Raw genomic sequence first — 56,361 nt, 5'->3', positions numbered from 1 at the left:
TTGAAGCAGCGCAATCTGCCGGTGACAACCATTTACTTCGGCGGCGGAACACCCACCTCCATCACGGCAGAACAGATGGAAACGCTGTTTGAACGGATGAAAAAATCGATTCCTTTCTATGAGCAAGTGCGAGAGTTCACCGTTGAAGCAGGCCGCCCCGACACGCTGACGGAAGAGAAACTGGATTTGCTGAAGCGCTGGAAGGTAGACCGGATCAGCATCAATCCGCAAAGCTTCAAAGAGGAAACGTTAAAGCTGATCGGCCGCCATCACACCGTACAGGAAACGCTGGAAAAATATCAGCTGGCCCGGCAGATGGGGCTGAACAACATCAATATGGACCTGATTATCGGATTGCCGGGTGAAGGCATCGAAACCTTCCGGCAAACGCTTGATGTCATGAAAGAGCTGAGACCCGAGTCTCTCACGGTGCATACCCTTTCTTTTAAGCGGGGCTCGATCATGACCCAAAACAAAGAAAAGTACAGGGTGGCCGGCCGGGATGAGACAGGCGAAATGGTCCGTCTCGCCCGCGAGTGGGCCAAGGAAATGGGATATGTCCCGTACTACCTGTACCGCCAGAAAAACATCCTCGGCAACCAGGAAAACGTAGGTTACGCTTTCCCGGGAGAAGAAAGCCTGTACAACATTGTCATCATGGAAGAGCGGCAGACCATTATCGGCCTCGGTTGCGGCGCCGTCAGCAAAATTATCTCCCCGGTTACCGGCCGCATCAACCGCTGGCCGAATCCAAAGGAACCGCAAGCCTATATCAACACCTATCGCCAGCAAATCGCCGATAAACTGAAAGCACTGGATGAAGCTTACGGAGTCGGGGAATACAGCCGCATCGGCTGAAGGCCGTGAGAAGGTACTTTCATGAACCGAAAGTACCTTTCTTTTTTTTGCGTGTTTGTCAGCAGGAAGTCGTCATCGATGGGATGCCGGTGAAAGAGCCGGCGTGCAAAGAAAAAGAGAAAGGCATAAACAACTCCGAACAATAAATGAGGCAGTCGAAGTCCAAAGTCACGATCCATCCACCATTCCCCTATATGAACCAAAAAGCCGCCGAACAGCATCCCAAGAGAGCTGACTCCCCAGGACAACACAATGGCTGCTCAATCCCACCAGACCTAAGGACCATCCAACTGTAGCCAGGGAGGCCAGCATGGCTGTTGTCGGTCCCAGCGAGTTTTTTAGCCTAGCTGCGCATTGGCTGCCGAATATGCTTCCTGCTGCTGCGACCGATAGCAAGATTCCGAACCCGAATGAATCCAGACGCAGGATTTCCTGTACAAACAGGACTTGGACAGCCAGCTGGAACTGTGCAGATGGGCTGATCGCGTGGCCGAAGACGCCGAGTGAAACAGCCACTCCGCTTCCACAGGCGGGAATCATGCAACATGAACAGAGCTGGTTGAATGGGACACATGGGCCGGAAGCCGCAATTTCGAATCCTCAGGGACGTCCGTCATCTGTTTTTATGAGGATCTTGGCGATTCGCATGGCGGTTGAACGGTCCTCTATCTTTTTAAAATATAATCATGAATCTTGCTCATTCTGTTGATCCCTCTGTCGAACGATAAAAAATACAACTTGAAGAATTACAGTTTTTTAGGATACAATCATTTCGAAAAGTGATTGAAAAGTGAATATTGAGTGGGAAAAGGTGGAGTGCGGATGTTGCACTCCCGAAAGAGGGAAGTCCGGTGTAAGTCCGGCGCGGTCCCGCCACTGTGAATGGGGAGTCGGGTTCCGGTCACTGTCTGAACGACGGGAAGGCCGGGGCGAATGATGACGATGATCCATAAGCCAGGAGACCTGCCTTTTCTGACAGCACCGTTTGACCTACGAGGATAGGGAGGTGCTTATAGCGGCATGGAATGCTGTGTCTCTTGGCCTGTGGATATACTGTCGCTCTCTGTGTTTGCGTGTGAACGGGCGGATGGATCCGCCACAGGCAGCTGGTGGCATGTCAATGCAGGTGTTTTCTGTCCGCATATAAGCACTTTTCTGCTCTTCGTAGCGGGAAGTGCTTTTTATATTGCTCAAAAAGGGAGGAAAGGTATGCGGGTCAAGATTGTCGCTTTTCTCTTGTGTATGGGGATCGGACTGCTTTCACCAAGTGGCGTCTGGTCCCATGAAGGTCACCATCACGGAAAAGTGGTTCCACTGGAACAAGCCGTTCCCGACAAACATCTGGTTCAGGTGGAAGTACCGGTGAAAGGAGCGGAGGGATCACCGGTTCGGGTTAAAATGTTTGCCCCGCCTGCGAACTTCTTTCCTTCCACTGACTTTCCGGTTGTGGAAGGAACGCAGCTGTTGGACGGAACGTTCAGGATTCGTGACGGGAAAATAAGTTTTCAGTATCTCTTTCCCATTCGCGGAACCTACCGTCTGGTGATCGAGGGAATGGGGCCCAAGCGGTTGATGGAGCTGGACATTGAGGAAAACCCTGATGAGATGAGAAATGCAGGGATGCTGATCAGCGGTTTAGCCCTGTTTGGTTTTGGCTGCGGTTATTTCTTGACCAAGTGGAGGAGAAGGGCGGATGAAGCAATTTAGTGGACTGGGATTGGCGGTGATCTTTTTCTTTTGTTTTCCCCTGATCGCCGGGGCGGCTGAAAAGTGGGAATGGCAATGGGATCACCGGGAGCAGAGAGTGGTCGTGGGCAAAATGGCCCGTTTTTCCGGGAATATTCTCGAAAACGGGAAACAGCCGGACGAGCCGTTGGAAATCGTGATCACCGCTTTCAGCAAAGAGAGCGGGGCGCCCATTTTCCGGGCGAAGTCTCCGGTCGAAAAGGGTGAATTTCAATTTTATTTCCAGTTTTACGACGGCTCTCCTCATCTAGTGCGTTTGGAAGCCTTTCGAGCCGAAAGCCGGACGCCTCTGTCGACGGTGGAAACAGAGGTTGAGGTGACGGCGGTTTCGCCGCCCGGCGCGGTTCAGGTCAAAGCGTTGGCTTTCTTGTTGTTGATCACTTTTGCCGGGATGATGGCCGGTGTCGGCTGGGTCCTGTTCAGGGAGCGAAAGGCTGCGAAAAGGGGGAATTCCGATGTCTTACCAAGTGCAACATGAACAAAAGCATGTGCGGAAATACCGGTTTTTAACGTTGCCGGTTCAGCTGGCCGTCGTTTTGGTCGCGGTCGGAGTTGTCCTGTACACCCTCTTGTTTTCCTCTTATCCTCCCGTTCACGATGCGATGCATGAACTCAGGCACGGGCTGATGTTTATCCCTTGCCACTAAAGGATGAAAAAAAACGATGTGGGAGAATTGGACGTTTGACCTTCATGCCCGTGTGCTCTGCTGGCTGGCCAGCCGAAGGGATGCGCGGCTCGTCATCTGGTATGTCCGCTTTTTGACCCGTCAGTTGGATCGCATTTCCGAATCTCCTTACCCGCTGGTGGAGCGGTGGGCCAAATCGGAGCACTGGATTTTGCGGTTTGTTGCCGGGAGGGAATGCCACCGTTGCTATCCGGAACAACCGGCAGAGACGAGCCGGATCCTTTATCAGCTGGCCGGTGACCCGCAGTTCCGCGTACGTGAGGGGGCTGCCTGGGGGGGAGTTTCCATCTTGCGGGACGATTTTGCTGATGCGTGGGAATGGCTGTCTGCGTGGGCGTCTGACTCGAAAGCCGAAGTCCGGCAAACGCTGGCGATGATGTTGCTTCCATTTGCCAACCGGCAGGAGATCCCGCCGGTTGCCGGGCAGGCGGTCCGCCGGTTGCAAGCTGATTCCGATCCAAGAGTACGCATCATTACGTCACGCTGGAAATTATCGGGGGGAGGTGGGGGAAATGGCAGAGAGAGTATGGTTCCAGCGGGCGGGAGAGGAAGAGACGTTTGTCACCCCTTGGAACACAACAGCGGAGATCCCGTTGCCGGAACGGCTGATCGACCAAGTGATCGGACAAGACCGGGCGGTTGAGATCGTTCGTCTGGCCGCCCGGCAGCGCCGTTCCGTCTTGCTGCTCGGCGAACCGGGGACCGGGAAAAGCATGCTGGGCAGGGCGATGACTGAATGGGTTTCTCCTCTTCCTCCTGTGGATGTCTTGCTGTTCCCGGGCGGGCAAAATCGGTATACGATCCCTGTGCGGACGGTTCCGGCCGGTGAAGGGAGCGCGGCCGTCCGGCGGGCAGGCAAGCTCGGCCGCCAGCAGAGGTTGGCCCGGCGGTTGTTGCTGGGTTTGCTGATGGTTGCGATCTTCGTTGTTGCCGGATTTACCAGCTGGAAAGAAAAGGAGCCCCTCTATCTGGCGACGGGATTGTCATTGGCCCTGTTTCTCTTTTGGCTGGGGAGCCGCCGGGACCCGCTACAGACGGCTGCGGAACCGCGATTACTGATTGACCGCTCAAAGGGTGAACCGGTCCCGTTTGTCGATGCAACCGGCCTTCACGCGGGTGGGCTCTTGGGAGATGTGCGCCATGATCCCTATCAGTCGGGCAAATGGGCTGCCTCCCCGCAGTCATTGGTGGAGCCGGGTGCGATTCATCTGGCACATGGCGGAGTGCTCTTCATTGATGAGCTGGCGACGCTGGATCAGGAGACCCAGCAACGCCTGCTTACCGCATTTCAGGAAAAAGAGCTGACCATTTCAGGACGCCAGGCCGGTTCGAGCGGATCGATGGTGCGAACGGAGCCGGTTCCGTGCGATTTTGTGCTGGTCGTGGCCGGCAATCTTCCGGATTTGGAGAAATTGCATCCCGCTCTCCGTTCCCGCATCCGTGGTTACGGTTATGAGATTGTGATGGCTGATTCGATGGAAGACAATCCGGCAAACCGCGAAAAACTGGCCCGGTTTATCGCGCAGGAAGTAGAGAAAGACGGGCGCATTCCCCATTTCACGAGAGAAGCGGCGGAAATGGTGGTGGAACACGCCCGCGGTTTGGCGGGAAAACCGCATTCGTTGACGACCCGCTTCCGCGAATTGGGCGGATTGGTACGTGCGGCGGGAGATGTGGCGGCTGCGGAAGGCGAAGACCTGGTACTCCCTGTCCATGTGGAAAAGGCCATGGTGATGGTTTGGACCGTGGAAGAACAACTTCAGACGGCAAAGAGGACGATGAGAAAGGCGGTGGGGAAAGAGTGAGCAAAAAAGGGAAGCTGCTGATTGTCGGTTTTGGTCCCGGCCACTTTGCCCATATCACGGAACGGGCGCGTCAGGCGATTCAGGAAAGCGAAGTGATCGTCGGTTACAACACTTACGTGGATCTCATCCGGGAAATCCTTACCGATCAGGAAATTGTGCGCACGGGGATGACCGAAGAGGTGAGCCGGGCCCAGGAAGCGGTCCGCCGGGCAGAGCAAGGAAAAACCGTGGCCGTGATCTCCAGCGGGGATGCGGGTCTGTACGGGATGGCGGGACTCGTCTACGAGGTGCTGATTGAAAAAGGATGGCGTCCCGGAAGCGGTGTTGAAGTGGAAGTGATCCCCGGGATTTCGGCGATCCACTCCTGTGCTTCCTTGCTGGGCTCACCCGTGATGCATGACGCCTGCACCATCAGTTTGAGCGATCATCTTACCCCCTGGGAGACGATTGCCAAACGGATCGAAGCAGCGGCAGCGGCTGATTTTGTCATTGCATTGTACAATCCGAAGAGCGGGCGTCGCACCCGGCAGATTGTGGAAACCCAGCGCATCTTGCTGAAATACCGCTCCCCCGAAACGCCGGTCGGCCTGGTCAAGAGCGCCTATCGGGAGCGTCAGAACATCGTTTTAACCACTCTGGCAGAGATGTTGAATCACGAGATCGGAATGTTGACCACTGTGATCATCGGCAATTCCACCACATTTGTTTATGAGGGATTGATGATTACCCCCCGCGGTTACCAGCGCAAATATACGCTCAGCAAAGAGGTGCAGGATCTGAAGCCGCACCAGCGCCTGCAGGTGGAGGCAGAGCCCTGGTCTTTGAATGCACTGGAAAGGATGCAGGAACACAAGGAAACCCCCAAGATGACTTCAACTGAGGTCGTGGACGAAGAAACTGCCCATCCCGTCCAACTGGCGGAAGAAGCGCTCGCTGTTTTGCAGGCCAAAGGACTGGCTGCCACCCGCATCGATTCTATGCCGGCCGGAATACCGGTTTCTATCCTTGAAGTGGCGGTTTCTCCCGGTATCGCCAACAAAAAAATCACTCCGGAGCAGCTCGTCTTGTTGGCGGAAATCGCCGGAGACCAGGGGGAAATCGAGTATACGCCGCATCATCAGCTCATTTTACGCGTCCCCACCGATCAGCCCGGGCAGGTGGCGGACCGTCTGGCGGCAGCGGGAATGCTGCTCAGCCCTGTCGGCGATGTGGTCCAATTGAAAGCTTGTGACTTTTGCGATGGAGACAAGGGAGAAGCCATTCCCTATGCGGAGGAACTCCACCGCCGGCTAAGCGGGCTTCAGGTCCCCAAAGAGTTGAAAATCGGGTTTAACGGTTGCGCCATGGCCTGTTACGGAGCTGTGACGGAGGAAATCGGGATCGTCTACCGCCGCGGGACCTTTGATTTGTTTTTGGGCGGAAAGAACATCGGGCGAAATGCCCATCCGGCCCAACGGGTTGCCGAAGGAATTCCGCCTGAGCAACTGATCGGGGCGGTGGAACAAGTGGTCCGGGAATATGCGGCCCAGGGGCATCCCAATGAACGGTTCAACAAATTTTTTAAAAGAGTCAAAGAAGTGGCTGGTTTTATGTATTCAGACGAAGGGAAACCCGTCGTCGCCGAACTCGCTTGCGGGGATTGAACATGTTAACAAGGAACAGGAGGAATGGGGTTGAACGCGATCCTTTTTGTCGGCCATGGCAGCCGGGACCCGGAAGGAAATGAAGAATTGCTTCGCTTTACGCAAAAAGTGGCGCAACTCATCGATGCGCCGATCAAAGAAACTTGCTTTTTGGAACTGGCTTTGCCCGATATTCCGCAGGGCATTGCCAGGTGTGTGGATCGGGGAGCCACCCGCATTGCGCTGATTCCTTTGATGCTGTTTGCCGCCGGACATGCCAAAATTCACATTCCTTTGGCCATCCGTGAAGCGCAGGAGAAATATCCGCACGTCCGGTTTGCCTACGGCCGTCCCATTGAAGTGGACGAAGCCGTACTGGATATTTTGGAGCAGCGGCTCCTCTCCACCCGGCCGGGTAAACCGGAGGAAACGGCGATTCTCATCGTCGGCCGCGGTTCGAGCGACCCGTTCGCCAACAGCGACTTATATAAAATCGCCCGGATGTTTTGGGAGCGAACCCGTTATAAATGGGTGGAAGTGTCGTTTATCGGAGTGACGGAACCATTGTTTGACGAAGGAATGGACCGCTGCCTCCGGCTGGGGGCCAAAAGGGTGGTCATTTTGCCGTATTTTCTGTTTACCGGCGTACTCATCAAGCGCATGCAAACCAAATTGGGCCATTTTCAGGAACGTTATCCCGGGATCTGTTTCCATATGTGCCGTTATCTCGGCTTTGACGACCGGTTAATTCCGATCATCCGGCAGAGAGTGCTAGAAGCGGAGCGGGCAGGCGGGCTGGCATGGGAAGCGTTGGCGGAACAAGCATTGGCGGAAGGGCATGATCATCATCACCATCATCATGATCATCATCCACACGGGCATCACCATCATCATGACGATCATTCAGCCGATTCCAACGCTGTCCGCATTAAAAAATAGAGAGGAGATGGAGCTGTGCTTCTGTTTTTGGCGGGAACCAGTGATGCGCGCGAACTGGCCATCCGGCTTCATCGGAAAAAAATCCCTCTCCTGGCGACGGTGGTGACTGAGAATGCGGCCAAGAGTTTGCAGGAAGCGGACATTCCCGTCAGAGTCGGCCGGTTAACGTCACAGGAGATGGCCGGCCTGATCCGGGAACGGGGGTTCATCCAGGTGGTGGATGCCAGCCATCCTTTTGCGGAAGAGGCTTCCCGAAATGCGATGGACGCGGCCAAGACGTGCGGTATCCCTTATATCCGTTATGAGCGCCCGGCCTGGGTGTATGGCAACGATCCGCGCATTCAAGTGGTGTCATCTTACGAAGAAGCGGCCGAAGAAGCAGCGCGCCGCAAAGGTGTGGTGATGCTGACTACCGGCAGCAAAACGTTGCACATTTTCGCCAACCGGCTGCTGAACGATCCGGACATCCGGCTCGTTGCCCGGATGCTGCCCCGGCGGGAGAATATGGAAAAATGTGCACAGCTCGGCATCGGGCAAAAAAACATTGTCGCCATGCAAGGGCCGTTCAGCAAAGAATTAAATGCCGCTCTATACCGCCATTACGGTGTCACCACGGTGGTTACCAAAGAAAGCGGCAAAATCGGTTCTGTGGATGAGAAAGTGGAAGCAGCGCTCCACTTGGGCATTGACGTCATTCTGATCGCCCGGCCCCGCTTGGAATACGGAACCTCCTTTTCCAGCATGGAAGAGGTGGTTGCTGCAGTTTGTGAATGGAGGAGGAATGAGCATGGCCGATCAACCGTTTAAACCCGTAACTACACAGCCCCAACAGATTGAGAGCCTAAGTTTTGACATCATCAAGGAAGAGTTGGGAGAGCACCCGTTTACACCTGAACAGTTTCCCGTTGTGCAACGGGTGATTCACGCCTCTGCCGATTTTGAGCTCGGCCGCAGCCTGGTATTTCACCCGCAGGCCGTCGAAGCGGGCATAAAGGCCATTCGGAGCGGTAAAAGGGTGGTGGCGGACGTTCAGATGGTCCAAGTCGGCATCAGCAAACCGCGGATCGCCAAGTTTGGCGGTGATGTGCGCGTGTATATCTCTGATCCCGATGTGATGGAAGAAGCGAAACGGTTGGGCACGACCCGCGCAATCATCTCGATGCGAAAAGCGGTCACAGAGGCGGAAGGAGGAATTTTTGCTATCGGCAACGCCCCGACTGCCTTGTTGGAATTGATCCGCCTGGTTCGCGAAGGGGTTGCCAGACCGGGTCTCATCGTCGGTGTGCCGGTCGGCTTTGTCTCTGCGGCCGAATCAAAAGAAGAATTGATGAAATGCGATGTTCCCTTTATTACCAATCATGGGCGCAAAGGCGGGAGCCCGGTGGCGGTCGCGATCGTCAACGCGCTCTCTCTGCTGGCGGAAAAAGCGGCATCAGAGGGATAAGGGGTTTCGCCATGAAAAAGCAGGAAAAAGAACTGCGGCACGGATACACCACGGGTGCCTGCGCAACGGCTGCCACCAAAGCGGCACTCATTTCCCTGATCACCGGACAAGCCGTTCCGGAGGTGGAGATTGTGCTGCCGGTCGGACAGACAGCCGCTTTTGCCGTCGATCAGGCGAAAGTGACGGCAGATCAGGCGGAATGCAGCGTCATCAAGGATGCGGGGGATGATCCGGACGCAACGCATGGCGCACGCATCGTTTCCACCGTCACCTGGTCGGATCAACCGGGAATCCAGCTTGACGGAGGGGCAGGGGTCGGGCGGGTAACCAAGCCGGGGCTGCCCGTACCTGTCGGTGAAGCGGCCATCAACCCGGTTCCGCGCAAGATGATTCGGGGTGCCGTCACCGATGTGCTGACCCGGTTTGGGATTGAGCGGGGAGTTCGAGTCGTCATCTCCGTACCCGATGGAGAAGAAATCGCCAAAAAAACGTTGAATGAACGGCTGGGCATTATCGGCGGAATTTCGATCCTCGGGACGCGCGGGATAGTCGTCCCGTTTTCTACCGCTGCTTATCGGGCCAGTGTGGCGCAGGCGATTCAGGTGGCCGGAGCAAACGGATGCCGCCATCTGGTGCTGACGACCGGGGGAAGCAGCGAAAAAGCGGCGATGAAGATGTATCCCGGGCTGCCGGAGGAAGCCTTTATCCAGATGGGCGATTTTGTCGGATTTGCGCTGAAACACGCCAAACGGGCCGGGGTGGATCAAGTAACCCTGGTCGGGATGATGGGCAAGTTTTCCAAAGTGGCCCAGGGAGTGATGATGGTTCACTCCAAAAGCGCCGGAGTCGACTTCAACTTTTTGGCCCAAGTAGCGGAGGAAGCAGGGGCGCCAGCCGCGTTGATCGGGCAAGTGCGGGAAGCAAACAATGCGACCCACGCCGGCCAGCTGATGGAAGAGGCGGGATATCCGGGCTTTTTTACTTTGCTTTGTGAAAAGATTTGCCGGCGATGCCTTGATCATGTGGAAGGCGGCATCCGGATTGAAACCGTGCTGGTCAAGATGAAAGGCGAACCGTTGGGGAGGGCGGAAGCAAGTGGCTAAACGGGTGAAAGTGATCGGGATCGGTGATGACGGGCGGAACGGTTTGTTTCCGCATTATCTCAAGTGGATTGAGGAAGCGGACGTATTGGTCGGCGGGGAGAGACAACTCGCCTTTTTCCCGGATCATCCGGGCAAACGCATTCCGATCAAGGGAGGACTTCAACCGGTATTGGAGCAAATCGGGAGGGAGAGCCACCGGCATCGGGTGGTTGTGCTGGCATCGGGCGACCCGCTTTTTTACGGGATTGCCGGTTTGATTGTTCGCAAGCTGGGACAGGAACAGGTGGAAGTGCATCCCCATCTCAGCTCGATTCAATTAGCCTTTGCCCGAATGGGGGAAAGCTGGCAGCAGGCGCGGATCGAAAGTGTCCACGGCAGACCGATGACCGGACTGGCCCAGCGCATCGACGGACAGGAAAAAGTAGCCCTATTGACTGATGATGCCCATTCGCCAAGCGCCATTGCCCGGTATCTGCTTCAGTTTGGGATGCGGGAATATCAGGCGTTTGTGGCGGAAAATTTGGGCGGCCCGGACGAAAGGTGCGGATGGTGGGAATTGGATGAACTGGTCGATGCCCGGTTCTCCCCACTCAATGTGGTGATTCTCAAACGAAAAGCAGGCGCGGAAATTCCCCGCTGGGGTCTGGGAATCGAAGATGAAGCGTTTGCGCAGCGCAAGCCGGAAAAAGGGCTGATCACCAAAAAGGAAGTGCGTGTGGTCAGCCTGGCGGAACTGTGCCTGCGAAAAGACAGCATCGTTTGGGACATCGGCGCCGGCTCGGGTTCGGTCTCCGTCGAAGCGGCCAAACTGGCTCCGTATGGACAGGTGTTTGCGATTGAAAAAAACGAGGCTGATCTTCACAATATTGAAGCCAACCGGGTGAAATTCCGCACCGATTTCACGGTGGTTCACGCCAAAGCCCCGGATGGACTGGACGGGCTGCCTGATCCCGACGCGGTTTTTATCGGCGGCAGCGGCGGAGAGCTCAAGGAACTCATCCATGTCTGCGGCACCCGTCTTAAGCAGGGAGGGCGGATCGTCATCAATGCCGCCACAGTGGAGACACTGGCCACCTCACAAGAAGCGCTTAAAGCACAAGGGTTTGCTGTGCGCATCATCTTGCTGCAAACGGCAAGGAGCAAGCCGATTTTACAGATGACCCGATTGGAAGGGCTCAATCCGGTCTACGTCATCGTGGGGGAACGAAATGTTTAAGACGTAAGGAGTGGAGAAAATGATCGGACAACTGTACGGAATCGGAATGGGGCCGGGCGATCCGGAATTGATCACCGTCAAAGCCTACCGCCTGTTGAAAGAATCGCCGGTCATTGCTTATCCGAAAAAACGGATGGGGGAAAAAAGCTATGCCCTGACCATTGCCGAAACCTACATCAATCCGCTGGAAAAAGAGATGCTGGGACTTGTTTTTCCCATGACCCGCGACCGGGGCACCCTGGAACGGGAATGGGACCGGACGGTCGAAGCGGTTTGGGGGCGGCTGTCTCAAGGCAAAGATGTGGCTTTTGTCACCGAAGGGGACCCCATGTTGTACAGCACCTTTATCCATATGAGCCGGCGGATGCGCGAACGGCACCCTGAGGTGAACATCCTCTCCGTTCCCGGCATATCCTCGGTCAACGGAGCGGCCTCGCGCTTACACGTGCCGCTGGCGGACGGTGATGAGCAGATCGCCATCGTTCCCGCGACCGAAGATGTGGAAGCGATGAGAAAAGCGCTCATCGATCACGATGCGGTTGTGTTTCTCAAAGTGGCCAAAGTGATGGATCTCATCCTTGACCTGTTGCAGGAATTAAACCTGTCTGACAAAGCGATGGTCGTCTCCAAAGTGACTTCCGACCAGGAGATGGTCTGGCGGAATGTGGCGGAATTGAAGGGACAGAAGCTGGGCTATTTAACCCTCATGGTGGTGAGAAAATGAACGGGTTGGAAGCAAAAGTCTACATTGTGGGAGCGGGTCCCGGGGATCCCGACCTGATCACGGTGAAAGGCTTACACATCTTGCAAAATGCCGATGTGGTGCTGTATACGGACTCGCTTGTCAGCGATCAACTGATTTCGAGGGCTCATCCGGACGCAACGGTGCTGAAGAGTTCGGGCATGGATCTGCAGCAGATCGTCGGTCTGATGGTGGCCCATGTGCGGCAGGGAAAGAGCGTCGCCCGCATACATACCGGGGACCCGGCTGTTTACGGCGCCATTTTTGAACAGATGGCCTTATTGAAAAGAGAAAACATCGGGGTGGAGGTCATTCCCGGAGTCAGTTCGGTCTTTGCGGCGGCTGCCGTGTTGGGGGCCGAACTGACCGTTCCGGAATTGACGCAGACGGTGATCCTCACCCGGGCGGAAGGAAGGACACCCGTCCCGGCCAAAGAAAAATTGCGGGACCTGGCCGCCCACCAGACTACCATCGCCCTTTTTTTAAGCGCCACCCTGACCAAAAAAGTAGTGAATGAACTGCTGGCAGCGGGTTGGTCGGAGGACACGCCGGTTGCTGTCGTCCAAAAGGCGACCTGGCCGGAACAAAAGGTGGTCCGCTCCACCTTGAAGCACCTGGATGAGGAGATGCGCCAGGCCGGCATTCGCAGCCATGCCATGATTTTGGCCGGGTGGGCACTGGACCCGCACCTCCATGAGCGGGGGGAAGAGTACCGCTCCAAATTGTACGATCCGTCCTTTACGCACGGCTATCGCAAAGGGGTGAGCGGGTCGTGAGCCAAATGTACGCAGTGGTAGCCATCACCAAACATGGGGTGGAGCTGGCCCGCCGCCTTGCCGGACAGCTTCCCGGGGCTGACCTGTATTATATGGAAAAGTTTGTCCGCGGAGATGAAGAGAAGCTTGGGGTAAAGCTCTTCTCCGGGTCGGTGCGGCTGCTTTTGCCCGATTTGTTTCAGCGGTACAGCGGCTTGATCCTGTTTATTTCGCTCGGGGCGGTGGTGCGCATGATCGCTCCTTTGTTAAAAGACAAAAAAACAGACCCGGCCGTGGTGGTGATCGATGACCGCGGCGAGCATGTCATCAGTGTTCTGTCCGGCCATCTGGGGGGAGCCAATGAACTGACCCGGCGGGTTGCCGCCATCCTGGACGCGCGTCCGGTCATCACCACCGCCTCCGATGTCCGGCAAACGATTCCGGTCGACTTGTTTGGCAGCCCATTTGGATGGGAAATCGAGAGTTTCGAGCGGGCGACACCGGTCAGTGCGGCGGTCGTGAATGAAGAGCGGGTGATCGTGATTCAGGAATCGGGTGAACCTGACTGGTGGACCTATGACAAACCGTTGCCGGAACATATCCGGGTGTTTTCATCCACCCGGGAGGCATGGGAACAGGAATTTGACGCCGCTCTTGTCGTGACGCACCGTCTGTTGAGCGAAGAGGAAGAACAACGATTTTTGTCGAATGGCGTTCTGTACCGCCCGAAGGTGCTCGTCCTCGGCCTTGGCTGCAACCGGGGAACGGAGTTGGAAGAGATCGAGCAAGTGGTGAAAGAGACATTGTCTGAACAACGGCTCTCGATCAAAAGTGTCCGCAATATCGCCACCATCGATTTAAAGAAAGATGAACCGGGCCTGCTCGCCTTGTGCCGGAAGTATGGGTGGCGGATGGAGGTGTATTCCCCCCCGGAGCTGAATACCGTTGCGCTCCCGCATCCCTCGGAAACGGTGTACCGCTATACGGGGGCATATGGAGTGAGCGAGCCGGCGGCTCTGTTGTCTTCAGGGGCCACAGACTGGATGCTGACCAAAAAAAAGGCGGGCAACGTAACCATTTCGATCGCCATGGTTCCCCATCCCTCAAGAGTGGAGGTGAAGAGGAGTGAGTGAAGCGAGACCGAGAATCGTGATTGCCGGAACCGGCAGCGGGGCGGGCAAAACGACGGTTACCCTGGGCTTGATGGCGGCTTTTCAAAAACGCGGGCTGAAGGTGCAGGGGTTTAAAGCGGGTCCTGATTATATTGATCCCAGTTACCATACCGCCGTCACGGGACGGCCTTCCCGCAATCTGGATACCTGGATGCTGACACCGAACCGGATGAAGGAAATCTTTCTCAACGGCAGCCGGGAAGCTGATCTGTCCATCATCGAGGGGGTGATGGGATTATATGATGGAAAAGACCCTCTCAGCGACAGAGGCAGCACGGCGGAGATCGCCATCCTGCTGAACAGCCCGGTGATCCTGGTCGTCCATATTCACAGTATGGCCCGCAGTGCCGCCGCCGTGGTAAAAGGATTTCAGCTGTTCAATCCCCGTGTGCCCATCGCCGGTGTGATCGCCAACCGGGCCGGGAGCGAAGGCCATTTCCGCCTGGTGCAGGCCGCGATTGAACAGGAATGCGGCGTCCCTGTCCTGGGCTGGCTCCCCCGCGATCCCTCCATCGATATTCCGGAACGGCATCTCGGCTTAATCCCGGCCATTGAGCGGGGGGAGATCGATCCTCTGTTTGAACGACTGAGAGAAGTGGTGGAAAAAGGCGTCGATTTGAACAGGGTGGCGGAGATCGCCTCGCAAGCCCCGCAGTTGGACCCTCCGGCAGATCGTCTATTTATTGCACAGGAAGCGGAACAAAAGCCGTCTGTCACCATCGCGGTTGCCAGGGATGCCGCCTTTAATTTCTACTACCCGGAAAATCTGGAGCTGCTCAGGCAATACGGTGCGCGGCTGCTGTATTTCAGTCCGCTCCGGGGAGAGCCTGTTCCGGAGGATGCGGACGGGCTGTATGTGGGCGGCGGATTTCCGGAAGAGTTTGTCAGAGAACTGTCTGCTGATGAGCGGGTAAAAGCTTCGTTCCGCACGAAGATCGCCGCTGGCTTGCCCACATTTGCCGAATGCGGAGGCTATATGTATCTCACGCAGGCCATCATCGACCGGGAAGGAAATGCTCACCCGATGGCCGGTGTAATCCCGGCTGTCGTGCAAATGAAAGATCGTTTGGCGGCGCTTGGCTACCGGGAAGTGGAAGCCGTTTCCGACAATCTGCTGCTCCGGCGGGGAGAAAAGGCACGCGGGCATGAATTTCACTATTCCACCCTGACGCCCCGAGAGGAAGACTATCCTCCGGCGTACGAATCGGCCGGACGCCGGGGGAAAACAAGGGAAGGATACGCACGAGGAAACCTGTTGGCCGGCTATACCCATCTTCATTTTGCCTCCAATCCGGCCATGGTAAAACGTTGGATGGCTGCCTGTGGAGAATACGGGAAGAAAAGGAGGAGAGACGGATGAAACAGGCGGAGCGCCAGCGGGGGTTCACGCTCGTTTATACTGGAGAGGGAAAAGGAAAAACCACGGCAGCGCTGGGATTGGCCTTAAGAGCCGTGGGCCGCGGAATGAAAGTGCTGATTTTGCAGTTTATCAAATCCCCGGAGCGGACGTACGGAGAACAGATCGCCCTCCGCCGCCTGGGGGTGGAAATGCACCAGCTGGGGATCGGCTTTACTTGGACCAAGACGCCGGAAGAGCACCGGGAAGCCTTGGCCCGGGCATGGAAATTCACCAGGGAGCGGGTGATGAACGGGGATTATGATCTGGTCATTCTCGATGAGATCAACAATGCCCTGGCCATTCAATCCTTTCCGGTGGATGATGTGTTGCCGCTCGAGGAAGTGATCGAATTGATTCAACATCGCCCTCCCCACATGCACCTCGTTTTGACCGGACGGAATGCGCATGAAAAAGTGACCGGACTGGCCGATCTCGTGTCGAGGGTGGAGGCGGTGAAACATTATTATCACGAAGGCGTCCCGGCAGTGCGCGGGCTTGAATTTTAGAAAAGAGGATGCGGAAACATGAAAGCGATCATGTTGCAGGGAACGGCGTCCGATGTGGGAAAAAGCGTGTTATGCACGGCGTTATGCCGCTATTTTTTTGAGGAAGGTTACCGGGTCGCCCCATTTAAGTCGCAAAATATGGCGCTTAACTCCTACGTGACGCGGGATGGAAGGGAGATCGGCCGCGCCCAGGGGGTCCAAGCGGAAGCAGCCGGCATTGAAGCGACCGTCGATATGAACCCGATTCTGTTAAAGCCCAAAGGGGATCTGGTGTCGGAAGTGATCGTGCACGGCCGCCACTTTGCCGACCTGGACGCCGGGTCTTACCGGGAACAAGTGCTGGACCAAATGCTGGAGCCGGTCCGCCAATCCCTTCGCCGCCTGGCCCGGGAATATGATGTGTTGGTGATCGAGGGGGCCGGAAGCCCGGCTGAGATCAATCTGAAAGACCGGGATATCGCCAACATGCGTGTGGCCCGTATGGCGGATGCCCCGGTTCTGCTGGTAGCTGACATCGAGCGTGGAGGGGTGTTTGCCTCCATCGTGGGAACCCTGGAACTGCTCGACCCGGACGAACGGGCCCGGGTGAAAGGGTTTATCATCAACAAGTTCCGGGGAAGCAAAAAACTGCTCGATCCCGGGATTGAGTGGCTGGAAAAGCGGACCGGAATCCCGGTGCTGGGCGTGCTCCCTTATGTGGATCTCGGTGTGGACCCCGAAGACTCCATGTCGCTCCAATCGCTGGAGTTAAAAGGAAAGCAAAAAGGAAGAGCCGACCTGGATGTGGCGGTTATCCGTCTCCCGCGCATTTCCAACTTCACCGATTTTCTGCCTCTGATGAATCGGGAAGATGTGACCGTCCGTTACATTCAATCGGTCCGCGATCTGGAACAACCTGATGTCATCATTCTGCCCGGAACCAAAAATACGATGGAAGATCTTGTCTGGCTCAAAAAGACGGGATTGGCCGGGGAAATTCTGAAGCTCAGGCGCCAGGGAAGCTCGGTGGTGGGCATTTGCGGGGGCTATCAAATGTTGGGAGAAAAGCTGACCGATCCGGATGCGGTGGAATCGGATCATCAAGAACTGGACGGTCTGGGCCTCCTGCCGATGGTGACCCGGTTTGTTGCCAACAAAAAAACGGTGCGGACGGAAGGAACACCGTTCCCCGAATGGGCCGGACCAGCCCCTGTCGAAGGATATGAAATCCATCTGGGGCGAACCCGGTTGACCAGTCCGGCTGTACCCCTCTTCCAATTGCCGGATGGCCGCACGGACGGGGCGGTGGCCGAAGACGGGGCGGTGTGGGGAACCTATCTTCACGGCGTGTTTGACAATCCCTCGTTTACCCATCATTGGATCAATCATCTCCGCCGCAAAAAGGGCTTGCCGGAACGGGAAGAACTGGCGGGGAATAGGCATGAAGCCAGAGAAGAGGTATATGCTTTCCTGGGTCATTGGATTCGAGAGCATTTGGATCTGGAACGGTTGAGAGCGATTATGGGATTGAATCCGATGTGATGGAAAAAGGGCATCCCTGCCGCCAATGGCCGTAAAATCATACTTGATTGAATGAAGGTATGTAAAAAAGAAAGCAACTACATAGCAGAAAGCTGGTCTTACGAGTAAACACGGGAAATTCCCTGGTTCCTGAAAACGGTCTAGTATCACATTTTTTAACCATTACTGAATGAAAAGGCCGGGTTCCTGTCAATGATGTTAACAACTAATCCTGGGAGGAACCCGGCATGAGTTTGTTTGGCGGAGCAAATACCAGAAAACATGTGTCACAAGCTTGTGAGTATTTATATGAAGGTGAAGAGCTGATTCAAACGTACGGGATGCTGTTGGACTTTGTCGCCCTGACAACGAGAAGAATCCTGTTTGTGGACTCGGCAGTCTTCAGCAGGAAAACAGCGGTCATCTCCATTCCGTATTCCCGGGTGGAATCGATTGCCCTGGAGAAAGGGGACTTTTGGTCGAGAACCAACAAAGTGGAGATTCAAACCAAAGCCAAAACTTATTGCCTGGAGTTTCGTAAAGAAGCGGATGTCATCGGATTTTATCAGACCCTTTCCTATTATATTTGCCACTAGGAAATGGCGGTTCGCCAGCTAAAATGAAGACACGGCCCTGCGAAGATGCGCAGGGCCGTGTTATCGGCATTGCACAGGTCTAGACACGGAAAAATGGTGAATCGTGAAGATACGATTGATTCGGTATCCTAACGATACATCCCACCATATGAGACGATTAAACGATTTCCGGGAAAGCATGTTTCTCGCTAATTTTAAGGATATATGAAAAGGTTTACATAAAGTAATATGAATCATTCATAAAAATAGAATATATATCCATATCGCCTGCTCAAATAGAATCATAGAATAGGATAGCCGGATCTATAAAGGGGGAATGTGTCTTGTTTGATCAATACCCCATTCTTAACATTTGGATTCCCTTGTTCGATCCAAAATTTCCATTGGTCTTGTTTTGTTCTCAGAAAAGCGGTTGCACTTCACTCAGCAAATGGTTTTACTTTCAATTAGACTTACTAAAGGAAGCCGAGAGTGTTGAGGGAGTTCATTGGTATACCATTCATCGATTCACTGCGCAGGATGATTATAAACAGAGATTAACGAATCATATTAAAAAGAAAGATTGCTATAAACTGGTGAGAAATCCTTATCGAAGAGCCGTTAGCGCATATATTCAAGTATTGACCACCCAAACAGATGAATATAAGAAGATAAAAAATTTTTTATACAATGATCCCAATAGCCATCAGGGCGTATCTTTTAAACAATTTATCCACTATGTACAACATACTCTTCCAGGTGGGGTTATAGATGCTCATTGTTTTCCGCAATATTTCCCGGGTGAAGAAGAGTTGATAAAAAAGAATTATCTTTACTTGGAGAAATTTAATGATGAGATCGCCGCAATTGAGAAAAGATATGGGCTGAAAAAATCTCACCCCTCTCTTTTTGTAAGTCCTCATCATAATTCTCAAAGAATGATCATGAAAGGTAATTTTTCTGAATTTAAGTTTACGAGGGAAATGATGATATCCGGGAAGAAGTTGCCAACTTACGAAAGTTTTTACGATCAAGAGGTGAAGGATTCAGTGAGATCTATATATGATAAGGATTTTGAGACGTATGGCTATGATGATGATTTGTAATGAAGTTTTATGGGTGGAATAAGTTGGTTTTGTAGACAAGTTACGACCTGGTGAACGATGTCGGCGAGACTTCGTTTTACGAAAACCTGAAGATTATCCATTGTGACCCGTGAAAACACCTTTTTCGGTCGTTGATGGCGCTGATCCTGACCGAAAGGTGTCTGTTTCTTGTTCATATGTTCCACACACTGGCGGGTGGGAATAGGACAAGGCCCTGTACAAGTAAGCAGGGCCTTGTCGTTGCCATTATTGCACCGCCTTCTTGCCGTAGAGCCGATCGGCGGCGTGCAGAGTGGGGCCGACATATTCATTCAGCGGGAAACCATGTCGGATCGCTTCTGTGATAAACGTTTTGGCGGTTCGAACCGCTTCTTTGACGGGTTTGCCTTTGGCCAGTTCAGCCGTGATCGCGGCCGAGTAAGTGCAGCCGGCCCCGTGGGTATAAGTGGTTTCGATCCGTTCCGCTTCCAAAATGTCAAATGATTCACCATCATAAAGCAAATCAATCGCTTTTTCGTGTTGCAATTTTCCGCCGCCTTTGATCAACACATATTTGGCTCCCAGCCGGTGAATGTTTACGGCTGCTTCCTTCATCTCATCGACGGTACGAATGGGACCGCACCCGCTCAATTGGGCTGCTTCAAACAGGTTGGGGGTCACCACGGTTGCCTTGGGAACAAGCACTTCCCGCAAAGCGACTGCCGTTTCCGGATGCAGTACCTCGTCGGTTCCTTTGCAGACCATGACCGGATCGATCACCACAGGTTGATCATGGTATGTTTCAATCGTCTCCGCCACCAGTTCGATCAGTTCGACCGAACCCAGCATGCCTGTCTTTAAAGCGTGTACGCCGACACCCTCCAGAATCGTTTTTAATTGGGCTCTCACCGTGTCCAGGGAAACCGGAAATACCTGATGCGCCCAATGGTTGTCGGGGTCCATAGCCACAATGGTGGTCAAGGCCGTCATGCCGTAGACTCCCCGCTCCTGAAAGGTTTTCAGATCGGCCTGAATCCCCGCTCCTCCGCTGCTGTCAGATCCTGCGATCGTTAAAGCTTTGTAGATTGTCATAGACATCCTCTCCGTTTCTGTCTGCTCGATGGGTTTACTTCGGGAATGGGTGATAATAAACCCCTTCGGCCTCCCATAACTTTTCCATCTCATGTAAATGTTGCGAGATTTCCTTTTTATTGTGCTGGGCGACAGCCGTTAAGAGTGCATTGATCAAACTTAATGGTGCCACAAATGAGTCAAGAAAGGAAGGGATGCTGCTGGACGCGGTCAACGTGAGATCGGACACGCTGGAAAGAGGGGAAGAATGGGTATCCGTGATCGCGATCGTACGGACACCTCTTTCCCGCAGAAATTTCATGGCTTGCACCGTTCTGGCCGTATATCTGGAAAAACTGATGCCGATGACCAGATCGTCGTGATCCAATGTGGCCAGCTTTTCAAACATCGTGTCGGAATCGGAGAGAAGCCGGCAGTTTTTAAGGAGAAGCTGCAAATAAAAGGTGAGAAAATGGCCCAGTGCATAGGAACTCCGCATGGCAACCACGGTGACCGATTTGGCCCGGTGGATACGGTTCACCGCTGCATCAAAGGCGCGGAGATCCAGATTTTGCATGGTTTGCTCAATATTATTCATATCCTCGGCCAACACCCCGATCGCCAAACGCTGTTTGTGCGGATACCTGTCTTCGGCCAGATTTAACCGTTCCACCGTGGTCAGGCGCTTGCGGATCTGTGTTTGCAAGCTTTGCTGCAGTTCGGAGTATCCGGAAAACCCCAAACAGTGGGCGAACCGGACCACTGTAGCTTCTCCGACCCCGGCTTGTCCGGCAAGCTGGGCTACCGTTAAAAAGGGAGCGGTGTCTTGATGGGTTTCCAAAAACCGGGCGACTTTCAATTGTGCCTGGCTCAATTCACTGCTCTTTTGACGGATAAGCTGAAAGACATCTTTGGTTTGAGACACGTGACCACCTGCCTTTGGCTAATCTTTTCACTCCCTGCTCAAATCGTTCCAGCGTTTCGTGAATCACCTCTGAACGATGGGCGGTGGACAAAGAAAAGCGGTTGAGCGGCTTGATATAGATCCCCTGGCTTAACAGGGCGACGTCCAGCTCTTTCCGCAGGGATAGATCGGAACGGAGGACGTCTTGAATTTGCTTCACACGTTGATCGGCCAGAACGATGTTAAAGATGCTCCCTTCGCCAACGGTATGCCCCGGAATTCCAAACCGGTCCAGGATTTCTTCCATCCCTCTTCGCAGCTTCATCGTTCCTTCTTCCAGTTGAGCATAGGTTCCCGGTTGTTGTAAAGAGCGGATGGTGGCCAATCCTGCTGCAAGAATCATCGGATGTCCGTTGTAAGTACCGCTGTGAAAGAGAATTTCCGTATCGGAAGGAGAAGATTGATGGGGGTCGTTGCTCAAAATATCCGCACCTCGTGCCGGGGAGCACAATTCCATGATCTCCCGCTGGCCGCCCACAGCGCCAATCGGAAAACCTCCGCCCAAAACTTTTCCCAGCGCTGTCAGATCGGGGGTGACGCCGTATCTTCCCTGAGCCCCGGACAGTCCGACCCGGAAGCCGGTCTTCACCTCGTCAAAGATCAGGACCATCCCGTATTCTTTCGTCAGTTCCCGTACGCCCCGAAGGAAAGCAAGATCCGGCGGAAGATATCCTCCCTGGACCGGTTCCAGTATGACAGCGGCGATTTCATGGCGGTGTTTTTTTAAGATTTCAGCGGTCTGTTCAAGATCATTAAAGGGCAGCACAACGGTGTTTTCCGTGTAATAATCAGGGAGTCCGAGCGAATCCGGCTTGACGGCGGGCGGGTGATTCCGCTCTCTCTCTGAAGGATGAACACTGATCAACACCTGGTCATAACCACCGTGGTAGTGCCCCTCAAATTTGGCCAGTTTTTTCCGACCGGTCCACGCAGTTGCCAATCGGATGGCCAAGAGAGTGGCTTCCAGACCGGAGTTGGTATAGCGCACGGACTCGATTCCCGGATACAGGTCAATCAATAGCTTGGCCATCTCCGTTTCCAGCCGGTGGGGGGTTCCGAAAATGGTTGTTCCCATCGTGGCGAGCTGCTCCCTGACAGCTGCTGTCACCCGTTCGTTGCCATGACCCAGGATCAAAGCTCCATAGCACAGATTGTAATCGATATATGGATTTTGATCGACATCGTAAAGGTAAGCGCCGCCGGCACGGTTCATAACGATGGGATAGGGGGCGAAAAACTTGATATTGGCAGTGACCCCTCCGGGAATGAACTGCTTCGCTTCATTATGTAATTGCAGAGAGGTCGGTGTTTTTTGTAAATAGCTGGTTTCCATCCGGATTCACCTCATCATACGGAATATATATTCCGTAATTTATTATTTATGGAGTATATACTCCATTATAAGGCGGATCCGTCTCACGTCGACCGTGGAAAAACCGGTTCAACCCCCCTGTTGACGAAAAAAAAGCAAAAACACGCGGAGTTGCTCATCTTTTCGCAGAAAAGCAGAAAAAACCGCCCCCTGATCGAGATGGTTATTAACCATGGCGGCGGCCAGACCGTTTCTTTTTGTTCCTTCTCCTGTTTCTCAGCCTTTCTCTCCGCTTCTTTAAATTGAATAGTTGTTTTTTTAAAGACGTTATCTCTTTGTTCAATTCTCTGATTTGCTTTTTCAAAGACGGTCCCTTTTTGTTTTCCTGGGACTTGATGTCTCCGGACGATTCATTTTCCGGTGTTGAAGAGACATGTTTGTTTCGGAGGGAAGACGGAACAGAACCATTCGCGAGTTTATATTTTGTGGCTCTCTAAAATTTGCTGAATGGCTGTTTCAAAAGCCGTAACACTTCGTTCCCATGTCCATTTTTGTGCTTCTTTTTCCCCTTCTCTAGCCAACCTTTGCCGTAACGACGGATCATTGATAAGCCGAATGATATCATGGGCCAGACGGTTTTGATAACGATAGGACATTAAACAATTTTGTTCATGCCGGCAATAGTCCATATTCCCACCCGCATAAGTGGTGACCAGAGCAGCACCGCACCTCATCGCCTCAAGGCCGGGAAGAGAGCCCGCGTCATAAGTGGATGACATCACAAAGATATCTGTTTCATTGTAGCAACGGCACATTTCTTGATCATTTTTTGGATTTAAAATACGATATCGGCTATTGTATTTTAAGCTTTGTAAGGTAGGATAATTGGCAAATTCAGCCGGAGGGGAAAATAAGTTGATTTGCACATGAGGAAAACGATTTTTGATCATCTCCAGTTGAGAGAGCAAATAAGGTTGATCACGATGCCAGGACCACGTCCCTTTTGCACCTCTAACGATCGCCGATATTCGTATAAGGGAGTTTGGATGGCGGAGATGAAGGTTTTTAAATTCGGAACTAATGCCGATGGGAACGATATGGCCTTTGATTCCGTGATTTAAATAGATGATTTGCTGTTGCCATTTGGATATCACCAATACATGTCTGGTGGCATGATATGAAGGAAAGGATACATGATTGTCCTTTAAAAACGTCGGTTCATAACAAAGGCTTAAGCGAACATGGATGCCTTTTCCATTTTGGCTTGCCTCTTGAGCCGAAGGAACCACCAGATAATAATTTGAAATGATGAAATCACTTTTGGGATAATCACTTTCCATTATGTGGTGATTGTGTTTCGTGCGGATTAGTTTGGCTTTAATATCATACTCAACGACTCCCGCCCGTGGCATCAGAATGGTAACATCGTGTCCTCTTGCTACCAGACCATTCGTCAGTTCAGCGAGCATTCGTTGCGCTCCGCCCAGACATAGGGTAAGAATGGGAAATGTAAATTTCATTTTTTCAACTCCTCAGCAATTAATCTTTCTAATGCCGCCCGATGTCTTTGTTGTACTAAATTGATTTCCAGCGGGATCTCCCGGGCGTATTTTTTGGTGCCCATTTCTTCATGGACACGGTAAAGAACAAGAGGTTCATCCAAATAATAGAACTCATATTTCTGTAAAACTCGTAACCACATGTCATAATCCTGTGTATAACGAAGAGTGACATCAAATAAACCAACTTTCGAAAAAACTTCCATTTTCAGCATAACCGTACACCCGTTAATGGGGCAGCCTTTTAGCATGGTTTGATAAAATTCAATTTTATTTGCAAACTTCACTTGTCCGGGACTGCCCATATACTGGTTGTTGGAATTCATAAAGAAAAATGATGTATAACTAACATGGGCATTATTTTGTTGCATCAAAGAGACTTGCTTGGCCACTTTATCACGTTTATACAAATCATCGGAACTCAGCCATGTAAAATACTCTCCGGTTGCGTGTTGAATCCCGCAATTTAAAGCACTTGCCGTACCTCCGTTTGCTTTTTCGACATAGCGGATATGATTGAAATAAGGAACAACTTTTTCTTTATACCTGGTTGAGCCATCGTTAATGACCAGGATCTCCGTACAAGGATAACTCTGATTCAGGGCGCTCTCGATTGCCTGATCGATATAAGGACAGTTATAAAAAGGGATCACAATGGATACTTTAGGCATCTTATTTTGCCATACGTTCATGATAGATCATCTCCAAAGTCTCAACTAAAGAATGTTCAAAGTTTCTCTTTGTTAATCGCTGAGCGACTTTCAGTCCGCCTTGAATCAATTTCTTCGCTAACTTTTCGTCGGACAACACGGTAAGGATTCCCTCTGCAAGGGACTGCGGATGTTGCGGGGGGCAAATATAAGCACTTTGCATATGCGTACAAAAATCAAGAATTCCACCTGAGTTCGTCGTTACGACCGGTGTGCCGCAGGCCATCGCTTCAAGAGGAGGAAGAGAAAAAGCTTCAAACCAGGAAGATGAGACAAACAGGTCTGCGGAGCGATAGAGATCGGCCATTTGTATCTCATTTTGCGGAGAGAAGACCTTGTGTGGAATTCCAGGCAGTGACAGAGGGTATTCAGGACAAATCAGATGAACGATAAATTTGCCTGGATAGTGTTGCTGTACAATTTTCATGCACTCCACAAAATCGTTGAAACCTTTAAATTCATATGCATATGGTGGCCGTGCGATATAAAGGATCACTTTCGGTTTATGTCTATCAAATTTGCTCTCCGGGGAATCGGGGTAAAAAACAGACGGATCAACCCCCAGATTGATCACTTTGCTCCGTTTTTTCACATGACTGTAGATCTGGTCATCCAGCCAATGGGAGATGGAGATGATCGGAACCTCTTGTTCATATGTCCAGAGTGCTTCACGTTTGTCCGGTACCCAAAAGGGTTCAAAACCAAGGCTCAATCGTACACACTGTTTAGGCCAGGCTTCAAAGGACGGACGAAAGGTGGTATAGAAGTTAGGGAGAACGATATCTCCGTATGGAATATATTGTTTGTGGAGAAACGGAATGATTGTTAATCGGGACTGAAGCTGGTATTTGACGGTGCCTGTTTGAGGCATGACAATTTCGGCGTCGTGGCCTCTTTCCAGGAATGCGTGAGCAATATCCACCAGAACCTTGCATCCGCCACCTATATGCAAATCACCTACCGGAATCACTACTTTCATTGGTATTCCTCCTGGTTGAGATGCTTATTTTTTCTTTTAAAATATTCTAAGAGAAATTATTTGGAATCCATATTTGCCCTGACAAAAAATGAAAAATATTTACAAAAAAGCCTATTTTATAATATAACCCTTTGATGCATGGACTCATATAATATTATTAAGAGTCAGACTAATCCGGGAACTATGTTTCATCAGGGGAATTATGGCTTAAAAAAGTTGGGGGGATGTTGAGTGAATATGAATAGCGAGAAGGTCATTATTTTTCCTCATATAGTTAAAACCGGAGGCAGTACATTACAATCTATTTTAATGAATGAATATAAATCAGATACACTACTTTTGTATCACAATCCTCCTGATCAAGTTCTTAAAGATAAGAACGGAATTATTGAAAAAATCAGGAAACAACAGCGTAATCTCAAAGCGATTATTGGTCATTTTTCTTTTGATCTGTATTTTTGGCATGTAGGAGAATCAATATTATCAGACTTTAAACTCTCAAAGCCGGTCAGATACATTACCATGCTGCGTGATCCGGTGGATCGGATTATTTCTTTGTTCTATTATTTGAAATCATTTCACCCGGACCCTATGTTTAAGCAAAACTTTGAAGACTTTATCTTTAATCGTCCATTAGAACTAAAAAATATTCAAACTTTGACTTTAACCGGGAGAGGAATGGTTAGCCTTGAAATGGCCAAGAAAAATTTAGATACACACTTTGAAGTGGCTGGAATCACAGAGATGTTTAACGAATCTGTTTTTTTGATGAAAAAAGCATTTGGTTGGAAATTAATGAGTTATGAAAAGAAAAACATTACGACAAAACGACCTTCCAGGGATGATCTTCCACGAGATGTAATCAAAAAGATCCAGAAAGATGATTATTTAGATATAGAGCTATATAATTATGCAAAGGAAATTTTAGAGAAGAAGATTGATTCTTTAGATAGTCATTATAAGGATAAATTAGTCAAATTTACAAATACGCAAATGAACAGAATGCATAAAAATTAAATTGATCTAGCAAAAGAGCCTTTGTTAAACACATGATCCCGATGAAAAGATTCTCATGAGAGAAGTCCAGCCCTTACCGTTGTGCCAACGGAGGCCGGACTTCTGACGTTTTTTGGCATCACGCCAAGTGTCACCGGTCCTTCGAGACCAGGTTCTTTATCTCAATCCTGTACGAAGTGTGATGATTGGACCGACTGATCCCTGTCTTCTATTTATGGGTGGTATTTTGTATCCATTCATATGTTTTCATAAGACCTTCGTTCAGACTGAATTTAGCACGCCAGTTCAGTTCTTTTTGTATTTTGGATGTGTCGACGGCTCTGCGTATTACTTTATCCGTGGGTCTTTTGGGTGAATAACGGGTAGGATAACACGGATGTCCCGTCAAACCACCTATTTTCTGGGCCAAACTATTTATACTTGTTTCTGTTCCGGTTCCGACATTGTACACTTGACCTTCGGCTTTAGAATGAGCAGAAACCAACATCAATGCGTCAATGGCATCTTCAACATAAGTGAAGTCCCTGGTTTGTGAACCGTCCCCATAAATGATGAAAGGTTTTCCATCTTGAATAGCGTCAAAAAATTTAGCTACTACCCCGCAGTAAGGATTGGTAGAAAGTTGCCCGGGTCCGTAAACATTCGAAAGGCGGACAATAGTAACAGGCAGCTGATACAGATGATAATAGACTTGGCAATAATGCTCCATCGCAAATTTACTGGCGGCATAAGGTAATTCAATTTTGTGATAGGATTCCGGTGTCGGTAAAATATCTGCATTGCCGTAAATGGAGGCAGAGGAAGTGTAAACGAACCTTTTGATTTGACCAGCGTATGTTTTAATAGCATTCAACAGTGTATAACCGCCGTAGAGGTTCGTTTCCAAATCTCTTTCGTGATTTTCAATGGAAAGAACCAGGTTTCTGCATGCCAAATGAAAAACATGCTCGATATAAGGCAGAATACTGCTCAATAATTTTGTGTTGAGAATGGTGTCTTGAAAGAATGTAATATTATCTTTATCTGGAATTAAATTTTTATCCCCTGAAGACAAATCATCGATAACATAGATGTGTTTTGAACAGGGAGCAAGTTTTTTTATTAATTGCGACCCTATAAAACCAGCTCCCCCCGTTACAAGAATTGATCCATATTTCATCATTCGTTACCCCTTTTTTATCAGATAACTTCATTCTATGCATCTAAATAAAAAAGGAATGGGTTTCACAAGGAGATAATAATCTATACAAAACCAATCTAGTTTACATACTATGTCTAGAACCTGTCTGATCAATCCGATACGGGTATGTAGAAGGGTTTTTTTAGAACAAACGAACATTATTCTGCTGAACGGGAAGGAGACATTAAGCCTATTGATGACCCCTCAATAATTTAAAAGGAGTAATGATTCGTGCTGATATTAAGAAAAATTTTGATGGCTTCTGGTTCTAAAGAAACCGTTTAATCTCTTAGTTTATTTAACAATGGGAAAGAAGGTGTGATTCTTTGTTCAATTTACTTATTCTAACTGCTGATGTCTCTCCATTTCTTTATAAAAATGATTGGTATCTTTTTGAGGAAGTAAAAAAATTAACTAATTGTGTTGTTTTAACCCATGACGTTTTTTACAAAGCGGACTGTAATATTGTTGAATTAATCAAAATATCTTCTTTTCAACCGGATTTCATTCTTATTAATGAGATAATGGGAGGATGGTACACGAAAGGTTGTAAAAACATCAATATTCCAATTGGCTATATGGTCCACGATGTGCAATCCAATGTAGATTTCAGAAGAAAGTTCCTGTCAGAAAATGCGATCAGTCTTATTTTTTCATTTATTAAGCATAAATTTGTTGAATTGTATCCGGAATTTACCGATAAATTCCGCTGGCTTCCCCACCATGTCAATACGAGTATATTTAAAGACTACGGTTTGCAAAGAGAGATCAACTCTTTATTCATGGGGAACACCAGTCCCCTGTATCCTCTGCGTAAAAAAGTGATCGAGAAAATGAGGGGACAACCCGGTTTTGTTCACCATGTCCACCCAGGCTACCTTCTCCAACCGGGAAAGGATTCGAAACCTGTCTTTGTGGGCGAACAATATGCAAAAGAAATCAACCGGGCAAAAATGTTTTTTACCTGCTGTTCCATTTATAAATACCCTCTGTTGAAATATTTTGAAGTGTTAGCTTGCCGGACGCTACTCCTGGCAGATAGTTGTGAAGAGCTGAAGGAACTGGGTTTTAAACCCGATAAGCATTTTGTGGAAATTAATGAACACAACTTTTATCAAAAATACCTATATTATTTGAACAATGAAATGAAACGCAATCAAATAGCAACTGACGGACATCAATTTGTTACAAAATACCATTCAACCCGGGTTAGGGCTCAACAGCTGGTCAAGTATATAGCTGACATCCTCAAAAAATAAAGCCTGTCAATCCATTCGCGATTGATTTGTTCATTCGGTTGGTTTTGTACCTGTTGTCTATGGACCTGATTTGAATGATTTTGCAGATAACTCACTCCCAAATATAAAAATATTTTTGTTATCTGGATTCATTGTTATGTGAATTTCGGAGGTATTAAAACTTGATTTAATAGTACCCGAGAATATTTCGAATTGGGTAAGGAGAAGATCTTGGCAATTAAACAGTGAATGATGAAACCCCCTTGGCGAGTTCGTCAAGGGGGTTATTAATAAGAATTGCCTATATTTTAAACATAACGGGTGTTATCAACTTAAGCGACCGCTATTCCGGAAAACGTAACCGGACCGACAACTGAAGCATTTGTAGTAGGTCCGCTGATCAGCTCTGCAGTGAGGCTGTATGGTTGAAAGTCTACCGGAACATTGGTTTCAATGATTTGGAAAGTAATATTTCCGGTTTCATTGACGGCTACAGCTCTTGACCGGGCTGTACCAATGACCATCGTTCTTGCAGCACCCCGGGTCACTCTGAAAAAGATTTGAGGTGTTCCCCGGGTGGATTGAAACTTACTGAAGCAATTAAGATCACTTTATTGATCGCAGTGTTAATCGTGAAACCGAATTCCGCAAGTATGATACGGGAAGGTGAGGCGGGGATGGGTCTTTAATGTTCCGTTAAAGTTGGTGGGGACACTCGAGCCAAAGGCAATCAGCTGTGCATAATTCTTACTCCTAGTTTGAATGATCATCGTTAGCATATGAAACTCTGTGATAGTATGATTGAATGATTATATTATTTCAATAAATTTATTACATATATTTGCAGAATATATATTCGTCTATTTCTATTCACTTCACAAAAAAGCCCGTACCGGCATATGGCCGATCGAATACGTTATAAAAGCATTGTAATTGTAAAAGAAGGTGATCATTTGAAATTGAACGGGAAGACCGTACTGGTGACAGGAGCGGCCGGATTTATCGGTAGCCACCTTCTCGAGCAACTGCTTGCAGGGGGGGCCAACGTCCGGGCTTTTGTGCGTTACAATTCACGAAATCATCGCGGTTTTATTGAACAGTTGCCTGCGGCTGATCAAAAAGAGATTGAGATCATGATGGGAGATTTAAGGGACCCGGACGCCGTGAGGCAAGCGGTGAAAGGGACAGACATCGTTTTCCATCTGGGTGCTTTGATCGCCATTCCCTATTCCTATTTAAATCCCACAGAGGTAGTGGAAACCAATGTCTTAGGCACCTTGAATGTAGCCAGGGCGGTGCTTGATTTTGGTGTTTCCCGTATGATCCATACTTCTACCAGTGAAGTGTACGGCACGGCACGGTATGTACCGATGGATGAACAGCATCCGTTGCAGGGGCAATCTCCGTACTCAGCCAGTAAAATTTCGGCAGACAAAGTGATTGAAAGCTTTTATTGCTCCTATGATCTGCCTGTAATTACCGTCCGGCCGTTTAATGCCTATGGGCCGCGGCAGTCGATGAGGGCCGTTATTCCTACGATTATTACTCAAGCGCTTTTCCGATCCAAAATCGAATTGGGAAATCTGTCGGCTACGCGTGATTTCACCTATGTAGAAGATACAGCCCGTGCTTTTATCTGTGCAGCCACAGCGGAAAAAGGATTGGGTCAGGTGTTTAATGCCGGGTCGGGGTTTGAAATCTCAATCGGAGACCTGGCTAAAAAGATTCTGCAAATCGTCGGACGCGAGATCCCGGTGTGTGTGGCGAATGAGCGATTGCGTCCGAAGAAAAGCGAAGTAGACCGGCTTTTCTCGGATAGCCGGAAAGCAGCCAGATGGTTAGGGTGGAAGCCAACGGTATCATTGGAGGAAGGATTAGAGAGAACGATTGATTGGATTCGTCAAAATCAAGGGATTTATCGACCCGATGAGTATGTTCGATAAAGGGGGGGATTACTTTGGATGCGGTAGTGATGACAGGCGGAAAAGGAACCCGAATGACACCTTATACAAAGGTGTTGCCCAAAGGTCTTCTCCCGATCGGAAAGCAGCCGATATTAGAAATTATCGTTAAACAGCTGCGTTACTATGGATTTGACCGCCTAACCATGGCCTGTGGATATTTGGCACCATTGATTCAGACTTATTTCGGAGATGGAAGTTCATGGAATGTGAAAATCCGCTATCAAGTGGAGGATCATCCATTGGGGACAGTTGGAGCATTGAAAAATATAAAACATCTCAGCCAGCCTTTTTTAGTGATTAATTGCGATGTTTTAACCACATTGAATTTTAAGGAATTTTGGGAGTTTCACTGCAAAGGAGACAGTCTTTTAACGATCGCCTCACAGGAAAAAAAGATCCCGATTCACCTGGGAGTTCTTCAAACACAGGGAGATCGTGTGATCGACTTTGTAGAAAAGCCCGTGCTAATGGCACATGTAAATATGGGAATTTATATGATGGAGCCTGAAATCCTCAGATATATACCTGAAAATCAGTTTTTTGATATCCCCGACTTGATCCGGGCACTGTTAGCTGACAATCAAAAAATCCGCCATTTTGCAAATACGGCTTACTGGCACGATATTGGACGGCCGGAAGATTATCATCACGCCGATGAGGAATTTCCCGAAATCAAAGACCAGCTTTTGCCGGGTGAACAACGGTGAACGATCGGAAAAAAAGAGTTCTCATCACAGGGATTAACGGCTTCGTCGGGCCACATATGGGTCAATACTTATATTCAAATCATATCCGCGTATTGGGAATTGGACGAAGGGATGTTTCTTCTATTAAACATCATAGATTTGAGTATCAATCTTGCGATTTACTCCAGCCTTCCGCGGCCATTTCCCTGATACACCGGTTCAATCCGGATTATGTCATTCATTTGGCAGCTGAGAATGGGGTTCAAGAATCATGGAATAATCCTGCAATCACCCTGCGCAGCAATATCCTGGCTGCGTTAAATATTATGGAAGCAGTTCGACGTCATCCGACCGGACGGTTTAAAGGTTTGTTGCTGATTGGTTCTGCTCACGAATATGGGGACAATTTTCCGGATCCTACTCCCAGAACAGAAGAAACTCCGCTTCGGCCTTCATCCCCTTATGGATGGAGTAAGATGCTGCAAACGCAAATGGCTCTGATGTATGCAAGCCTCTACTCAGTACCTGTAATCATTGCCAGGACGTTTAATCTCATCGGCCCCGGAAGATCGAGGGGCATTTGTGCCAAGATTGCCGAGCAAGTGGTGGAAATGGAGCAAGGCCTTCGTCCTCCCAAACTGATTCTGGGAAATACCAAGGTTCAGCGGGATTTCCTGGATGTGCGTGACGCTGTTCGGGCATACTGGGATCTCCTGCAACTGGATCCCGTCCCTGCAGGAGAAATCTTTCATGTATGCCGGGGGTCGGCGTATTCAATCAGTGAATTGGTCACGCTTTTTCAAAAGCATGCCAGGGTTTCGTTTGATGTTTGTACAGATCCTGCTTTAATCCGAAAGAATGAAACCCTGATCCTATACGGCAACAATAAAAAACTGTGTTCGGCGACCGGCTGGAAACCTGCTTTTACGCTCGAAGAGTCGATCCGGGATTTATTAGAGGAGACCCGAAGAAGATATGGAGAAAAGGGGGGAGAGGAAAAATGAAAGTGATGACCATTCTCGGAACCAGGCCGGAGATCATTCGATTGAGTTTAGTGATTAAAAAATTGGATCTTCTGGCAGCCAGACACGTACTTGTTCATACGGGACAAAATTACGACCATTCTCTGAGTTCCATATTTTTCAAACAACTGAGAGTGCGGACACCTGATTATCATTTGCAAGCGGGTTCTCATACGTTTGGGGGACAGGTAGGACAAATGTTTGCTGACGTTGAGACCATCATCACGAAGGAAGAACCGGATCGGATTCTGGTCCTGGGAGACACAAATAGTGCTCTTTGCGCCATACTGGCCGAGCGGATGGGCATACCTGTATACCACATGGAGGCGGGGAATCGTTGTTATGACCCAAGCGTTCCGGAAGAAATCAATCGAAAACTGATAGACTCCGTCTCTTCCTTTAATTTGCCTTACACGGAAATGAGCAGGCAAAACTTGTTGAGAGAAGGAATTTCACCCCAGCGAATCTGGGTAACGGGAAATCCGATTTACGAAGTTTTGCAGGCATTTCAACTGGAAATTGATCAAAGTGATATATTACAAAAAATGAGGGTGGATGAAAAGAATTATATCCTGGTTACCAGCCACCGTGCGGAAAATGTAGATAATAAAGAACGGCTTCAGTGCATTGTTGAAGCTCTTCAATTGATTGCCGAACAGCAGCAGATGCCAGTCATTTGCAGCGTACATCCGCGGACCCGGCAACGGTTAAAGCAATTTGGGATTGATGTTCACCACCCGCTTGTGATTTTTAGTGAACCTTTTGGTTTCTTTGATTTTGTGAAACTTCAGAAACATGCGCGGTGTGTAGTGACGGATAGTGGAACGGTCCAGGAAGAAAGCTGCATTTTTGGTGTGCCGGCTGTCACCATCCGGCAAAGCACGGAAAGGCCGGAAACCGTTATTTGTGGCAGCAACACGGTGTCCGGGATCGATTCAAAACGGATCGCTGCTTGTGTGGAGTTAATGATGCAGACAGTACATTCATGGACCTGTCCCGAGGGGTACACGGACCCCGATGTATCGACGAAGGTAGTCAATCTAGTATTAGGAGGGCAGTGCTATGTTTAAAGATCGGACCATTCTCATCACGGGCGGTACAGGTTCATGGGGACAGGAGCTGACACGCCAATTGCTTCAATATCACCCCAGGGAGATCCGCATTTTTTCCCGAAACGAATTTTTACAGGTAAACATGCATCGTTCATTTTCCCATCAACCTGCTTTGAAATTTTTTATAGGGGATGTGCGGGATTTTTCCGCTGTACAAGAAGCCTGTCGGGGTGTTGATTACGTCTTTCATCTGGCGGCATTAAAACATGTTCCGATCTGTGAAATGCAGCCGGACGAAGCGCTCAAGACAAATGTGCATGGAACAGAAAACATTATCCGGGCAAGTATTATGCATCGAGTAAAAAAAGTGATCGATGTTTCGACCGACAAGGCCGTCGATCCGATTAATTTTTATGGTATGACGAAATCATTCGGTGAAAAATTGATGATACGGGCGAACGATCTCAGTGAAACGACCCGGTTCGTGTGTATCCGGGGAGGCAATGTACTGGGGACAAACGGAAGTGTCGTTCCGTTTTTCAAAAACCAGATCCTCGAAAAACAGGAGGTAACTCTCACTTCACGGGAAATGACCCGCTTTTTTCTGACGATCTCCGAGGCGATTGAATTGCTTTTAAAAGCGGCCCAGGTAGCCATTGGCGGGGAAACATTTGTCATGAAAATGAAATCGTGCCGGATAATCGATCTGGCTAACGTCCTGGCGCAACTTCTAATCAGGGCACCGATCCAAATCAAGGAGATTGGTGTCCGGCCTGGAGAAAAACTGCATGAGGTACTTGTTTCGATCTATGAATCCCCTCATACCTTCTATTACAGCGATCATTACTTCGTCATTCTGCCGTCACACCCGACCCCGGCTCTTTCCAAACAATATCATTCCCTGAAAAGAGTGAATTTCCAAACCTATTCATCCGATACTCACTTGATGTCGCATGATGAAATTGAACGGATGCTGAGACGCGGGGGAATGGTCGTATGAACCATTCTCTGAGATGGTAGGGAGGAGATTGGATGTGAAAGTTCTCATTTTCGGCGGCCATGGAATGGCCGGTCATATGATAAAAGATTACCTGCAATATGCAACCGACCATGAGCTGTGGTATACAGTACGGCAGAAGGTGGATGAGAGCAACGGTATCTCTCTCAATGTAAAAAATGAATCGGAAGTGAAGGATGTTTTGGCCCGTGTCAAGCCGGATGTGGTGGTTAATGCTGTGGGCATTTTGAACAATGATGCCGCACAACGGCCATTTGAAGCCATTTATGTAAATAGTCTTTTCCCCCATCAGCTCGCACGGTTGGGTCATCAATTAGGCTTTCGTCTTGTTCATATCAGTACAGATTGCGTTTTTTCGGGAAAAAGAGGCAATTATACAGAATACGATCTAACCGACGGTGAAACGGTTTATGCCAAAACGAAAAGTCTGGGAGAAGTTGTCGACGATGTAAATATTACCATTCGGACATCGATCATCGGTCCTGAGTTAAAGCAGGATGGCATCGGTCTTTTTCATTGGCTGATGAATCAAACAGGTGAAATTCTAGGATATCGGCAAGTTTTTTGGAATGGAGTTACCACATTGGAATTGGCGAAAGCCATTGCGTGGTTAATGCCACGTTCCATCAGTGGTCTGGTTCACCTTGCCGCCCCCGAAAAAATCTCCAAGTATGTGTTATTGAAAATGTTGCAGGAGGTGTTCGGGCGGGACGATCTTATTATCAAACCGAGTGACCATTTGGTCTCGGATAAAAGCCTGATTCAGACAAGAAGTGATTTTTCTTATCAGGTGTCTTCTTATTCCCGAATGCTGGTGGAACTGAAACAATGGATGGAAACGCAAAGGAAGAGAAACTATCCTTATCGGTGATGAATCAAATACGTGCTCTTTCATGAACTGAGGCAGAAAGGAGAAATACTTTTTCATGAATATAACATTTATTCTGCCGGGTTATCCATCTGAACCATCAGGAGGGTTTCGTGTTGTATATGAATATGCGAATCATTTAGTTGAACGAGGTCATGAGGTCTCTGTAGTCCATCCAGCTTATACTTATTCTTCCGGGCATCCAATATACAGATCCACATCTCCCCGAATTGACTGGCAGTATATTCACGAAAAGGTAAGAATGATCTATGCTCCTTCTTTAGATGAAAAATATATACCTGATGCCGACGCTGTTATTGCAACCGCATGGTTTACAGCCGATTATGTTCATCATTATTCCCACAGGAAGGGAAAAAAATTTTATTTTATTCAAAGTTTTGTGACGTGGTACGGTTTTGATAAAGTAAAAAGGACATGGTTGTTACCTTTAAATAAAATTGTCATCTCTAAATGGTTGTACCAACTGGGACTTAAGTTTGGTGTTCCGGTTACGGATATAACATATATTCCTAATGCTATTGATCATAATAAGTTCCGGTTGATAAATCCGATTTCGAAGAGACCTAAAACCATAGCGATGTTATATTCCAGAATAAGAATAAAAGGCTCATGTGATGGAATAAAGGCTTTACAATTAGCAAAAATGGCGATTCCGGATTTACATGCCGTTTTATTTGGTGTACCAAAAAGAAGTACCGAAATTCCCGGATGGATGGATTATATTCAAACTCCTTCCCAGGAAGATCTGGTTGACAAGATCTATAATGGAAGTTCAATCTATTTATGTTCAAGTTGGAACGAGGGATGGGGGCTTCCTGCATCAGAGGCTATGGCTTGCGGGTGTGCAGTTGTATCAACAAAAAATGGTGGTTCGGAGGAGTTTTGCATTCATAATCAGACTGCTTTATTATCTCCACCTAAAAATCCTGATGAATTGGCAAAAAACCTGATATTATTATTAAAAAATGATCCATTGAGAATGAAAATAGCCGAGAATGGACTGCAATATATAAGAAAATTCAATTATAATAAATCCACAGATTTGATGGAAAGTCATTTACTCTCGATCGTTAAACAAAAATAAAAAACATGTTTGTATATGACCTCAAACGCTGTTCACAAAAAATGAAAAAGTATTAAAACAGGTTGTTTTTTATATGCAAAGGATGCCTGAAACAATGGACAAATTAGTAGGAGAATATTTGATATTTGCTATTTAATATTCCCAGAAAAAAGTTGCTAACCTTGTCAGGAGGTTAGCAACTTGTATTATTTCGGAATCGATTTTTTCTAAGTCGGCTTCCAATCTAAAAGTTGTAGGGGGGACCCACTCTTTCCTCAATTCGTCTTGCAGCTTCACCAAATACGGCAAAAATCGCATTTACCAGCCTTATAAAGTTTTGATGCATTCAAATCACTCCTTTTCTTTTTTTGAGTCAATCATCTGTTTTATGACATTGGCAGAGTCTTTGACCGTATTTAACTGTAACCGGTCGTTTAATCTCTTGAATATATTAGCTAGTATAAAAATCTGTTGTTTTCTTCCATCATTTACGTTCATACCTTGCTGATTTTGATTTTGGGACATGAAACCCCTCTCTTTCGGTGACCATTTTTATATACTGGAGGAACTTTCATCGTAACTTTAATTTTAGTAAAATAGACAATGGTAGATGTTGCCCGTCTGTATGAAAGGGGCTACCTCCCCGAAGTGAGGAGGGTTTATATTTGTTCTGTTGTTAGACTAATTGTTTTGCGTCTCCGGGACCTTTTTCCACTTGGTCAACTTCAATATCACCGCCTGCCGCGAGAATGTCATCAACATTTAAGTTGATAGCGGTATCGGTAGCCGCTTGAGCATTTGGATTGATATGAAATTGATTATCGTCAGGCTGGCAGGCTGTGCTTCGGAAGTCCCGGCAGTGACGATCTTTTTTCTTCCGGCAATCGGGTTTCCTTTTTCTACATTTTTTGCGCATTCTCTACACCTCCTTTTCTAATCTGATAACAATATATGTTGCACTGTTAAAAAAGGAGTGTACGAGTATACTCGGTTAAACAAACAAAATTAATTGCTTGCTAGAACAACGGAAAAATCCCTCTCAAAAAACAGGGAAAGATTCATCGAAGCGGTTTAGCTCCTGACTTGTCGACTGACTTTATTTCATCAAAGTTTTTGGAAGACTGTTTGATGTCTCGGCCAGCTGCAAAAATATCGTCTACGGCTACGTTTGTACCATTGTCTGTTGCCGCTTGAGCAGATGGGTTGGCATTAACGGTGATTTGAGGGGAACAGCACTTTTTAATTAATATACGCAATAACTTGATTAATAATCGGAGCTCTCTGTTTCTCTTCTTGCAACGTTTGCATTTACGCATTTTCATCACTCCAATCCCTTTAAAGTTACTAATAGTATATGATTGAGATAAAATAGGGATCGGACAAATATTCTAGGTTAAATAAAACATTTTTTGCTGACAAACTGGTCAAGTAAAAACGTTAATTCAAAACATAGATAAAGCGGCAATTTTAAAAACTTTAAATTCATAATATTTATAAATGGAACTTAATGATGAAAGGTGGATGGCAGCATAAATAGTTATCTAATACCACAGTTGCATTTGTTTTAAAGGTATTGAGATAGACTTTTTAAAACATCGACATGTAATTTTGCAGAGATTATGTTTTTAGTAAAAAGGAGATGCAGGATTCAATCCGACTCCTCCCATCATTCAGAACAATTATTCGGGCGATTTTTCATTCATCTGGGTTAAGTCGTGTATGGAAAATCCGATTCAAACCCCTGTACAAAGAGAAAGAGGGAAACAGCGAATTGTTCATTTTTTACGCGAAAAACAGAAAAAACTCCACCCTGTTGAGATGGAGTTTTTTAACGCCGGCGGTCAGACTTTTTCTTTTTATTCCTTCGTTTGTTTCTGAGTCGTTTTCTCCGTTTCTTTAAAGTGAATAGTTGTTTTTTTAAAGACAATATCTGTTTGTTCAATTCTCTGATTTTCTTTTTGAAAGATGATCCCTGCTTGTTTTCCTGCGCATTGACATCGCCAGACAATTCATTTTCCGGAGGTGTAAAAGATAAGTTGGTTTTGGCGAGTGAATCGAGGGAGCCCAAATCCGTCGTGTTTTCAGGAAAGCCGTCTGCGGCGGAATTTTGTCTATTTTTTTCCTGCTCTTTTGAAGTTGCTTTACCTCCCCGTCGCTTTTTTTCTGCCTCTTCCCCCTGTGCGAGAGAACCTTTTTTCATCCCCCCGGTTCGTCCATCTAGGCTATCCATGTGATTCCGTTCTTCGCCCATAAGCAGATCTCCTTTTTCGAGTTTTGACTGAGTATCAATGATCTGATTAGAAAAAACGAAAAACCATGACTTTTTGATCTTTCCCGGAGAGATCTGCGCACTCGATGACTCAGATCTTTTCTTCATTGTATGAAATGTTTTTTAAGGCGGGTCATCATTCATACGCCTAATTTGAGTGTGGAAAACGAATTCCGCGCCAAAGAGCAAAAGGAGGGAATAGGTTTAGCTCTGGTCTCTGTACAAAGGGATATAAAAAGGCGGGAAAGCTATTTAATAGAGGTGTGGAACAAAAAAAGGGAACTGCCCGCATCGCATGTTTTGTCCTGATTCGTATCATCAAAATCATACGGACCGGACATTTGCAGCAAGCAGCTCCCACAGGGATGCCATGGATTTATTTATCTATTAGCAGCCGCAATCGCAGTCGCAATCGCAGTCGCAATCACAGTCATCTTTTTTGTGTTTTTTGTCTTTTTTCCAGTCTTTTTTGTCATCACACCAATCTTTATGATCTCTTGGGCAGCGGAAGCGTGGGCAGCGACGTTCACGTGGGCAGCGTTCACGGCGGCGACGTTCTTCGCGGCGACGGCGTTTATTCTTTTTATGATTATTGTTTTTATGCTTGTTGTTGTTGTTGCAGTTGTTGTGCATGAAATCACCTCCTTTCACGGTGGAAATAAGAGGGGTTTCATCTGATTGATCGGTTTTGTCTGGGAATACAGGTGTGGAGAGAGGGGTGTAACTGAGTGAGGGTTGGGAAGGATACTGGCGAGGGAATGAAAACTATCATTCTAGCAGATTTGTTTTAGTATATTCTGTTTGATTGGAATACGTGCAGGCTAAAAGTAGAATGGGGCGGATCTTGTTCACCCTATGAATCTTGCGCACAAACGTTCCATCCGGTTAAATGGTTTAGGCCGGGTCTGTTGTAGAATTGCTTGAACCACTGATGGCGGTTGCATTGCCTGTATTGGTATTGGCGGATGTGAAAACATTCGTACCGCTGACGCTGCCGCCGATATTTTGTCCGATTTGGGAGATGATTGCTTGAACCAAACCATTTCCGGCGTTATTATTTCCGTTGTTATCATTTCCGTTATTATTTTGCGCGAGAATGATCCTGCAACGATCAATTCGATGGCGTCTAACCCTTCTCAAGCGTCTGAGCCTTCTACAGCGTCTAACCCTATCTCTATCCCTTCTTCTGCATCTGCGACTGATAGGTCTTCACCTCTTTCTCAGGGTTTCATGCAAGAAATCCCTTTAATCTGTAAATCTATTATTTTTGCTATAATATATTCCGGCCGGATCTATAAGGTTCCAATTACGAAGAAAAATAGCCGAATATATCATATTTTTCCAGAGAACCAAAAGCCGCGGGAGGATTATGGGAATACGAATAAGCAAACGGGGGAAAACGGATTGTTTCCTCTCTTGTCCAGATCATATTCAAAATGGAAACGCCCCGTCCAATGCATTGAGCAATGGACAGGGCGTTCGACATGGAAGTATAATGTTATAGAGCCAAAAACATCATCCACCGGGAACCCTGATCCGGGGTTCTTCTTTTTTTACTTACCGAATCCCTCCGTATGCTGATGAACAACGACGAGCACTGAGATCATCTCTCTTACCATCCTCATTCCATCTTCCCGCTATTCGCGAAGACCTCTGATTTTCAAAATCGCAAGAGTTCTCTCCTGGTACTCCAACGCTTCGGTGGAGCCGGATTCTGTTAATCCCCGTTTGTTGATACACCCGAGGCAGACAGACAGTTCATCGCCTGCCATTTTGACCAGGCGGACATCCTTGCGATGCCTGAACTCCAGGCAGCATGCACAAAAGGCTGTGAGACTGGTCAAGCTGTGTTGAGGCCCTTTCATGATCATGTCTCTCAATTCCCTTTCAATTTTACTGATTTCCGGCATCGTGCATCCCCTTCATTTCTGCTCTTCGGATGCAATTTGAGGCAGGAAATGGGCGATTTTTCCTGTGATTTGAACAATACCCCCTACCCGGATTACTCTTCCGTAATCCAAAGAGAAGTCAAGCTCTTCGCCGCTGGTGGTTTCAAGTTTGACGGTTAAAGCCTTCCCCATTTCAGATAAGTGTGAATACTGGAATTGGCAATAAGAGACGACGTGGTCGTTGTCGAGTACATCTTCCATGTACGGCATGGATTGAGCAATCACGTGATATTGCGGGTTGAACTTCACATCTCTGACAAAAGCGTTGACTTCCTTTCTCGGACCCTCAATTCTGAGTGTTAGCACATTACCACCTCTTTCAATTTAATTCTAAATATTTATAAGAGTTTATCTATAGTCAGTAGTATAAGTTTAGATTATCATCAGGTCAAGTATGAAGCTTTATTTTTTTCGGAATGTATCATATAATTAGTCTCGAAAAGATAAATTTAGATTAGTTAAAAGGGGTTTGCTCAAATGAGTAGTAGTAACCGATGGGAAGAGATTTACGAGGAACTACGAGACCAAATCATCACTGGTCATTTCCCTTCAGGTTCCGTCTTCCCAACAAATTTAGAACTAATGACAAAATACAAAGTTCACTCCACAACGATCCAGTCAGCAGTCAACGCGCTCATACGTGATGGGTTGGTTCTTTCTCAAGGTAAAAGCATGCCCCGTCTTGTTCGAGACATTCCTCACCGTTCCATCAATTACAGAAAAGGTGGATTTCGAAACGAGTTTGGGAAGATCGCAAGCGCAAACGTTCTAAACCTTCAACTATTAACTCAAAAAAAGGAAATTCCTGAGTCCTTCAAAAGTGAACTCTCCATTCCGACATTGTTCTATCATACCGAGCAGTGTTTGGATGGGTTGTTGGTTTCGGTATCCAAAGCTTACATTCCCAACCGTGTTCCACTCCAAGAACTTCATAAACTTATGAAACAGGCGAATGCTTCACTGTATGGATCATTGGAGTATTTGGGTTTTAAGCCAGTTTCCTGTGAAGAGTACTTAATTGCAGACTTTGCCACACAAGATGAACGAGTAGCACTGAAGCTGCCAAAGAACTCCTCTATTCCTGTAGTGAGAATCATTCGTAAAACCTTTGATCACCAGAAAGAGTTAGTGGAACTCTGCTCACTCATCTACAGAGCCGATTGTTATCAATTTCAATATCAATTTGATTTCTAGGGGAGGTAACTGATGAAAACAGATCAAGAGTTTATGTGGGAAGCGGTACTCGAAGGACGGAAAGCGCAAGGCAAAACTGGAACCAACCCTCCAGTGGGCGCAATCATCGTCAAGGACGGGGAAATTGTAGGGCGTGGACATACCTCTCAGTTGGGCGGCCCTCATGCAGAAATTAATGCACTGCGTGATGCTGGCGACAAGGCGAAAGGTGCGACCGTCTATTGCACTTTGGAACCCTGCTCTCACTGGGGCAGGACAGGACCCTGTTGTGAAGCATTGACGGCTGCAGGGGTGGCAAAAGTATATGTAGGCATTGTCGATCCGTATCCGAAGGTAAGTGGACGCGGAATTCAACACCTGAGAGATCATGGAGTTGAAGTTGTTGTAGGCGGAATGTTCGAAGAAGAGATTAAAACTGACCTGAAGGATTTCCTGGATCGAGTCGCAGCCGGAAAACAGAGTTAATATGACTATTAGCAGAAAAACTCAGCTATCCAACAAAGGGAAGTTGAGTTTTTCTGTAAAGTGATGTTTCCCGTTTTATTTAAATAGCCAAAAAGTCCCGCATCATATCAGAATGGAGGTTTATATATATTAAAAATAGAAAAAACCCCGTTTGCAAACAGGGTGATTCAGGAAAGATATTTTTTTGTTATCTGGTTCTGCCGAGGGTCGCCTTATTTTTTCTCTTTGGTAGATTGGTCAAAGATATTGATATTAAACTTGTTCATAACGATCGATTCTTTTTTAGTGGATTCCGATTCATTGTCTATCTCAACTTTTTCGCTTTGAATGATTCCGGAAACTTTTTTATTCTCTTTGTCCATCGAATTTCACCTTCTTTCCGTTTGGCTTTATATCAAAAGAAAGGGCCTGACGGCCCTTATAAACCAGTTGAAATGGTGCTGAGTTCCTGGCTTCGCATTCGATGGGATCACCGATGTTCGTGCCAGGGGAGAGCGTATTATCCAAAATTGCTGACAGCGTTTCGATCGGATTCGCATCCGAATGCAGTCGGATCTCCGAGATTCGTGTTCGTTGTAACGAAGGTATTGGTTACTCCGGAGACCGATCCACAGATCTCGGGGCCTGTTTGGACGACAAAAGCTTTTACGCAGCAATCATTGTCTTCTTTGAACTCTTTTTTCTCCTTGAAGTCTTTGCAATCTTTCTCCTTCTTATCGCAGCGGTCATGGAAATCTCTGCAATGTTTTTTCGGGCGGAAGCAGCGTTTAAACTTATGGCGCTTTCTTTTCCGTTTGCAGCCCATCAACCATTTCCACCTTTCTCATATGGTTTATAAAGTCCTGCATACCAGGAGAGCGATCTAGCCAGTATTTTGGACAGCATTGTTGTCAGCATCGCAACCAAATGCGGTCGGGTCACCGAGGTTCGTATTCGTGGTAACAAAGGTATTTGCAGTTCCAGCGACCGATCCGCAAATTTCGGCTCCTGTTTGGACAACAAAAGCACTCACGCAGCAATCCTCATCACAGCTTTTGTGATGTTTTTGTTTGTCATCACAGTCTTTGTGATGGTTGTCATCACACTCTTTGTGATGTCTGCGCTTTTTCCAATCGCACCAGTCTTTGACCCTCCGGCAGTGCTTTTTTCTGCGGCGTTTGCATCCCATACTGTTCACCTCCTTTCAAGGAAGATAGACTGACATTACTCTTCGCTATCATTTGGCTGATTATTGTTGGATGGGGGAATGTTGACGTTTTGAGGGCCTGCTTGTTTCAGGGCATTCGTAACTGCGCTCTGGATTTTTTCCGGGCTGAGCATCTCTTTGACTTTTGAAGTTTTGAGTTCCTGAAGTGCGGCAATTGTCTCCATCTGTGCTTTGGTAATTTCTCTGACCATGGCGGGAATGCTTTGGGTGATCTTTTCTAAACTGGTGAGTGCATTTGCAAGAGCGTTGGGATCGTTACCGGAAGTACCCGGGAGCGCATTTAATGTTTCGGTGACCTTGTCGGCTGTATTGTTATTCATCTTGTCACCCCCTTTCGATGAATGAAGGTGATGAATCGACAGTTCCAGAAGGCTTTTATGAAGAGCGGTCAGTGTCCGGTGCACCGGATTTTGCTGCCATCATCCGTTTACACCTACATCTGTGTTGCTTACAGCATTGTTCCTGCTGCCGGCTCCGAAGGCGGTAGGATCTCCGGTATTGGTATTGGTCTGAATAATAATGTTGATCAACCCGGCGATGGACCCGTCAATGGAGTTGGTTTGAGTGATTGCGGCCGAAGTGTTGTCCCTTTTTTGCTCGGACGGGGGGTGCCTGGTACAACAGCAGCAGGATCTGAGCCGAAAGCGCCTTCGGATGCGTTTGCGGATCCGTTTGAGCCGGCGCCGGATGCATCTGCGGCAAAAACATCTGGCCATCTGATTCCCCCCTTTCATCCCTGATGAGGGAGAGACGTGTTATTCATGATCATCCAGGTCCGATTGGCTATCCACCTGCGCTTCGATGTTGAGTGCATCCGTGTCTGACGGTAATTCTTCTTCATCGTCCAGGTCCGTGTAGATATCCACCTGTGTTTCAATGTTGAGTGTATCCGTGTCTGACTGTAATTCCTCTTCATCATCCAGATTCAATTGGATGTCCACCTGTGCTTCGATGTTGAGTGCATCCGTGTCTGACCGTAATTCTTTGGAGCTTTTTTGAAGGAGTTTCTGCAGTTTTGACGATGGTGCGATCTTTTGCAGTTCCGACAGGAGATTGTATATTTCTTGTCGCATTGCGGCTTGCAGTTGCTCCTCCAGGCTTTTCTTGTATTTTTGCAGGTCTTTTTTCTGCGGATCTTGTTCCATCCGGTGTCACCTCCCGCTTCATAAAAGCCTTTCAATCTAGAACTTGATATACTATATTCTTTTCTATCAGGGTTGGTGAGAGATTCAGGGTAATTTGGTTGCCTCCCTATGCCCGATTTATCCGCTGCCTCTTTGTTGCCTGAACCGGTCCGCAGCCTTGTGATTGAAGCGGGAAGGAAGCGTTGGATATTGCCTTCCTTGCCCGGATTTTTCTTTTGAACCCGTTTTCGCCTTTTGGTAAAAATATATGCTTTCTAGTAAGAAAGGTTCAGGATTCGGGATGAAAATAGATACCTCCCCAAGCCTTTTTTGCCTCATGACCCCCGTTGCCCGGGACAAACGAAAAGATAAAAAAAAGCCAGTCGTTGCGACTGGTTTTCATCCCCTGTAGTGATTAAATTCTTTTAAACAGCAGCCAGCCTTCCTCTTCACCAATCAAGATATAACGGTACAGCTTATCGTGGGGCAAGCCGAATTGTTTGATAAACCCGATGATATGGCAATTTCCGTCTTTATCCAGCGTAAAGGGAACCCCGTTTTCCATTTTCGCATGTTCAGCGGGCATGATGCCGATACATCTGCGCACCGGGTCGTAGGCTAAATAAATTTTGATTTCCTCGTTTTTTCCCCCTCCCAATTTTTTTCGGATTCCCTTGGAAACAAACAGCCGCCCCCTCGACTTGATCGAAATAAAGTTCTTGTGAAACTTGCCGGACTGGTTGACAAAGGGGATTAAAGGCATCCATCGTCTACCTCCTTCTCATCAGAGTGATGGCATGGAACGAACAAAGTTTTATCTAAGTTAATTTATGTAAGATAAAGAATAATGTTTCTTTAATAGAAGGTTTTTCGGGTAATGCCGGGAAAAGAGCATATACTTTTCTTTTTATTTAATAAGAGAGGAAGAGCAGGATGATCAGCCTGACAACCGTACAAAAGGAGTTGCCTTCACTGGCTTCGCTTACCCGGTTTGAGCCGAAGAATTTTTTGCGTGAAATCCCAAGGGATGAAGAGAAGCTCAAAGATGCGATCACCCAAGCCGAAGCTTTCCTTGCCCGGGCGAAAACGTTGGAGATGGGGGATTTTTCTGTGCTTATTTTTTTACATGGTTACCTGGGCAATGCCTGGCGGGTCATGGGGGAGACGGAACGAGCGATCAGGCATCTGCTAAAAGCGCTGGAGATCGCCCGGGCAAAAGGGGAGAAAGGGGGAGTGATCCGTTCTCTCATCCGGCTCGGCGAGGCGTACAAGTACCACGGGCAGCATGAAACGGGACTCCGCTGTTTTGCGGAGGCGGAAGCCCTGGCGGAGTCGGATGAGTTTTCCATGTACCGTGATTTTATTTGTCAGCACAGGGGAAAATGCCTGATGGAAATGGGGAGAATGGAGGAAGCCCTGTCCGAACTTCAGCGGGCACTGATGATGCGCAGGGCAAAAGGAGACGCGGAGCTGATCCGGTCCACAGAAGAGGCCATAAAACTGGTAAACCGATGTTAAAGAGACTGAGGTTACAGGCCATTTGCCGACCTGTTTTTTGTTTCTCAGCCCACTTACTGATTAAACCGATTGAGTACGGCAAAAAATTCCTTCAGAAAATGGTAAAACAGTTTTTCCGAGGGGGCCAGTTCCCGGTTGTTGGGAATGATGATTCCGACTGTGCGCGTCACTTCCGGTTCATGGATCGGGATTTTGACGGTCGCTCGCGGCACGCTGTCGATGAGCGTAATTTCCGGGAGGAGCGTAACGGCCAGACCTGCCGCGACCAATCCTTTGATGGCGTCAATATCTTCCCCTTCAAAGGAGACTTTCGGCTGAAATCCCATCTGCGTGCAGGCATCCACCACAATATGGTGCAGAACGAACCCGGGCGGGAACAGGACGAACGGATCATCGCGCAATTGATAGAGAGAGAGGGAGGGTTGGTTGGCAAGCGGGTGATGAATGGGCAACAGAGCCACGATTTTTTCAGAGAAAAAGATGTCTCCTCTGACCTCTTTCTCGTTTGTCGGAACAGGAGCGATCAAGGCAAGGTCAATTTCTCCCTTGATGACCATTTCGATCAAGTTTTTGAACGTACCCTGCCGCAGTTGAAACCCGATATCGGGATACCTGGCACGAAAGTCGGAAATGGCGGTAGGCAGGATATGGGCCGCAAGACTGCTGGGAAAACCGATGCGAATCGTCCCTTTTTCCGGATGCAAAAATTCCTCGATTTCCTGCTTGGCTTTGTCAATCTCCTTGATCGCTGCTTGCGCATGCTTCAAAAAAATTTTCCCGATCGGAGTCAGACGGACATTGCGCCCCTCTCGGATAAACAGCTGAACCCCCAGCTCCGCCTCCAGATTCGCGATTTGCCGGCTCACGGCAGATTGCGCCACATGTAAAGCATGAGCCGCTTCGGTTACATGTTCCCGTTTGGCCACTTCAATGAAATATTGAATCTGTCTCAGTTCCATACCATACTCCTCGAATGGATTCATCTCATTTTGAGATGGTTTTTATTCAAATTATATATTGTTACTATTGGTTAGAAAATCTACAATAATTTTTGACAGCTCCTGTAAAGCATTAACGCGATCCATTAAAAAGCGAGGATAAATGCTATTAGCTTTTATGATACAGGAACACCGAGTCTCACATAAAGGAGTGTGGGGTATGGAAAATAAAGGATTGCCGGGAAAACAAGGTCTGTACGATCCAGCCTATGAGCATGATGCCTGCGGAATTGGTTTTATCGCCAATATAAAAGGAAAAAAATCACATGAGATCGTGGAAAAAGGGCTTGAGATGCTTCGTCGCATGGAGCATCGCGGCGGGCAGGGAAGTGATCCGGAAACCGGTGACGGGGCCGGAATCATGGTGCAAATACCACACCATTTTTTTGAAAAGGGGAAAGAATTTGAAACGGATCTGCCTTCCCCGGGCAAGTACGGGGTGGGGATGCTCTTTTTGCCGATGGACCCGGTTCGCCGGGCTGCTTATGAAAAACAGCTGGAGGCCATCATTGAAGCAGAAGGGCAAAAGCTGTTGGGCTGGCGCACCGTTCCCACAGACCCGGCCAAGATCGGCAAAGCGGCGAGAGCCAGCCAGCCGTTTATCCGGCAAGTATTTATTGCCGCCAGTGATGATGTGCCGGACTCCCTCTCTTTTGAGCGCAAATTGTATGTGATTCGCAAACAGATGGAACAATCGGCCGGAGACGATCTATATATCGCCAGCATGTCGAGCCGCACCATTGTATACAAAGGGTTGGTAACTCCCGAACAACTGGATGCTTTTTATTTGGATTTGCAAGATCCGGCGTTTACATCCGCTTTTTCGCTCGTCCATTCCCGCTTCAGCACCAACACCTTTCCGACCTGGGAGCGGGCTCATCCCAACCGTTACCTGATTCATAACGGAGAAATCAATACATTAAGAGGCAATGTCAACTGGATGTTGGCCCGTGAACAAATGTTTGAATCGGCTGCTTTCGGCGACGATCTTCACAAGGTATTGCCGGTGATCGACATGGAGGGAAGCGACTCGGCCATTTTGGACAACTGTTTTGAATTCTTTGTGTTGTCCGGACGCTCGCTTGCCCACACGGCCATGATGATGATTCCCGAGCCGTGGGATCGGGACGGACAGATGACAGACCCGAAAAAAGCGTTTTATGAGTACCACAGCTGTTTAATGGAACCATGGGACGGACCGACGGCCATTTCGTTTACGGACGGCAGGCAAATCGGCGCGATTCTGGACAGAAACGGACTTCGCCCTGCCCGTTATTATGTGACGGCGGATGATATGATCATTTTCGCTTCTGAAGTGGGCGTCATCGATGTTCCGGCAGAAAAGATCGTGTATAAGGACAGGCTCCGGCCGGGGCGGATGTTGCTGGTCGATCTGGAAGAAGGACGCATCATTTCCGATGAAGAGATTAAAGAACGGATGGCGACCCAGTATCCGTACCGGGACTGGCTGAACAAACATTTGCTCACCCTGGAGGAATTGCCGGACCAAGAAGTCCGGTCCGAACTGGACGGAGATACGGTTTTTCAACTGCAAAAAGCGTTTGGTTACACCTATGAAGAATTGAACAAAAATTTGCTGCCCATGGTTACGGAAGGAAAAGATCCGATCGGCTCAATGGGAAATGATACGCCTCTGGCGGTGCTCTCCGAGAAGCCGCAGCTGTTGTACAACTATTTTAAGCAATCATTTGCCCAGGTGACCAACCCGCCGATCGATGCGATTCGCGAAGCTTGTGTCACTTCCACCATGACGGTTCTCGGCGCGGAAGGAAACCTGCTCCATCCGGATGCAAGGAGTTGCCGCCGGATCCGGTTGGCCACCCCGGTTATCTCGGACCGCGAATGTGCCAAGCTGCGCAGAAACCCTTATCCGGAATTTAAAGCAAAAACCCTGTCCATCTTGTTCCCTGCCGAAGCGGGAGAACGCCATTTGCAACAGGCCCTGGACGATTTATTCGCCGCGGCTGATCAAGCGATTGCCGAAGGGTATACGCTTCTTATCCTGTCAGACCGCGGAGTGAACCGGGACCGGGCGGCCATTCCGGCGCTTTTGGCGGTCAGCGGCCTGCATCATCATCTGGTCCGTCAGGGAACGAGAACCAAAGTGAGTTTAATTGTCGAATCAGGGGAACCACGCGATGTGCACCAGTTTTCGATGCTGATCGGCTACGGTGCCGATGCCGTCAATCCTTACCTCGCTTTCGCAACGTTGAGAGAAATGATCAAAGAGAACACCTTAACAGGCTATTCATACGAAGAAGCCGTGCAAAGATTTATTCGCACGGCCACGGACGGAATCGTGAAGGTCATGTCCAAAATGGGCATTTCCACCATTCAAAGTTATCGCGGAGCGCAAATTTTCGAAGCGGTCGGGATTGATTCCGGGGTGATCGAGCGGTATTTTGCCAGGACCTCCTCGCAGATCGGCGGAATCACCCTGGAGGTCATTGCCAAAGAAACGCTCATGCGCCATGAAACAGCCTTCCATCACCACCAGTACGATGAAAAGACCCTTCCGCCCGGCAGCGAGCTTCAATGGCGCCGTAACGGGGAGTACCATGCATTTAATCCCCAGACGATCCATACGCTTCAACAGGCCTGCCGCAAAGGGGACTATCACCTGTATAAAAAGTTTTCAAAGATGGCGAATGACGAACAAATCGCTTTTCTAAGGAGCCTGTTTGATTTCAAAACCGGCCGGAAGCCGGTGCCCATCGAAGAAGTGGAGTCGGTCGACTCGATCGTTCGCCGCTTCAAAACCGGTGCGATGTCCTATGGTGCGCTCAGCCAGGAAGCACATGAGGCGCTGGCGATTGCGATGAACCGTCTCGGCGGCAAAAGCAACAGCGGAGAGGGAGGAGAAGACCCGGGCCGCTATAAGCCGGATGAAAACGGGGATTTGCGCCGCAGCGCCATCAAGCAGGTGGCATCAGGACGGTTTGGGGTGTCCAGTCACTATTTGCTGAATGCGGATGAAATACAGATCAAGATGGCGCAAGGGGCGAAACCGGGTGAAGGGGGGCAATTGCCCGGAAACAAAGTATATCCGTGGATCGCGGAAGTGCGGGGTTCCACCCCCGGGGTCGGATTGATTTCACCGCCGCCGCACCATGATATCTATTCAATTGAAGATCTGGCCCAATTGATTCATGACTTGAAAAATGCCAATCCGAAAGCGAGAATCAGCGTGAAATTGGTGGCCAAAGCCGGTGTGGGAACGATCGCCGCCGGAGTGGCCAAGGGGCTGGCCGATGTGATCGTGATCAGCGGCTATGAAGGCGGAACCGGAGCCTCGCCGCGAACCAGCATCAAGCATGCCGGACTTCCGTGGGAGCTCGGTCTGGCCGAAACCCATCAGACGCTTGTCCTCAATCAATTGCGCGACCGGGTTGTGCTGGAAACAGACGGTAAAATGATGACCGGTCGGGATGTGGTGATGGCCGCCCTGCTGGGTGCTGAAGAATACGGGTTTTCTACCGCGCCTCTGGTCGTTCTCGGCTGCGTGATGATGCGCGCCTGCCATCTGGATACGTGTCCGGTCGGCGTCGCCACGCAAAATCCGGAGCTGCGCAGGAAGTTTATGGGCGATCCCGAACATGTCGTTCATTACATGAGATTTGTGGCCCAAGAAGTGCGGGAGATTATGGCGCAATTAGGTTTCCGCACCATGGAGGAAATGATCGGGAGGACGGATGTGCTGACGGTCAGCGAACGGGCCAAATCGCACTGGAAAGCGAAATATTTGGATCTGTCCGCGCTTCTCTATCAGCCGGATGTACCGGATGATGTGGGCAGGTTCTACAGCCGGCCGCAAAATCACAAGCTGGATGAATCGCTGGATCGCCGGGAGATTTTAAAGCTCTGCCAGCCTGCGCTCGACTCCAAACAGCCGGTGGAAGCGACGCTGCCGATCAGCAACGTCAATCGCGTGGTGGGCACGATTTTGGGAAGCGAGGTTACCCGCCGATACGGAGCGGAAGGATTGCCCGAAGATACGATTCGCCTTCATTTCAAAGGCTCTGCCGGCCAAAGTTTCGGTGCGTTTGTTCCGAAAGGGATCACCCTGACCCTTGAGGGGGATGCGAACGATTACGTCGGAAAAGGGCTTTCCGGAGGGAAGATTGCCGTTTATCCGCCGAAGTCATCCACCTTTGCACCGGAAGAAAACATCATCATCGGAAACGTAGCTTTCTACGGCGCAACTGCGGGTGAGGCTTACATTCGCGGCATGGCCGGTGAACGTTTCTGTGTCCGCAACAGCGGCGTCACCGCCGTCGTTGAGGGAGTGGGAGATCACGGATGTGAGTACATGACCGGCGGACGTGTGGTGATTCTCGGTCCGGTCGGCAAAAACTTTGCGGCGGGCATGTCCGGCGGGATTGCATATGTGCTGGTGGAAGAGATCGAGAAATTTGTCGGGCTGTACAATAATGAAATGGTGTTGCTGGAAACATTGGACGACCGGGAAGAGATCGAAGAGGTCAAACGCCTCGTGCGGAATCATGTTCGGTATACCGGAAGCCGGCATGCACAAAGATTGCTGGATCACTGGGATGAAACGGTCACCAAATTTGTGAAAGTGATTCCGGATGATTATAAACGGATGCTGGAATTGATCGGTCAGATGGAAGAATCCGGACTGGATCGTCAGCAAGCGGTACTTGCCGCATTTGAAAAGAGCCGGGAAAAACGGGGCGGAAAGACAAACCAAACCGAAGTTCCCGAGCCGGTTCTTGTTCAGTAGAGGAGGGGAGTTTATGGGGAAAGCGACCGGTTTTATTGAATACAAACGAGAAGTGCCAAAAGAACGAGACCCGCTGGCCCGCCTGCAGGATTGGGAAGAACATTATTTGCCGTTTCCGGAAGAGAAACTGAGAAAACAGGGAGCCCGCTGCATGGATTGCGGCACTCCCTTCTGCCATACAGGGATTGAGTTAAACGGAATGGCTTCCGGATGCCCGTTATATAACCTGATACCCGAGTGGAATGACCTCGTGTATCGGGGCCGCTGGAAAGAGGCACTGGACCGCCTGCTCAGCACCAACAATTTTCCCGAATTCACCGGCCGCGTCTGTCCCGCCCCCTGTGAGGGCTCCTGTACCGTAGCGATCCACGATCCGGCGGTCGCCATTAAAACCATTGAACAGGCGATCATTGACAAAGGCTTCGCCGAAGGGTGGATCGTCCCGCGACCGCCCAAAACCCGAACGGGCAAAAAAGTGGCTGTGGTGGGATCGGGACCGGCCGGGCTCGCTTGCGCGGATCAATTGAATAAAGCGGGCCATTGGGTGACCGTTTTTGAACGGGCAGACCGGGTCGGCGGTTTGCTCACTTACGGGATTCCCAATATGAAGCTGGATAAAAAGCTGGTAGAGCGCAGGGTCAATCTGCTGAGAGCCGAAGGGATCACTTTTGTTACCAATACGGAGGTCGGAAAGGATATTACCTTCAAGCAGCTGCGGGAGGAGTTCGATGCGATTGTTCTCTGTGCGGGAGCGCAAAAACACCGCGACCTTCATGTCGAAGGCCGCGGGCTGAAAGGCGTCCATTTTGCCATGGAATATCTGACCCTGGCAACCAAAAGCCTGCTGGACTCCAAGTTCCGGGACGGCAAGTTCATCTCCGCAGAAGGAAAAGATGTGATTGTGATCGGGGGCGGAGATACCGGAGCAGACTGTATCGCCACTGCATTGCGGCAAAAATGCCGCAGTCTGGTGCAATTCGGGAAGCACCCGAGATTGCCCGATGAACGAAGCGCCGATAATCCGTGGCCGGAATATCCGTATGTTTTTACGCTCGATTATGCCTACAAGGAAGCGATGGCCAAATTTGGCCGGGATCCCCGTGAATATTCCATCATGACCAAGAAAATAGTGGGCGATGAAAACGGGCATGTGAAAGAATTGCACACGGTCCAAATGGAAAAAGTGCGCGATAAGGACGGGAACATTTCCTTCAGGGAAATTCCCGGCACGGAAAAAGTGTGGCCGGCACAGCTGGTCCTGATCGCCATCGGCTTCGCCGGTACGGAAGAATCTTTACTTGATCACTTTGGGCTCGAACAAGTCAATCTCAAGGTAAAAGCGGAGTACGGAAAATACGCTACCAATCTCGAAGGGGTTTTTGCCGCCGGTGATATGCGCAGAGGCCAGAGTCTGATTGTCTGGGCCATCCATGAGGGACGTGAGGCGGCCCGCGAGTGCGATCAGTATTTAATGGGTTATACGAATCTGCCTTAATTAAAAAAGCTCAACCAATCAAGTCCTTTGGCCGGAGTCCAAAGGGCTTTTTTCTTCTCTCATTCAGTGCAATCACAAGGGAGATGCGCCACATGACCGGATGAGTGGATTAAACATGATAGATCTCTTGGTTCGTTGATTTTCGCAGTTCATCAACCGCTTCGTCGGGGAGTACCTTCTTCTCCACATAAGTTACCTTATCAGTGAAAATCACCAATTCTTTTTTGTTTTCCATCAGAATAAACAGCCGTCCGGGAACATGGGTTTCCAATTTGAGCTTATTATAAACGAACTCAGCTGTCTCGCCGACAAGATTTAATTGCTCACCGCCGATGAAATGAATTTTGCAAGTAACCATTTTCCATTCCCTCCCAACTCGACATTAAATTAGAACTTTTCAAATTTATTTTACTACCCGGCCATCCACTTGTCGACTGTAAGCGTTCTCATTTTTTGCTATAAAAAAATTGAAGCCCGACTAAATAAACGTCCAATAAATCAGAAAATTATGCTATAACTAAGAAGAGAAGGCTTATACATCTTGGTGGGAGGTGCATGGGTAGTTGATTCTTACTAAAGGTTTAATCATCTCTGCCCAAAATTATGCGAATAAGACCGCGTTGGTGGATGGGGATGAAACATTTACCTATGGTCACTTTGCCGACCGGGTCAGCCGGTTGAAGCAGGCGCTGGTCCGGCGGGGAATTGCAAAAGGAGACCGCGTGGCTCTGCTTCTGTTGAATGACTTTCGCTATCTCGAGCTGTTTTACGCCGTGACCGCGATCGGCGCGATTGCCGTTCCTCTGAACACCCGCTTGTCCGTGTCTGAAATCATCGATCTCCTCAAAGACTCAGAGCCCAAAGCGCTGTTTTTCCATCGGGAGTTTACGGATTGGATTCATCAAATTGCAAGACAAGTTCTTTCACTGCAAACTTTTGTTTTAACGGAAAAGCAAAAAGAAGACCTGCCGGGTTATATCGGATTTTACGAAGAATGGATCCGGGGGGAAGAGTCTCAGCCGCTCTCGTATGACGACCTCAGTCCGGATGATGTGGCCGGGCTCTATTATACAGGGGGGACGACCGGCCGTTCCAAAGGAGTGATGCTCACCCATGCCAATCTGGTGAGCAATGCTTACCATGCGGCCATTATGCTTCAGTATCATCCCGAGACGTGCTATCTGCATGCGGCACCCATGTTCCATGTCGCAGACGGCGCTTCTACCTATGCGGTGACCATGGTTGGCGGAACCCACCACCATATCCGGACCTTTCAACCTCAAACATTATTAAAATGGGTGGCGGAAAAGAAACCCAATACCATGCTCCTGGTCCCGACCATGATCAATATGCTGGTGAATGAGCCGGCCTTTGGCGATTATGATGTAAGTTCGATCAGGAAAATCCTATACGGAGCCTCTCCCATGCCGGTCGAAGTCCTCAAAAAGGCGAAAGCCAAGCTGCCGCATGTGGAATTTGTCCAAGGATACGGCATGACAGAAGCCTCTCCGCTGGTGACGATGCTGCTTGGCAAAGACCATGTGACCGGGGGGACGAAAGAAGAGGAGAGGAGGCTTCTTTCCTGCGGACAAGCGATTGTCGGGGTCGAAGTGAAAATCATCGACGCGCAAGGAAGGGAAACGGAGCCGGGGGAAGTGGGGGAGATCATCGTCCGTGGCCCCAACGTGATGAAGGGATATTGGAAACAACCGGAAGAGACGGCCCGCGTGCTGAGAAACGGTTGGTATTATACGGGGGATTTGGCGTACAGGGATGCTGAAAATTATATCTATGTGGTCGACCGCAAAAAAGATATGATCATCACTGGTGGAGAAAATGTCTATTCGGTAGAAGTGGAACAAGTGCTCTACACACATCCCGGCATCTTGGAGGCAGCGGTGATCGCAGTTCCTGATCCGGTATGGGGAGAAGCGGTCAAAGCGGTAGTCGTCAAAAAAAGCGGCAGCTCTTTGGACGAACAGAAACTGATCGATTATTGCCGTGGGCGTCTGGCCCATTTTAAGGTGCCGAAAAGTGTTGATTTTGTCGCCCAATTGCCTAAAAACGGAGCGGGTAAAATCTTAAAAAGGCAGTTGCGCGAACCTTATTGGAAGGATCAAGTCAAACAGGTGAACTAAAGAAGCGAAGGGATCTCCAGCCGTGCGTTTCGGCCGGGATCCCTTTTTTCTCTTACGCAAATCTAAACAACCTCCCGCTTTCTTTTGAGCAGAGGGTGATTCTGCAACAAATCGAGCAGATCCCGGAGGCGAACATAATAAGTATGATCTCTTAACGTCCGCTGATAGGCACGGTCCGTCATCTCTTCCCTTTCGTCGTCATGCTTCAAATAATAACGAATTTTTTCCCTCAGCTCTTTTAACGTGCGGTAAGTGGCAATCTCCTGTTCCGGAACATATAACTTGTTTAAATCCCTGCGCCAGGTGGCCAGTTGGAAAGAACGGCAGGCGGCAATCTCGAAGGTCCGGTTATTGGGTGTATA

62 protein-coding genes and 1 riboswitch (1 of these 63 only partly in view) are annotated in these 56,361 nt (G+C 48.8%); of the genes, 36 read left to right on the top strand and 26 right to left on the bottom strand.

What is annotated here, in order from left to right:
• On the top strand, positions 1 to 858 hold the 3' portion of the coding sequence (locus tag BMW55_RS08060) for a coproporphyrinogen III oxidase (RefSeq protein ID WP_170839832.1). Its footprint begins 657 nt before the window's first position; only the last 858 of its 1,515 coding nucleotides appear in the window; its start codon lies beyond the left edge, outside the window; its stop codon occupies positions 856 to 858.
• Here the strand turns inward: BMW55_RS08060 and BMW55_RS08055 are convergent.
• Both BMW55_RS08055 and BMW55_RS18990 read right to left on the bottom strand, forming a co-directional pair.
• Entirely contained in the window at positions 825 to 1,037 is a 213-nt protein-coding gene (locus tag BMW55_RS08055; protein WP_139179468.1) for a hypothetical protein, read from the bottom strand. The two genes, BMW55_RS08060 and BMW55_RS08055, sit on opposite strands and share 34 nt — an antisense overlap.
• Entirely contained in the window at positions 1,027 to 1,374 is a 348-nt protein-coding gene (locus BMW55_RS18990) for an MFS transporter (RefSeq protein ID WP_139179467.1), read from the bottom strand. Before BMW55_RS18990 ends, BMW55_RS08055 begins: the two co-directional genes overlap by 11 nt.
• 276 nt (positions 1,375 to 1,650) lie before the next feature.
• A riboswitch (cobalamin riboswitch) is annotated at positions 1,651 to 1,843 on the top strand.
• Between the two features lie 224 nt (positions 1,844 to 2,067).
• Between BMW55_RS18990 and BMW55_RS08045 the strand changes: the two genes are divergently transcribed.
• From BMW55_RS08045 to BMW55_RS07960, 19 genes are all read left to right on the top strand, one after another.
• Positions 2,068 to 2,565, top strand: coding sequence for a hypothetical protein (locus BMW55_RS08045; RefSeq protein ID WP_089967139.1), 498 nt, complete (start codon positions 2,068 to 2,070; stop codon positions 2,563 to 2,565).
• Positions 2,552 to 3,082 (top strand): hypothetical protein, encoded by a 531-nt coding sequence (locus tag BMW55_RS08040; protein WP_089967137.1) that lies wholly within the window; start codon positions 2,552 to 2,554, stop codon positions 3,080 to 3,082. The genes BMW55_RS08045 and BMW55_RS08040 overlap by 14 nt, the downstream gene beginning before the upstream one ends.
• On the top strand, positions 3,060 to 3,251 hold the full coding sequence (locus BMW55_RS08035) for a CbtB domain-containing protein (protein WP_089967135.1): 192 nt from the start codon (positions 3,060 to 3,062) through the stop codon (positions 3,249 to 3,251). Before BMW55_RS08040 ends, BMW55_RS08035 begins: the two co-directional genes overlap by 23 nt.
• A 16-nt stretch (positions 3,252 to 3,267) precedes the next feature.
• The gene (locus BMW55_RS19665; RefSeq protein WP_244527490.1) at positions 3,268 to 3,933 is read left to right on the top strand and encodes a hypothetical protein; all 666 of its coding nucleotides are present in this window, start codon (positions 3,268 to 3,270) and stop codon (positions 3,931 to 3,933) included.
• The gene (locus tag BMW55_RS08030; protein ID WP_244527504.1) at positions 3,908 to 5,095 is read left to right on the top strand and encodes an ATP-binding protein; all 1,188 of its coding nucleotides are present in this window, start codon (positions 3,908 to 3,910) and stop codon (positions 5,093 to 5,095) included. The genes BMW55_RS19665 and BMW55_RS08030 overlap by 26 nt, the downstream gene beginning before the upstream one ends.
• Positions 5,092 to 6,738, top strand: coding sequence for a precorrin-3B C(17)-methyltransferase (gene cobJ, locus BMW55_RS08025; RefSeq protein WP_089967131.1), 1,647 nt, complete (start codon positions 5,092 to 5,094; stop codon positions 6,736 to 6,738). The genes BMW55_RS08030 and cobJ overlap by 4 nt, the downstream gene beginning before the upstream one ends.
• Positions 6,739 to 6,768: 30 nt before the next feature.
• Complete coding sequence (locus BMW55_RS08020; RefSeq protein ID WP_089967129.1) at positions 6,769 to 7,656, top strand: sirohydrochlorin chelatase; 888 nt, start codon at positions 6,769 to 6,771, stop codon at positions 7,654 to 7,656.
• 15 nt (positions 7,657 to 7,671) lie between these two features.
• Entirely contained in the window at positions 7,672 to 8,463 is a 792-nt protein-coding gene (gene cobK / locus BMW55_RS08015) for a precorrin-6A reductase (RefSeq protein WP_089967127.1), read from the top strand.
• On the top strand, positions 8,444 to 9,100 hold the full coding sequence (locus BMW55_RS08010) for a precorrin-8X methylmutase (protein WP_244527489.1): 657 nt from the start codon (positions 8,444 to 8,446) through the stop codon (positions 9,098 to 9,100). The genes cobK and BMW55_RS08010 overlap by 20 nt, the downstream gene beginning before the upstream one ends.
• Positions 9,101 to 9,111: 11 nt before the next feature.
• A complete protein-coding gene (locus BMW55_RS08005; protein WP_089967123.1) occupies positions 9,112 to 10,203 on the top strand; it encodes a cobalt-precorrin-5B (C(1))-methyltransferase in 1,092 nt (363 codons plus the stop codon).
• Entirely contained in the window at positions 10,196 to 11,419 is a 1,224-nt protein-coding gene (cbiE, locus tag BMW55_RS08000; RefSeq protein WP_089967121.1) for a precorrin-6y C5,15-methyltransferase (decarboxylating) subunit CbiE, read from the top strand. The genes BMW55_RS08005 and cbiE overlap by 8 nt, the downstream gene beginning before the upstream one ends.
• Positions 11,420 to 11,438: 19 nt before the next feature.
• Positions 11,439 to 12,143 carry a precorrin-2 C(20)-methyltransferase gene (gene cobI / locus BMW55_RS07995; protein WP_089967119.1) on the top strand — a complete coding sequence of 235 codons (705 nt, stop codon included), beginning with the start codon at positions 11,439 to 11,441 and terminating at the stop codon, positions 12,141 to 12,143.
• On the top strand, positions 12,140 to 12,937 hold the full coding sequence (gene cobM / locus BMW55_RS07990) for a precorrin-4 C(11)-methyltransferase (RefSeq protein ID WP_089967117.1): 798 nt from the start codon (positions 12,140 to 12,142) through the stop codon (positions 12,935 to 12,937). The genes cobI and cobM overlap by 4 nt, the downstream gene beginning before the upstream one ends.
• 5 nt (positions 12,938 to 12,942) lie before the next feature.
• Positions 12,943 to 14,049 carry a cobalt-precorrin 5A hydrolase gene (locus BMW55_RS07985; RefSeq protein ID WP_089967535.1) on the top strand — a complete coding sequence of 369 codons (1,107 nt, stop codon included), beginning with the start codon at positions 12,943 to 12,945 and terminating at the stop codon, positions 14,047 to 14,049.
• Positions 14,042 to 15,448 carry a cobyrinic acid a,c-diamide synthase CobB gene (locus tag BMW55_RS07980; RefSeq protein ID WP_089967115.1) on the top strand — a complete coding sequence of 469 codons (1,407 nt, stop codon included), beginning with the start codon at positions 14,042 to 14,044 and terminating at the stop codon, positions 15,446 to 15,448. The genes BMW55_RS07985 and BMW55_RS07980 overlap by 8 nt, the downstream gene beginning before the upstream one ends.
• Positions 15,445 to 15,993, top strand: coding sequence for a cob(I)yrinic acid a,c-diamide adenosyltransferase (cobO, locus tag BMW55_RS07975; protein WP_089967113.1), 549 nt, complete (start codon positions 15,445 to 15,447; stop codon positions 15,991 to 15,993). Before BMW55_RS07980 ends, cobO begins: the two co-directional genes overlap by 4 nt.
• 18 nt (positions 15,994 to 16,011) lie before the next feature.
• On the top strand, positions 16,012 to 17,514 hold the full coding sequence (locus BMW55_RS07970) for a cobyric acid synthase (RefSeq protein WP_089967111.1): 1,503 nt from the start codon (positions 16,012 to 16,014) through the stop codon (positions 17,512 to 17,514).
• Positions 17,515 to 17,741: 227 nt separating this feature from the next.
• Entirely contained in the window at positions 17,742 to 18,089 is a 348-nt protein-coding gene (locus tag BMW55_RS07965) for a PH domain-containing protein (protein WP_089967109.1), read from the top strand.
• Between the two features lie 323 nt (positions 18,090 to 18,412).
• Complete coding sequence (locus BMW55_RS07960) at positions 18,413 to 19,174, top strand: sulfotransferase family 2 domain-containing protein (RefSeq protein WP_170839814.1); 762 nt, start codon at positions 18,413 to 18,415, stop codon at positions 19,172 to 19,174.
• A 246-nt stretch (positions 19,175 to 19,420) separates the two neighbouring features.
• Here BMW55_RS07960 and pdxK read toward each other — a convergent pair whose 3' ends face one another.
• The 6 genes from pdxK to BMW55_RS07925 all read right to left on the bottom strand — a co-directional run bounded on the left by pdxK (position 19,421) and on the right by BMW55_RS07925 (position 25,748).
• Complete coding sequence (gene pdxK / locus BMW55_RS07955) at positions 19,421 to 20,245, bottom strand: pyridoxine/pyridoxal/pyridoxamine kinase (RefSeq protein ID WP_089967105.1); 825 nt, start codon at positions 20,243 to 20,245, stop codon at positions 19,421 to 19,423.
• A gap of 34 nt (positions 20,246 to 20,279) precedes the next feature.
• Complete coding sequence (locus BMW55_RS07950) at positions 20,280 to 21,149, bottom strand: MurR/RpiR family transcriptional regulator (RefSeq protein WP_089967103.1); 870 nt, start codon at positions 21,147 to 21,149, stop codon at positions 20,280 to 20,282.
• Positions 21,100 to 22,521 (bottom strand): aspartate aminotransferase family protein, encoded by a 1,422-nt coding sequence (locus BMW55_RS07945; RefSeq protein WP_089967101.1) that lies wholly within the window; start codon positions 22,519 to 22,521, stop codon positions 21,100 to 21,102. The genes BMW55_RS07950 and BMW55_RS07945 overlap by 50 nt, the downstream gene beginning before the upstream one ends.
• Positions 22,522 to 22,976: 455 nt before the next feature.
• Positions 22,977 to 24,020, bottom strand: a complete 1,044-nt coding sequence (locus tag BMW55_RS07935; RefSeq protein WP_089967097.1) for a glycosyltransferase family 4 protein — start codon at positions 24,018 to 24,020, stop codon at positions 22,977 to 22,979.
• Complete coding sequence (locus tag BMW55_RS07930; RefSeq protein ID WP_244527488.1) at positions 24,017 to 24,751, bottom strand: glycosyltransferase family 2 protein; 735 nt, start codon at positions 24,749 to 24,751, stop codon at positions 24,017 to 24,019. Before BMW55_RS07930 ends, BMW55_RS07935 begins: the two co-directional genes overlap by 4 nt.
• The gene (locus BMW55_RS07925; protein WP_089967095.1) at positions 24,732 to 25,748 is read right to left on the bottom strand and encodes a glycosyltransferase family 4 protein; all 1,017 of its coding nucleotides are present in this window, start codon (positions 25,746 to 25,748) and stop codon (positions 24,732 to 24,734) included. Before BMW55_RS07925 ends, BMW55_RS07930 begins: the two co-directional genes overlap by 20 nt.
• Positions 25,749 to 25,985: 237 nt before the next feature.
• On the opposite strand from BMW55_RS07925, the gene BMW55_RS07920 reads away from it, so the two are divergent.
• Complete coding sequence (locus BMW55_RS07920) at positions 25,986 to 26,765, top strand: sulfotransferase family 2 domain-containing protein (RefSeq protein ID WP_244527503.1); 780 nt, start codon at positions 25,986 to 25,988, stop codon at positions 26,763 to 26,765.
• A 208-nt stretch (positions 26,766 to 26,973) separates the two neighbouring features.
• On the opposite strand, the gene BMW55_RS07915 is transcribed toward BMW55_RS07920, so the two are convergent.
• Positions 26,974 to 27,924, bottom strand: coding sequence for an NAD-dependent epimerase/dehydratase family protein (locus BMW55_RS07915; protein ID WP_089967528.1), 951 nt, complete (start codon positions 27,922 to 27,924; stop codon positions 26,974 to 26,976).
• A gap of 347 nt (positions 27,925 to 28,271) precedes the next feature.
• Here BMW55_RS07915 and BMW55_RS07910 point away from each other — a divergent pair, with 347 nt between their 5' ends.
• Positions 28,272 to 29,204 (top strand): glycosyltransferase family protein, encoded by a 933-nt coding sequence (locus BMW55_RS07910; RefSeq protein WP_089967091.1) that lies wholly within the window; start codon positions 28,272 to 28,274, stop codon positions 29,202 to 29,204.
• A gap of 311 nt (positions 29,205 to 29,515) precedes the next feature.
• Here BMW55_RS07910 and BMW55_RS18985 read toward each other — a convergent pair whose 3' ends face one another.
• A complete protein-coding gene (locus BMW55_RS18985) occupies positions 29,516 to 29,707 on the bottom strand; it encodes a hypothetical protein (RefSeq protein ID WP_139179466.1) in 192 nt (63 codons plus the stop codon).
• Positions 29,708 to 30,142: 435 nt separating this feature from the next.
• On the opposite strand from BMW55_RS18985, the gene BMW55_RS07905 reads away from it, so the two are divergent.
• From BMW55_RS07905 to BMW55_RS07875, 7 genes are read left to right on the top strand one after another with little or no spacing between them, the layout of a single operon-like run.
• Positions 30,143 to 31,126, top strand: coding sequence for an SDR family NAD(P)-dependent oxidoreductase (locus BMW55_RS07905; protein ID WP_280139757.1), 984 nt, complete (start codon positions 30,143 to 30,145; stop codon positions 31,124 to 31,126).
• Between the two features lie 14 nt (positions 31,127 to 31,140).
• Complete coding sequence (locus tag BMW55_RS07900; protein WP_089967087.1) at positions 31,141 to 31,854, top strand: sugar phosphate nucleotidyltransferase; 714 nt, start codon at positions 31,141 to 31,143, stop codon at positions 31,852 to 31,854.
• Entirely contained in the window at positions 31,851 to 32,837 is a 987-nt protein-coding gene (locus tag BMW55_RS07895; RefSeq protein ID WP_089967085.1) for a GDP-mannose 4,6-dehydratase, read from the top strand. Before BMW55_RS07900 ends, BMW55_RS07895 begins: the two co-directional genes overlap by 4 nt.
• Entirely contained in the window at positions 32,834 to 33,925 is a 1,092-nt protein-coding gene (gene wecB, locus BMW55_RS07890; RefSeq protein WP_089967083.1) for a non-hydrolyzing UDP-N-acetylglucosamine 2-epimerase, read from the top strand. Before BMW55_RS07895 ends, wecB begins: the two co-directional genes overlap by 4 nt.
• Complete coding sequence (locus tag BMW55_RS07885) at positions 33,918 to 34,907, top strand: polysaccharide biosynthesis protein (RefSeq protein WP_089967081.1); 990 nt, start codon at positions 33,918 to 33,920, stop codon at positions 34,905 to 34,907. Before wecB ends, BMW55_RS07885 begins: the two co-directional genes overlap by 8 nt.
• A 34-nt stretch (positions 34,908 to 34,941) precedes the next feature.
• Complete coding sequence (locus BMW55_RS07880) at positions 34,942 to 35,796, top strand: dTDP-4-dehydrorhamnose reductase family protein (RefSeq protein ID WP_089967079.1); 855 nt, start codon at positions 34,942 to 34,944, stop codon at positions 35,794 to 35,796.
• A 55-nt stretch (positions 35,797 to 35,851) separates the two neighbouring features.
• Positions 35,852 to 36,898, top strand: coding sequence for a glycosyltransferase family 4 protein (locus BMW55_RS07875; protein ID WP_089967077.1), 1,047 nt, complete (start codon positions 35,852 to 35,854; stop codon positions 36,896 to 36,898).
• Between the two features lie 655 nt (positions 36,899 to 37,553).
• On the opposite strand, the gene BMW55_RS07870 is transcribed toward BMW55_RS07875, so the two are convergent.
• The 7 genes from BMW55_RS07870 to BMW55_RS07835 form a co-directional block, all read right to left on the bottom strand.
• Positions 37,554 to 37,793, bottom strand: coding sequence for a hypothetical protein (locus BMW55_RS07870; protein WP_089967074.1), 240 nt, complete (start codon positions 37,791 to 37,793; stop codon positions 37,554 to 37,556).
• A 142-nt stretch (positions 37,794 to 37,935) separates the two neighbouring features.
• Positions 37,936 to 38,199 carry a hypothetical protein gene (locus BMW55_RS07865; protein WP_089967073.1) on the bottom strand — a complete coding sequence of 88 codons (264 nt, stop codon included), beginning with the start codon at positions 38,197 to 38,199 and terminating at the stop codon, positions 37,936 to 37,938.
• Positions 38,200 to 38,705: 506 nt separating this feature from the next.
• Positions 38,706 to 39,128 carry a hypothetical protein gene (locus BMW55_RS07860; protein WP_089967071.1) on the bottom strand — a complete coding sequence of 141 codons (423 nt, stop codon included), beginning with the start codon at positions 39,126 to 39,128 and terminating at the stop codon, positions 38,706 to 38,708.
• A 405-nt stretch (positions 39,129 to 39,533) separates the two neighbouring features.
• Positions 39,534 to 39,779 carry a hypothetical protein gene (locus BMW55_RS07855; RefSeq protein WP_139179465.1) on the bottom strand — a complete coding sequence of 82 codons (246 nt, stop codon included), beginning with the start codon at positions 39,777 to 39,779 and terminating at the stop codon, positions 39,534 to 39,536.
• 261 nt (positions 39,780 to 40,040) lie between these two features.
• Positions 40,041 to 40,286 (bottom strand): hypothetical protein, encoded by a 246-nt coding sequence (locus BMW55_RS07850; RefSeq protein WP_089967067.1) that lies wholly within the window; start codon positions 40,284 to 40,286, stop codon positions 40,041 to 40,043.
• Positions 40,287 to 40,783: 497 nt separating this feature from the next.
• Positions 40,784 to 41,056: a hypothetical protein gene (locus BMW55_RS07840; protein ID WP_089967063.1), complete on the bottom strand. Its 273-nt coding sequence runs from the start codon at positions 41,054 to 41,056 to the stop codon at positions 40,784 to 40,786.
• A gap of 12 nt (positions 41,057 to 41,068) precedes the next feature.
• Positions 41,069 to 41,401: a hypothetical protein gene (locus BMW55_RS07835; protein WP_089967060.1), complete on the bottom strand. Its 333-nt coding sequence runs from the start codon at positions 41,399 to 41,401 to the stop codon at positions 41,069 to 41,071.
• 171 nt (positions 41,402 to 41,572) lie between these two features.
• Here BMW55_RS07835 and BMW55_RS07830 point away from each other — a divergent pair, with 171 nt between their 5' ends.
• Positions 41,573 to 42,289, top strand: coding sequence for a GntR family transcriptional regulator (locus BMW55_RS07830; RefSeq protein ID WP_089967058.1), 717 nt, complete (start codon positions 41,573 to 41,575; stop codon positions 42,287 to 42,289).
• Positions 42,290 to 42,301: 12 nt separating this feature from the next.
• The gene (ribD, locus tag BMW55_RS07825) at positions 42,302 to 42,754 is read left to right on the top strand and encodes a bifunctional diaminohydroxyphosphoribosylaminopyrimidine deaminase/5-amino-6-(5-phosphoribosylamino)uracil reductase RibD (protein WP_089967056.1); all 453 of its coding nucleotides are present in this window, start codon (positions 42,302 to 42,304) and stop codon (positions 42,752 to 42,754) included.
• Between the two features lie 212 nt (positions 42,755 to 42,966).
• Here ribD and BMW55_RS19315 read toward each other — a convergent pair whose 3' ends face one another.
• Positions 42,967 to 43,116: a hypothetical protein gene (locus tag BMW55_RS19315; protein ID WP_170839813.1), complete on the bottom strand. Its 150-nt coding sequence runs from the start codon at positions 43,114 to 43,116 to the stop codon at positions 42,967 to 42,969.
• 266 nt (positions 43,117 to 43,382) lie between these two features.
• Here BMW55_RS19315 and BMW55_RS19310 point away from each other — a divergent pair, with 266 nt between their 5' ends.
• Positions 43,383 to 43,592 (top strand): hypothetical protein, encoded by a 210-nt coding sequence (locus BMW55_RS19310; protein WP_170839812.1) that lies wholly within the window; start codon positions 43,383 to 43,385, stop codon positions 43,590 to 43,592.
• Between the two features lie 24 nt (positions 43,593 to 43,616).
• Here BMW55_RS19310 and BMW55_RS07815 read toward each other — a convergent pair whose 3' ends face one another.
• The 5 genes from BMW55_RS07815 to BMW55_RS07795 form a co-directional block, all read right to left on the bottom strand.
• Positions 43,617 to 43,922 carry a hypothetical protein gene (locus BMW55_RS07815; protein WP_089967052.1) on the bottom strand — a complete coding sequence of 102 codons (306 nt, stop codon included), beginning with the start codon at positions 43,920 to 43,922 and terminating at the stop codon, positions 43,617 to 43,619.
• 35 nt (positions 43,923 to 43,957) lie between these two features.
• The gene (locus tag BMW55_RS07810) at positions 43,958 to 44,281 is read right to left on the bottom strand and encodes a hypothetical protein (protein WP_089967050.1); all 324 of its coding nucleotides are present in this window, start codon (positions 44,279 to 44,281) and stop codon (positions 43,958 to 43,960) included.
• A 99-nt stretch (positions 44,282 to 44,380) separates the two neighbouring features.
• On the bottom strand, positions 44,381 to 44,677 hold the full coding sequence (locus BMW55_RS07805; protein ID WP_089967048.1) for a hypothetical protein: 297 nt from the start codon (positions 44,675 to 44,677) through the stop codon (positions 44,381 to 44,383).
• 39 nt (positions 44,678 to 44,716) lie between these two features.
• Positions 44,717 to 45,106: a hypothetical protein gene (locus BMW55_RS07800; protein ID WP_089967046.1), complete on the bottom strand. Its 390-nt coding sequence runs from the start codon at positions 45,104 to 45,106 to the stop codon at positions 44,717 to 44,719.
• Between the two features lie 394 nt (positions 45,107 to 45,500).
• Entirely contained in the window at positions 45,501 to 45,848 is a 348-nt protein-coding gene (locus BMW55_RS07795; RefSeq protein ID WP_089967044.1) for a hypothetical protein, read from the bottom strand.
• 170 nt (positions 45,849 to 46,018) lie between these two features.
• Between BMW55_RS07795 and BMW55_RS07790 the strand changes: the two genes are divergently transcribed.
• Positions 46,019 to 46,603 carry a tetratricopeptide repeat protein gene (locus BMW55_RS07790; RefSeq protein ID WP_089967042.1) on the top strand — a complete coding sequence of 195 codons (585 nt, stop codon included), beginning with the start codon at positions 46,019 to 46,021 and terminating at the stop codon, positions 46,601 to 46,603.
• Between the two features lie 53 nt (positions 46,604 to 46,656).
• On the opposite strand, the gene gltC is transcribed toward BMW55_RS07790, so the two are convergent.
• Positions 46,657 to 47,562, bottom strand: coding sequence for a glutamate biosynthesis transcriptional regulator GltC (gene gltC, locus BMW55_RS07785; RefSeq protein ID WP_089967040.1), 906 nt, complete (start codon positions 47,560 to 47,562; stop codon positions 46,657 to 46,659).
• A 199-nt stretch (positions 47,563 to 47,761) separates the two neighbouring features.
• Here gltC and gltB point away from each other — a divergent pair, with 199 nt between their 5' ends.
• Together gltB and BMW55_RS07775 are read left to right on the top strand one after the other, a co-directional pair.
• Positions 47,762 to 52,366 carry a glutamate synthase large subunit gene (gene gltB / locus BMW55_RS07780; protein WP_089967038.1) on the top strand — a complete coding sequence of 1,535 codons (4,605 nt, stop codon included), beginning with the start codon at positions 47,762 to 47,764 and terminating at the stop codon, positions 52,364 to 52,366.
• A 13-nt stretch (positions 52,367 to 52,379) separates the two neighbouring features.
• Positions 52,380 to 53,861, top strand: coding sequence for a glutamate synthase subunit beta (locus BMW55_RS07775; protein ID WP_089967036.1), 1,482 nt, complete (start codon positions 52,380 to 52,382; stop codon positions 53,859 to 53,861).
• 109 nt (positions 53,862 to 53,970) lie between these two features.
• On the opposite strand, the gene BMW55_RS07770 is transcribed toward BMW55_RS07775, so the two are convergent.
• On the bottom strand, positions 53,971 to 54,219 hold the full coding sequence (locus BMW55_RS07770) for a hypothetical protein (RefSeq protein ID WP_089967034.1): 249 nt from the start codon (positions 54,217 to 54,219) through the stop codon (positions 53,971 to 53,973).
• Between the two features lie 205 nt (positions 54,220 to 54,424).
• Between BMW55_RS07770 and BMW55_RS07765 the strand changes: the two genes are divergently transcribed.
• On the top strand, positions 54,425 to 55,999 hold the full coding sequence (locus BMW55_RS07765) for a long-chain-fatty-acid--CoA ligase (RefSeq protein WP_089967032.1): 1,575 nt from the start codon (positions 54,425 to 54,427) through the stop codon (positions 55,997 to 55,999).
• A gap of 62 nt (positions 56,000 to 56,061) precedes the next feature.
• On the opposite strand, the gene BMW55_RS07760 is transcribed toward BMW55_RS07765, so the two are convergent.
• Positions 56,062 to 56,361 (bottom strand): glycosyltransferase family protein (locus BMW55_RS07760; protein ID WP_139179464.1); only part of this gene is annotated, 300 nt, incomplete at its 5' end.

The sequence above is a fragment of the Lihuaxuella thermophila genome, assembly GCF_900110165.1.
In the GTDB taxonomy this organism is placed as follows: domain Bacteria; phylum Bacillota; class Bacilli; order Thermoactinomycetales; family Thermoactinomycetaceae; genus Lihuaxuella; species Lihuaxuella thermophila.
This window is presented reverse-complemented; position numbering and strand designations above follow the sequence as displayed.

What these genes read in the sequence shown, in the direction of transcription:
- BMW55_RS07770 (WP_089967034.1), bottom strand. Translation starts at nt 54,219, where the DNA reads ATGGTTACTTGCAAAATTCATTTCATCGGCGGTGAGCAATTAAATCTT.
- cobO (WP_089967113.1), top strand. Translation starts at nt 15,445, where the DNA reads ATGAAACAGGCGGAGCGCCAGCGGGGGTTCACGCTCGTTTATACTGGA.
- gltC (WP_089967040.1), bottom strand. Translation starts at nt 47,562, where the DNA reads ATGGAACTGAGACAGATTCAATATTTCATTGAAGTGGCCAAACGGGAA.
- BMW55_RS07775 (WP_089967036.1), top strand. Translation starts at nt 52,380, where the DNA reads ATGGGGAAAGCGACCGGTTTTATTGAATACAAACGAGAAGTGCCAAAA.
- BMW55_RS08010 (WP_244527489.1), top strand. Translation starts at nt 8,444, where the DNA reads ATGGCCGATCAACCGTTTAAACCCGTAACTACACAGCCCCAACAGATT.
- BMW55_RS07875 (WP_089967077.1), top strand. Translation starts at nt 35,852, where the DNA reads ATGAATATAACATTTATTCTGCCGGGTTATCCATCTGAACCATCAGGA.
- BMW55_RS07855 (WP_139179465.1), bottom strand. Translation starts at nt 39,779, where the DNA reads ATGCACAACAACTGCAACAACAACAACAAGCATAAAAACAATAATCAT.
- BMW55_RS07925 (WP_089967095.1), bottom strand. Translation starts at nt 25,748, where the DNA reads ATGAAAGTAGTGATTCCGGTAGGTGATTTGCATATAGGTGGCGGATGC.
- gltB (WP_089967038.1), top strand. Translation starts at nt 47,762, where the DNA reads ATGGAAAATAAAGGATTGCCGGGAAAACAAGGTCTGTACGATCCAGCC.
- BMW55_RS07840 (WP_089967063.1), bottom strand. Translation starts at nt 41,056, where the DNA reads ATGCCGGAAATCAGTAAAATTGAAAGGGAATTGAGAGACATGATCATG.
- BMW55_RS07805 (WP_089967048.1), bottom strand. Translation starts at nt 44,677, where the DNA reads ATGGCCAGATGTTTTTGCCGCAGATGCATCCGGCGCCGGCTCAAACGG.
- BMW55_RS18985 (WP_139179466.1), bottom strand. Translation starts at nt 29,707, where the DNA reads ATGGTCATTGGTACAGCCCGGTCAAGAGCTGTAGCCGTCAATGAAACC.
- BMW55_RS07800 (WP_089967046.1), bottom strand. Translation starts at nt 45,106, where the DNA reads ATGGAACAAGATCCGCAGAAAAAAGACCTGCAAAAATACAAGAAAAGC.
- BMW55_RS07930 (WP_244527488.1), bottom strand. Translation starts at nt 24,751, where the DNA reads ATGAACGTATGGCAAAATAAGATGCCTAAAGTATCCATTGTGATCCCT.
- ribD (WP_089967056.1), top strand. Translation starts at nt 42,302, where the DNA reads ATGAAAACAGATCAAGAGTTTATGTGGGAAGCGGTACTCGAAGGACGG.
- BMW55_RS07965 (WP_089967109.1), top strand. Translation starts at nt 17,742, where the DNA reads ATGAGTTTGTTTGGCGGAGCAAATACCAGAAAACATGTGTCACAAGCT.
- BMW55_RS07795 (WP_089967044.1), bottom strand. Translation starts at nt 45,848, where the DNA reads ATGCCTTTAATCCCCTTTGTCAACCAGTCCGGCAAGTTTCACAAGAAC.
- BMW55_RS07935 (WP_089967097.1), bottom strand. Translation starts at nt 24,020, where the DNA reads ATGAAATTTACATTTCCCATTCTTACCCTATGTCTGGGCGGAGCGCAA.
- BMW55_RS07915 (WP_089967528.1), bottom strand. Translation starts at nt 27,924, where the DNA reads ATGAAATATGGATCAATTCTTGTAACGGGGGGAGCTGGTTTTATAGGG.
- BMW55_RS07830 (WP_089967058.1), top strand. Translation starts at nt 41,573, where the DNA reads ATGAGTAGTAGTAACCGATGGGAAGAGATTTACGAGGAACTACGAGAC.
- BMW55_RS08005 (WP_089967123.1), top strand. Translation starts at nt 9,112, where the DNA reads ATGAAAAAGCAGGAAAAAGAACTGCGGCACGGATACACCACGGGTGCC.
- BMW55_RS07810 (WP_089967050.1), bottom strand. Translation starts at nt 44,281, where the DNA reads ATGAATAACAATACAGCCGACAAGGTCACCGAAACATTAAATGCGCTC.
- BMW55_RS08035 (WP_089967135.1), top strand. Translation starts at nt 3,060, where the DNA reads ATGTCTTACCAAGTGCAACATGAACAAAAGCATGTGCGGAAATACCGG.
- BMW55_RS07945 (WP_089967101.1), bottom strand. Translation starts at nt 22,521, where the DNA reads ATGGAAACCAGCTATTTACAAAAAACACCGACCTCTCTGCAATTACAT.
- BMW55_RS07970 (WP_089967111.1), top strand. Translation starts at nt 16,012, where the DNA reads ATGAAAGCGATCATGTTGCAGGGAACGGCGTCCGATGTGGGAAAAAGC.
- BMW55_RS07860 (WP_089967071.1), bottom strand. Translation starts at nt 39,128, where the DNA reads ATGGGCGAAGAACGGAATCACATGGATAGCCTAGATGGACGAACCGGG.
- BMW55_RS07985 (WP_089967535.1), top strand. Translation starts at nt 12,943, where the DNA reads ATGTACGCAGTGGTAGCCATCACCAAACATGGGGTGGAGCTGGCCCGC.
- BMW55_RS08040 (WP_089967137.1), top strand. Translation starts at nt 2,552, where the DNA reads ATGAAGCAATTTAGTGGACTGGGATTGGCGGTGATCTTTTTCTTTTGT.
- BMW55_RS07815 (WP_089967052.1), bottom strand. Translation starts at nt 43,922, where the DNA reads ATGGGATGCAAACGCCGCAGAAAAAAGCACTGCCGGAGGGTCAAAGAC.
- pdxK (WP_089967105.1), bottom strand. Translation starts at nt 20,245, where the DNA reads ATGACAATCTACAAAGCTTTAACGATCGCAGGATCTGACAGCAGCGGA.
- BMW55_RS07885 (WP_089967081.1), top strand. Translation starts at nt 33,918, where the DNA reads ATGTTTAAAGATCGGACCATTCTCATCACGGGCGGTACAGGTTCATGG.
- BMW55_RS07790 (WP_089967042.1), top strand. Translation starts at nt 46,019, where the DNA reads ATGATCAGCCTGACAACCGTACAAAAGGAGTTGCCTTCACTGGCTTCG.
- BMW55_RS07870 (WP_089967074.1), bottom strand. Translation starts at nt 37,793, where the DNA reads ATGCGCAAAAAATGTAGAAAAAGGAAACCCGATTGCCGGAAGAAAAAA.
- BMW55_RS19315 (WP_170839813.1), bottom strand. Translation starts at nt 43,116, where the DNA reads ATGGACAAAGAGAATAAAAAAGTTTCCGGAATCATTCAAAGCGAAAAA.
- BMW55_RS07865 (WP_089967073.1), bottom strand. Translation starts at nt 38,199, where the DNA reads ATGAAAATGCGTAAATGCAAACGTTGCAAGAAGAGAAACAGAGAGCTC.
- cobI (WP_089967119.1), top strand. Translation starts at nt 11,439, where the DNA reads ATGATCGGACAACTGTACGGAATCGGAATGGGGCCGGGCGATCCGGAA.
- BMW55_RS07920 (WP_244527503.1), top strand. Translation starts at nt 25,986, where the DNA reads ATGAATAGCGAGAAGGTCATTATTTTTCCTCATATAGTTAAAACCGGA.
- wecB (WP_089967083.1), top strand. Translation starts at nt 32,834, where the DNA reads ATGAAAGTGATGACCATTCTCGGAACCAGGCCGGAGATCATTCGATTG.
- BMW55_RS08055 (WP_139179468.1), bottom strand. Translation starts at nt 1,037, where the DNA reads ATGGATCGTGACTTTGGACTTCGACTGCCTCATTTATTGTTCGGAGTT.
- cobM (WP_089967117.1), top strand. Translation starts at nt 12,140, where the DNA reads ATGAACGGGTTGGAAGCAAAAGTCTACATTGTGGGAGCGGGTCCCGGG.
- BMW55_RS19665 (WP_244527490.1), top strand. Translation starts at nt 3,268, where the DNA reads ATGTGGGAGAATTGGACGTTTGACCTTCATGCCCGTGTGCTCTGCTGG.
- BMW55_RS08045 (WP_089967139.1), top strand. Translation starts at nt 2,068, where the DNA reads ATGCGGGTCAAGATTGTCGCTTTTCTCTTGTGTATGGGGATCGGACTG.